Source organism: Candidatus Eisenbacteria bacterium (genome assembly GCA_018831195.1).
Taxonomy (GTDB): Bacteria; Eisenbacteria; RBG-16-71-46; order CAIMUX01; family JAHJDP01; genus JAHJDP01.
Genome location: JAHJDP010000061.1, coordinates 1 through 57,671, shown reverse-complemented (window position 1 = coordinate 57,671; position 57,671 = coordinate 1). Strand labels below are relative to the sequence as shown.

The window sequence follows — 57,671 nt, the reverse complement described above, 5'->3', positions numbered from 1 at the left end:
TCATATTCCTCCAGACGGTCTACAGCTCCATCACAGAATGACGCGGTCGGCGTCATCTCGCCCTCACCGGATTCATCATTCTACCACTACCGCACCCAAAACGGTCCTAGAAGGGAGCATTAAAAGAGAGATGCAGGCGCCCCGCCGTGGGATCTTCCCCCCAGGGCACACCATAGTCTATACAAACCAGACCCCGCCGTGAAAGGGATCTGATCCCAATCCCGTAGGATCCGTGTGTCTCGAGAGGGCCTTTCGAGCCCAGGATCCCATCCTCCCTCGCCCAAGGAGAGATGATGGCCGTGTCCAGAAAAACGAGCCATCGCGCCCCCCCGGGACCCAACCGCGGACCCACTTCCATCTGAAAGACACCATAGCGGATAACTCGAAAGGCTTCCTCACGATACCCTCGGAGCGTCCGGGATCCCCCAATAAGATAGGTCTCGTACATCGGAATCGGGTTCTTGAGGATCCGGCTGGAACTTTGAATCAAAAGACGGCCGACGCCCAAAAAAGGAAGGGGATGCCGGCCTTCACCCTTCATCATGATCTCATGGACCGTCTCTTCCCCCAAACCATCCCTGGAAGATTGTGATTTTCCCGTCGAATAGGATAAACCGGCTGAGAGTCCCTTTTCCCTATCGGGATCACCCCCCAATCCCTCCCATCGCAGGCCAAAAAGAGAGGAGGATCGGGAGTTTTTCCCACCGAGCGATTCAGCAGCGACATTTTTTTCATGCCGGTAACCGACATCCAGCCACAGATTATCGTCCATTTCCCAAGAGACGGCGCTTTTAAAATCGGTGCGGGTATATAGAGTATCCTCTAAAAAATGGGCTACCTCGGCATACCACCGTAAAGGAAGCTTCCAGAGGGACGGTTCGTCATATCTCAGATTAAAACCCGTGTGGTCTTTTTCCCGGCGCTCCCACATCAAGCCAAAGGAACGACCCGTGCCGAAGAGATTTCCCAAGTTGATATGTATAATTCCTGACAGAGTCCGGTTCTGACCCGAATAGCCGGCAACCGCCTCGAATTGATTGTAGGCGGCCGCTTCGATTTGATAGACAACCCGCGAGGAAAGGCTTCCGGCTGCCGCTTCCGCCGGGATCAGTTCCAAACGCGGGCCGTAAATCCCCGCAAAAAGCCCCAGCGATTGAAGCCGGCCGGTGCCCCTTTTCCAATGGCGCTCATCATATGGCTCGTCGAGATCAGCAGAGGCCCGTATCACTCTCTTCAAAAATTCCGGACGCGTATGGTGACTCCCCCGAAAGTCAACCTCTTTCACAAAAACCAGAGGACCTGGGTCAACCTCGAGCGTCACCGACAGCTGACCATCCTTCATAACGGGCTGAACAAAAGAAACCGACGCAAAAGGGTGGCCGTGATCATCCCAGAAGGATAGGAGATCATCAGCAGACTTAAGGAAGGCCTCGCTCTTGATGCGGTAGACCTGCTCCAAATCATGACGGATACGATCTTTCCTTGGAAACCAGTCAATGGGCAGTGAATCCGGTTTGATCGTCACGATATGAACAGCGGTAAGCGACCATACCGGGCCGGGTGCAACACGCCAATTCACTTGATCATTTTCGGTCCAGGGCCCTCTGATCTCAGCCCCCCAATACCCCTCACGGACCATAAGATGAAGCAGAGCCTCTCTCCGGCTAACAGCTTCCTTGGAATCAAACGGTCCGGCCCTTTGAACGGAGAGAATATCCCGGATTTTTTTGCGGATGTCGTTATCGCCCCCCTCGAACTCAATGTTCGTCGGAAGTGATTTCTGCGCGGTCACCGGCAGGATCCAGAAAGGCATGAAGAGCATAATAGCACAAAGCTCCCGCACTATTCCCGCCCAACGCTGATGTTTAAAATATATCATCATATATTTGTTAAAATATCGCCCGTACCGAAACCCGGCTGCTGACGACAGCCTTTCCCTCATCCGGGTGGTGGCTTTCCAGCCAGTAGTTCAGGTCAATGTATTTTTGAAGACGGAGATCAGCCGTGGCGCGCACCGTCCAACCCGGCTTCTCCAAATTGAAAATCCGTGATGTTGTTTCATCGCCTGTCGCCCAAAGTCTCTTCACGCGCAATTCGGCCCGGCCGCCGGTCAAATTAAGGACAAGACCAGGCGTCAATTCCCATAGGTGTCTTCTGGTGATCGTCTCCTCTCTTTCTGATACTGCGGCTGTCTGAAGTCTCAGTCGGATCATTCGAATGACCCGGTAAACCGCCGTCAGTTCAGTGCGCCTCTTGATTAAACCGGCTGTATCGGACAACCCCTGAAAGCTTCCCAGCGATGTCCGGCGTTCCTCATCCGTCCACATTTGCTTGCCTTCAAGGCGCAGCCGGTCATGCGGGGATGACGTCGCGGATAGTTGCAGGGTCTTTGTCTGCTCTCTCTCCTCAATGCCATTGGGACTTCTGTTGATTCTTGTCTTTCCCTCCCAACGGATGGTGGGGGAGAATTCCGGTGTCCTGGTTAACAACCGGATATCCGAGCGGATATTGCCTGATCCACTGGAAGCCTCCCCATGCCGCCCCCACCAGCGGCCCGGCTCAGCGATGATGGTGGTGAGCTTTTCCGGGCTTTCCACACGCGTCCGCAGATAGAAAGACCACTCCGCTTCATTCACCCATCGGTTGCCGGTTGGATGGCGGCGCTCCTTGACTCTTTTGCCCGGAGCCGCCGTCCATTTCCCCGTGACATCAAGAATCGACTGGAGTTCCTCGGCGCCTAGATCATTGTAAAAGACTTCGTAGTCCCCAACGCCGATGTAACGTCCCAATGCGTCGTAATGCCCTAGGTTTTCTCCTACAAAAGTAATGATCTGATCCCGGATCTTTACGGCCTGTGAGGTAGCCTCCGTTCTCCACTGTGTCGTCCAGGCTCCATTCCATAATGACTGTGAAATATTCAACTGGCCCAGATAGGTTGTTCGACCGGGATTTTCCGTGTAGGAATGAAGTTTACGCCTTACAAAAAGCGCTCCGGCTCGAAAAGAGGGAGTCCCCCTCCATTCGGATTCCAGTTCCGTTGTCAGACCATCATTGTCCCGTTGCTCTTTGCCTCCATTCAATACCCAATGGCGCCTCCAATTGATGCGGGCTCTCAGGTTCAATCCACGATCAGGTTGTCCCCGGCGAACGGTCGCATCAAGATCCCGGAATTGGTATCCGGTGGCTGTCGCGCCCTTTCCCCATGTCGAATTTTCCCTCAGATAGGTAAAATCAAGACGCCCGTTTTTATCCGCGACACGGATCCGTTCGGTTGACCGTTCTCCTTTCAAACCTATTGAGTCTTCCGAAGCCACACGCGTCATCCGCCCCTCAAGCCGTGCCCAGGAGGCCATTGCAAAGTCCGCCGTCAGCCGCCGTGCTTCAAAACCGGACCAAGATTCAAGCCGGTCCCAGCCCGCTCCCACGTTAACTTTCTCTGTCGCTACGAGACGCAGTTCAGCGCCCTGTTCCCTCTCCCGGCCGTTCAGTGTCCCGGAGGGTGCATTCCATTCCTTTTCGTAGAATCCGGATTGAAGGCGGCCCGGGGCTTGGTAGCGGTCGCCAACCTGGCGGGCGCGCAGACGTGTTTCAAAATGGCCGATCTCACCCCCGAGTATCCGCAGCATCGGTGATTTCAATGTTGTATTTATTGTATAGGCGCCATCGACATTATCACCATCATCCTTGTCTGAAAATGCATTTCGATCGTAACGTGAAAATGCGCCTTCGGCCTCGACCCGCGCTAGACCCCGCTCCAAAACCAGGGAAATATCCCCCACTTCGAGCGCTACAGGTCGAGGAACCGCTCGGCCAGGTTTATAATCCCCTTTATTCTCGCCGGCATAGACATAATAGGTAACGCCATAGGTATGTGCTTCCAGGTAATCACCGCTTCCATCTCCTACTTCGACAAAATGAACGACATAGGAACCGCTATCCGGGCCCATATAACGGAATATCGCCTGGGACACAGTGTCCACTTCCACCTTCGCATAATCGCCGTGCAAGGGACCCACATATTGAATCCCGGAATCAAGACCCGGTGCTATACCATCCCCGACCTCTTCGAGCAGTGATGATTCTTCGTCCGATAGAACAAGGCCCAAGGGATGGGCGCGGTCATCCTGTTCTCGAAGGTAGAGTATTCTCCAGAGGCCACGCGATCCGGGGATCACCGACCGCAGGGCCAAAGAATAAAGGCTTCGCCGGTAGGACTCGAGTGACACCTCGAAATCGACGACGATCTCAGAACGTTCAGACATCGGGTGGCGGCTTGTAAAGGTCAATTCACCAAGGCTGTAATCGATAATATAGCTCTCTGTTTCTCCCCGCTGCAGTTTCTGACCGTCCAGCCACACGACTTCGCTTCCCGCGACGATGACGCCATCTTCCTCTCTACCCAGAAGAGCATAGGGGCCTTGCCGGCCCTCCGCGCCGAAGAATTCAAGAGATCGAAAACGGCCCCTGGAAACCGCGCCGACGGCATGAGTTTCATGCGATCCTATTCGAACACGACCATCCACGCCCTCCAGTTGGCGTTGGAATGAAGCAAGGCGTAGACCCGATTCCTCGATTTCCAGGTCGCCAAGATCCAATTGGGCATCCGGGGCCTCGATTCGAAGATAAACCTTGTCAAGATCCTCCAATTCGCGAGTGGTCCCCTCAGGCTGCAGAGGGGTCTCGCGGTCTGTCAGGATGGCCTGCACCTTCACATTGGAGGAAACGCGGCCCGTTATGGTTAGATCTAATGTTTGATCTACGGCGAGGTCCTGCTGGGAACCCATCTCTACACTGAATGTTTTGCTCCCCGAAATATTAAGTTTTGTATCCGGTTGCGCATTTCTGGGACTCTTACGCTCCTCCACGACCTTGGGCGCCTCCCCACCGGTACTTTCCTCAATGCGCCGATGGCTATACATAACGGGAAGGTCTATCGGCAAGTAATTATATTCGATCACAGCCGAATCAGCCGCGGGTGCGGCAAATGGCAAAATGAGAAATCCCAGCGACGGCTCCAGGCGAAGAGAATCACCGCACAGCCAACGGCGGCCCATCCACTCCATCGCGAGGGAATGCGGCTCAATATGATGATGCGGTAAATATAATGTCTCGGCAGCGGCCTCAATCCAAAGCCTCATTGCGGCGTGGCCGGGTCGGTGCACCTGCTGTTTGGCGGGCGCGTCACCGGCATCCAGGCGGGAGGTTAAACAAACCCCCAAGATAATAAAGAGCAGACAGCGGATGTAACAACGCATCCGCCCCCCTACCGGCCGGTCTGAGAATATGGGTCGGAAATGAGATGAAGCCGTCGCCCCCGGGAATCCAGAACTAAAAGACGGCCATCCGCAATACCGGCCAATTCCAGAGAGGTGCGGTCCAGCCACTCGAACCGCAACATCTTTAATTGACGGGACTCTGAATCCACCTTTCCCGGGAAGAGCGCCAGCATCCTTCTCTCACCAGGATCGGCAACCCAAAGAACGCCGCTTGAATAGGCAAGCTCGGTAGGGCGGGATTGTGGATGTTCCTCATCACGCAATTTCCAAATACGCAGCAAGCTGCCTTGCCGGCCAATCTGCAAAACACGTCCGGAGGGTGGGTCGGCCACATAAAGATTTCCCACCGGATCGATTTCCAGGTTTGTGGGCGCGATAAGCCGTTCATCTCCCGTAAAGTCTTCACCGAGTACCCTGTTCAGTTTTCCATTTGGATCGAATATAAATACCCGGCCCTCCAGACGGTCCAGTACAGCGAGAGAACCTGTTTTATCAACTACCAGATCTGTGAACTCCACATCTGATGAGTGCGCCGCCTCGGTCAAAGCGGCTTCCAAATCAAATGATGTTTCAAACCGTCCTTGTAGATCAAAGACGGAGATTCGTTGGAGCGATGGATCTAATGTATATACATGCAGGCCCCAATCAGCAAAGATTTTTGTCGGGTTTTCCAGAACAGGAGAGGCCTGTCCGGACGCAAGAAATGTTTGCGACGGCTGACTCTTTTCCGGGTCAATGACCCAAATGGCCCCATTGGAGCCATCGATAATCAACACCCGTCCAAGGGGATCCAACGTCGGGGAAATCGGCAGAAGGAGTCTGTTGGGAAGAGGAAGAGATTGTACCACCTCGGAAACGATTTGTTCTTCAGCGATGGATACAGAAGGGAGACAGCATAGAGCAAATAGAATGATTATCCGTAACGCAACGAAAGCCCATCGGACCGGACGAAAGATCATAAGAGACACCAAATCATCTTCCCTGACCCTAAGCAGACCTCTCTAGGGAATGGGGATCGACACACAGAATTGAAGCGGCCCCCGGTTATCTGGATCCGGCTGCAAATGAAACGTAAGGCCCCGATTCGATCCAGGCGCCTGGAATGAACGTGCGGCATCTATGGCGCTGAGCAGGCGGTTGACGATACCCACCCCGATCATATAGGTGCGTCGCTGATACGCGCTCATACTTGCGGAACGTTTGTCCCGGTATCGATGGCGATCACTTTGGTTTTCCCACTCCCATCTCCGGTCGGTGGGGATGGAATGGTTTTCGACATAGGCCCGCCGCGCCTCCAAGTCGTCGAGGTACCGGGCGCGCGCATCACGTTGGACATCCTGCATATAATCTTCCGTGCTCATATAGCGGCCGACATTTCGATAATACTCCTCTGAAGCGTTATCACCATTTTGAACGCCGGCCATGACCTCGGCATAATCGATATAGCTGTTCCGCCGCAAGTGTCCTTGTACCTGAAAAACGGTAAACGCGGTCCAGATTCCAATTTCAGCGCCCAGAAAAGCCTCCGCCCTGCCGCTGTGACCCGTCATCTTTTGTCCCCAGCCCGGTATCGCCATCGAGGCGGCGATAACCTTCATTCGGGAGGTTTCATGATAAGGTGCGCTTCCGGCGCTCTGTGAGTTGAAGATGAGAGCCGGGGATAAATCAGCATTCTCAAAGGGGGAGGCTTGCGCCAAGGCGGAAAGCACCGGAGCGCCACAGATCGCCAGAAACATTAATATTGTTAAAATACGGCGGTTCATATAACTCTCCTAGAGATGTCTAACCAGTCGGAATACGGCCCGCGGCCTTCGATAATCGCCTTCAACATCCATTCGCAATTCCGTTTGCGGCGCAACCTCCATCCGCATCGACCGCGCTATGCGAAAGGCATCCACAGCGCTGACAATGTGATTGAGAAAGATGATTGTCATGGCTGTATTGGCTTTCCCGAGAAGAGAATTGGAGACATCTCTCAATTCTCGATAGTCATCACGCTGCCAAGGCTCTCGCCAGCCGCAGGCATATTCCTCTCTCGCAACCTGTTCGTAGTAACGGTTCCTATGGTTCTGCATGAGGTCTACGATGGTCGAATCCGACTCCTCCGACCAGGAACACCCCTCGATACCCGAGCCCTCCCGGTACCGCAGCGTATCCCATTGCGCATCGGCGAAGTCTTTGAACTGGTCTTCCTTTCGATGCCCATCCGATCTGTAGGAGAAGTGCGCGATCAGCGCCGCCACTTCAACAGCGAAATAGATCAACCCTCTTCTGTTTCCCGAGTAGAGTTGTCCGGCTCCCGGCATAACAGCAGACAGGGCAACGGCCAGCGCCGGCGAGGGTTCTTGAAGTTCTTCATCCCCGGAAACGAGACCTTTTGCATCATTCCCCATCATCAGCTCCAGCGGCGGCGATGGGTCAAGCATGCGGCTGGTATAAAGACCTGTAGGGATCCAGATGCTTTGCTCCGCGCCTTCAGCCGCTATCGACGCCGTAGGTGAAAGCAGGAGGGCGCAAAAGAGCATGAGAGCGACGAGCGAGGATGAGGAACATCCGCCTACGGCCCCCCTCTTCTGCAATCGCTCCCTCATGAGACAATACCTCTCTCAGCCGCCCGCGGACTCATATCAACGGACCACAGCCAACTTCTTCAGCGTGGAATACGACCCCGACGCTCCTTCAACCTGAATGCGACAGAGGTAGAACCCCGGCGCAAGATTCGTCACATCGAAGGGAAGACGTTCCCCGTCGGGAGCGCCCGCTGCCGTCCATTCCCAGGACTCCACCTTGCGTCCCTCCGCATCAAGCGCTTCGAGTTTAATGTGGGCCGGTTGTGTCAGGGGGATATCAAGGGTGGCTTGTCCGCTCCTGACCGGATTCGGGTAGATTTTGGCGGGTCCACTCACCAGGTCATCGCCGGCGGCCTCCGGAATGGGGATGCGCGAATCATCGACGAAGCGCGTTCTCATGGCGTTCCCTCCCGGGGTACACCAGTCCCCCTTCCTGCTGTCCGGGATCGTTCGGGGGACATCGAGGAGGGTAATCCAGCCCCTTGTATCTCCCACGACGACCTCTAAATCTCCGTCGCCCTCCAGGTCACCAACCCACAGGGCGCCCGTGACTTCATACCCCAGTGTTTGGGGCCATCCCCACGCCTGCCGGCCATCAGCGCCGATGGCGGAGAGTTCGCCCCGCGGTCTGGGTTGGAAAATCAGCCCGATATCGTCACCGGCCGGCGGTAAAATCAAGGGTGGGGCATGCAGAGGACCGGGAATATCATCATCCGCGGACCAGATCTGGCGTGGGAAATGGCTCTCAGGGCTTCCATCGAGAGCGCGAACAGCGATCGTTCCAGAAGCAAGGGGGATGACGAGTTCCAATTGTTGATCGCCATCAAGATCACCCATGGCCAGGTATCCTGCGGGGGGTTCACCAAAATCAATGACCCCCGCTTCCCCAACCCTCGAGCCATCGGCCCCAATCGGCCACCGGTAGAGCCGGCCGCGCGAATCGAGGGCCCAAAGCCCCCCGGGATCACCCTTCCCTCCATACTCGGGACGGGCCACCGCACCGATCAGATCAACCATTCCTCTCTCGCGATCGGGCGTAACCGGCCAGCCCTCCGCAATCTCGAAGGAGGCGTTTTGTGATCCGTGCGCGACACCGATTTGTCCATTCTCTGTTGTCCAATAGATTTCGGTGCTTCCATCTTCATCCAGATCCCCCGCGCCCAAAGCGGTAATCGGCCCTCCCCCTGGTTCAAGCCGCCACAGGAGAGCCTGCTCAAGACCCGGACAAAAACCTCTGATTCGACCATCTTCCCCACCGACGACAACGATCGAGTCGAGAATCACGGGCGAGCCGGTGATCATATGAGGTTCCTGAGCTGCAACAAAAGAATCCGGCCAGACGAAGCGCGGGCTCTTCTCAGCGAGATCCCACAGATGCAGTTGTCCCCCGAGGCTGTTTGAGGCCAGCAGCCCTCGGGCACCGTCAGGCCAAACAAAATCGGGATTCCAGGCGAGAGCGCCGGACAAAGGCCCTTCGGATAGGGCCCAGCGGCCGATGCCATCAGCACCCATAACGCGTGCCAGATTGAATCCGTCGGCCGTAAGGGCAAAAAGACCATCCCCACCGGCCAAGATATCCAGGGGGCCGCCATCCTGATCCAGATCAAGGGCGACGAGAGCGCCCCAACCCAATGAGCCGCCGACGCCCTTGGGCCACCGCGGACGAGTCCAGCCGTTTTCCCATTGAAAGCGCATCGTGACGCCGGCCGGATCGAGAATGTCCATGGATATAAAGGTCGGCGTGCCGTGGCTGCTCTCGGTCGAGGGTTCCGTGTCAGGTCCAAAGAGGTGAAAACCTCCCTTATACCAGTAGTCATAAGGACCACCCGTCCACTCGGGGCTGTATAGATCGCCAAGGTCCGGGATACCATCAGCCTCTACAACCTGAACTCCGCGGTGATCGTGAAAGATATTGATCCCGCCGTAAAGATATCTGAGATTGTCGTTGATCGCCTGCCAGTCGATATGCCAAATCAGCAGGCCGCCGCCGGGCAGCAGATAATCATATTCAAGCGCACCAAGGGTATCTTCCGGCGAATCTTCAGCTCTATCGGGACCAAGAATGACCCCCGTCAACGAGTCAGCGCGGAGGATCACAGCGCCATCCCCATTCAGGTCATAGGGTCGATTCTCAATGAAATACCATTCCTCCAAATTCAGTGGTAACAGGAGTATCTCATTCGATGCCAAAACCGCATCGAGGGATTCCTCGCCCGGACTTTCAAGCTCCCGGAAGCTCACCCCGGGGCCCTCGGCGTCACCCTGGAAAAAGAGATATTTATGCCAGGGATCCACACTCGAGGGGATCGCGCCCCGGACAAAAACAAGTTCATTGTTTTGATAGGGATCGGGCAGCACACCATAGGTATTGTCACCGGAATCCATCAAACTGAACATTCCAACTTCCGGCAGGAATGTCCAAATATTGTATAAATCGTGAAATCCCAACTGATGGCCGAACTCATGCGTCACGACCCCGTTGAGCGCGCCCATAAATCGATCCTGTGATACCGTCTCGGGCACCACCATAATCAAGTCAACGAAGACCGTGGAGTCTTCCAGAGCAATCGGTTCCGTGGTGAAGAGATTGAATGAAGGAATATCATAGGAAGTATCATAATTGATGTCGCCCTGAAAATCCGGCCCCGCATGAAAAAGAAGGAAACTGTCGTATTTGCTGAAATCGATATCGGCATCGGTTGTATCCGCTGTGACCAGCGCGTCCTTGATGAAGCGTTCCGCCAATGTCAGAAGGTCCGGATTATCGATGCTGACGACCCAGGGGCCGTAATTTATCGTATCATCAAGGTGATAAGCTGAATCCTCTTCGGCTGGAAAGACATCATATTCAATCCATAAACTGTGACCGGATTGGGCCCAGTAGTAACGTCGCAGGGCTTCAAGATGAGATTCAAAGAAGGACTTGTTATGCGGCGGTGGATCGACGGGTACTTTCGCCTCTGCTGCGGATCGTAGATCAAACCCGCCGTCGGCTGTGGTCGATTCGTTCCCGGCTGAATCCTTTAAAAAATCTATCCGCAAAGCGACGACATTAACCGTATCGATTTCAATTCTCTTATCCGGATTGGATATCCGCCGATTTAGAGCCTTCCAATCGCCCCTCCGGATCTCCTCAAGCTTATCCCTGACGGAATGATCCCGGCTAAAATAACCGTAGGGATCTTCACCCGCTGAACTTTTAAGAAGGCCGGGAAACTCCCTCATTCTGTCAAAAAGAGCTTTCCCCTGTTCAGGAAGCAACATCTGCGGGTTTTGGGGAATGGATCCGCCGAATGTCGTCTGGAGTGCCCGAATGGGGGCACCCCTCGGCTTATGACCCGATTGAATAGACTGGGGAAGAATGAAGCAAAGAATCCCTAATAGGACACCAAAAGCTCGAAATAATCGCAACGCGCTCCTCCAAAATCAATCTCCGCTCCCTCCAATTCCTCCCCGTGCCGAAGAACCTAGAAGCGGTAATTGATGGAAAACTTGCTGACTCTGTCCAGCCCTTCAGCTTGCGGAACACTGGCATATTCAAAAGTGAATTTGTGGTAAGCCAGACCGAATCCGAAGGTCGGATCGATAATCTCACCCTGCTTGTCATGAATATACCCGGCGCGCAACGCGAGAACGTTGCGGTAGGCCCATTCAGCACCCCAATTATAAATCGGCTTCTCATTACTATAGACAAGCGATTTGTTAAAGTCGAATGACGCCAAGACTCCCATATCTTCTGTTTCCATAAGATAAAGACCCAATCCCAGCCTTAGGTTTCGGCCGATCGGCTGTGAGTCGTCACTGGAGAGAAAAACAATATTGGGTCCAAGATTTTGCACAACAGCCGAGAGGCTCACCGGTGTGTTGGTCGGCCTGTAGAGTAGGCCCAGATCGGCGGCAAAGGTATTCCCCTTGCCTTCTCCTTCAATACCGCCGGCCCCCTCGGGCGCGAGATCGACATGCACAAATTTCAAGCTCACCCCGCCATAGAGATCTTTAACAAGACGAATGCCGGCCGACACTCCGGGAGACACTTCAAAAGAATAAAAATCATCTCCTGGATTTCCAAAATCATCAACCTCTGGGGATGTACCGTAGCTCAGGAAAATAATATTAAAACCGATGCCGCCCCACCCTTTGAGGTGCTGCGCATAACCGAGATATTCGTAGTAGACATCATCGGCCAAATCGGGCACCAGCTGGGTATGCATGAGGCTGAAGATCCGATCTTCCATCATTCCCAGGGCCGCTGGGTTCCACCAATTCGCCGTGGCATCATTTACAACGGCGGAATGGGCTCTCCCCATCGCATCCGCCCGGGCGCCCGGTGTAATTAACAAGGAGGCCGCTGCGGCGGTTCCCTGTCCTTGTGCTGGTTCCAGCCACCCCATTGCCGCGCTGAGAACCAAACCAAGAAACAAGACGAGACACAATTTCACCATTCTCATATTGAACGACCTCCACTCTTCGCAACAGGGACCGCGGCGATTCTCACGATGCCACAGGTCGCGACATCAAACCCCCCTATCGATATCCGGCCGATTTTTTATTTTCCGCCTCGGCCACTGAATCTAGCGGATTCGGCCTGGGTCCTCAAGCATCCCACGCCTCCATAACACTATCGACCGCATCCAGGTCCATACTTTCCCTATCTATCTCCCATTCTATCTAACAACCGCACATTTTTCCGTTCGGGTCACCGATTCCCCCGTTTGAGGATCATTAATCCGTACCCTATAGAAGTATATGCCGTTGGCAAGACGGTCTCCATCGGCATCACGCCCATCCCAATAAAGTCCCTTTTCGGACAGCACCCCCGGGTCCTCATTCCACCATTCCATTTTCCGTATCCGTCGCCCTCTGGCCGTATAGATAGAAATCTCCACATTGACCTCCCGGGCGACTTCCAAGAAAAAACCGGTCCCATCCTCGAAAGGATTGGGGAAATTGAAGAGACGGCCCAGGGTCAGACGCTCCTCACCGGCGGATATCAGGCGGAAAGTAAGCCTGGCCTCAGATTGATTATTGAGATTATCAGAAGCGCGCAGAACAGCCGTATACGTTCTGCCCGACGGGAGAGAGGCTGGAATGGTGGTGGTGACTTCCGCCTGCGACGCATTTCCATTGAAATGGATGCGCTGGGCCAAATCCTCAACCACAAGGGGCCGCCCGCTCGAATCGTTATAACGGAGCACGACCGAACGGGAGCCGACCAGTTCCGTGATATTGATGCCGCTTGAATCTGTGAGCGCAATATGAAATTCGTCGCCCGGCATGGCGATGCTGTCGGACGACGACAAGCTTAATTCAATCTCAGGACCCTCTGAATCCGTCAGCGCCGCCTCAATTTCGGAGATCCAGATCTCCGAGCGGCAGCCGACGGCGTCGACATCGCCATTCTGCGCATAGGCGAAAACTTTTGCCCAGCCCCTGTCGCCGAGAAGCAAAGATTTTGGAACGATAAAATTTAGAATGAATTCCCCTCCGGATACCGGCATATCCCCCCGGAAAATCGGCGCACCGAGAAGATTGTAATCATCATATACAGAGAGGCTCGGATGGCGGGAGATTTCAGAATCATAGATGCGCAAACTCACCGATCCGTTGAATTGGTCTAAAAGGATACCCGCTGTATCCCTCACCGCTCCAGCCAGTCTCACCGCGGCGCCGCGGATCAGGGTATCCGGTCCGGCGTCCCCGGCCGCGATCCATTCGAGATCGATTTTATAGCGTGGAGAAACCAGTGTTATGAGGGGATCACCGAGCAAAATATAGCGTTTGGAGTTGGCTGATGAACCCTGTTCCAATTTTGAGAGCCGCGCCGCTTCACCGACCGGCCGCACCGCGCTTATACACTTGTCTGGGTACATATGGTTAAAGAGAGCTCTGTTGAGTTGAGCATTGCTGCCGGATGAGGCCACGGATGAGGCGGCGAACATCGCGATCGCGCCACCGGTGGACCGAAGAACGAGTGATTCGCCGAGACCGTAGCCCGGGATGTCATGCTTGCCCACCGAACAGGAGGCATTGACAAAGAGAAAGGGACGATCGTCATTATCCAGCGCAGAAACCAAGGAGGTTTCAAGAAGACGCTCATCGGCGAGCTGCCCTTCGCTCCCATGGCCCGTATAATTCATCACCAGAATGCCATCGGCGATAAGTGAAAGCAGATCCTCCGTCGCCTCCGGCTTGGTCGGGAAACGGCATTCGCCGCCGTCATACGGCCAGCCATATTCATAAAGATAAATCCTGTCCGGATGAAAACATTGTGGAAGAATTGAATCGGCGATCTGTTCGGTCTGGCGCAGATGCGCAAAACCGAGGTTGTCGCTCTCAACGCCCTGGCAACGATCATCGGCAAGCAGCCCGATACGCGTCTTCCACCAATCGAGAGGCGCATCCTGCTCATAAGAAATTGCTTTTTGTACAAGCGCATTCGCCTGAGTCAGATCCCTCACCGGCAGCCGTCCCGTGATCATGTCGAGCCCGTTGTCAGAGGGGCCGTCAAATAAGACGAACCAATCATCTGAGGAATACTGGGGATTATAAATATCGAATTCGTAAGCAGAGTCGTAGTAATCCAGGTAAATCGGCACTCGAAGAACGCCGCCCTCTCTCAAATAATCCCTGGGATCATAATAAGCGTCACCGAGGAAGGTGACATAAAGGGGACGCCTCGTTTCATTTGCCGGATCCACCCAATGCACATAGGCATATTCGAGAAAATTCCGCATGGCCGCCACATCCATTGTGCCTGCGGAAAATTCATCGAAGATCTCATCGGTCGTCTTGACCACGACCACCGCATCATCACGGTCAGGAAAGTGCTGCCTGTGGTAATCAGCAAGATCTTCGGCGGCGGATACAAAACCACGATAGGTGATAATGATCGCATCGACCGGCCCCTCCATCTCGCGGATCCAATCTCCCTGCCGGTTCACCGTTTCCAGAGCCATCGGTGTGGCGCTGTCTTGGAGATCGAGTGCGACATAATGCGGAGCCGTACTCCCCGATGAGGTATCGGCGAAGGTGATCATTAGGCCGCCGCCGCTTGATTCCAACGATCCCGAAATCTGATAGGGATTCCAGGGATCGGTCGCATTAAAAATGGCCGGGGACGCCGATGAGGAAAAACCGGTGAGCCGGAAGGCGTGAACGCCGATCTCCGTGGGGCCGAAGAATTCGAGGGAATCATCCACCGCTTCCAATGCCTGGAGGTAATCGACATCGATCCAGGCCAGATTGGATTTGTCGGATCGGGTGGGATCACTTGGATCATTTAGATAGGGGGGATAGTAGTGCCATCTATTCTGGCGCGCTTTTAGCCCGGTGACCGTTCGATCGATATCCTTTCGATCATAAGCTTCCCACGACACCGAATCGACCAGGACATCATTGAGCCGGGCCACAAGGACATGATCGGGAAGGGTATTCGTATCGCGATAATTGGCGCCCCAATAGCGCGCTCGGACCCGGGCGGCCGCCCCTTCGACAGCGCCGGGGGCATTGAAGTAGATTTCGAATTCGAAATTGTTAACGCTGCTGAGCGCCTGCTGATACCAGAACTTCTCCCATGTGGCGTCCGGATCCCTCTGCCGTGGCTCGTAAAAAGTATTCCGTTCCAGGTGCAAGCGGGCCCCGGCCGTTTCGCCCGCCGCCGCACCGGCGGGATCTCCCTCAATCATCTCCATGCGGGCCGGCTCTCCCTCGAAAAGCCCTCCCCATGTCAGCCAATAGGCGCCATAGGACGATAAAGGATGCCGCGCATAATGCTCCATGCCGCGGTTCTCCGCGCCGCGGTCCTGATACCACCCATCGGGTCCATTAGCCAGAAAGAGAACGGCATCATTCTCTTCCCAAACCCCGATCACGCCGCCGTCTTCCACCAAGATGGCGCATTCCTTCATTGCGACGGGGAGGGAATCGACTTCTACATTCAAATCCTGCGCCATCGGCAATTGATCGCCGGCAAAGCAACGGAGACTGGAGAGGTCCACTTCTTCCACGGGAAATCCCGCCTCGGCGGCGGCATCATGAGTAATCCGATAAATCCCTCGCTTGGCGCTCTTCATCTTCAACCATGGATTTGCCGTGAGACTGAAAATATTCGATGTGCGGCTCTTCAGCCCCTTCTGCGGGGCGGCCAGCCACATCCGTCCTTCGATGGGATTGAGAACAGAAACCCCGGGGGCGCCACCAACGGAACTCACCGGATGGCGGCCCACTGAAACCGCATCGCCCCCTTCCATTGAAACAGTAAGACGCAGCTGCCGGATCGCATGAAACGATCGCGATAATCCGTCCGCACGCCAGAGCGAAACGGTTACCGGCAGGACTCTCTGGTAGCGGATCCAATAAGGTTCACCGATCACGACCGGCGCCTCGGATGAGCCCGCACCCCGCCAAGAAATCAAAGAGGCCACATTCGAAACCTCGGGAATATTGATGCCCGTGAGTTGATCCTCTCTTTCAGTAGAATAGTCAATCTGGTACCCACCGCCGGGCGGAAGCGCGACATAGAATGTTTTCTTCGGAATCGCCGGTTCCCCCAGCCGGTCGGATACCGTCCATCCGGGCAGCGTCGGCCGGTGGAAATCTTCTCCCTCTTGATCAACGGTATCGATGACCGCCTGCGGAAATTGCAAAACAATATCAAGATAGCGGTCGCCATGGGACAGGATTTGTGTCCGCGCCTCCACAATCGATCGAGCTTCTTTCGAAAATCCCTCCTGGGGCGCTTTCACCGCTAGGAGCAGGATGGCCGAAAGAGCGAGAAAGAGAATCCGACCCTGCTTGAATCGACGTTTCATTGAGACACCCAATGTGATGTGTCCATTTCTCCCACCGCAGTCTTGTAAAACAGGACGCGACGAGCGAGATCTATTTTTCATGCGGAAAGGTCACTCCGATGATCCGTCGAGGGGTTGCGCTTCATCGATGAGCATGATCGGGATATCCTCGCGGACGGCATAAATGAGGCGGCAGGCGTGACAGATCAATTGGTCATCCGATCTTTTATATTCCAGTTCGCCCTTACATTTAGGACAAACCAGAATATCCAAAAGCTCTTTCGAAAGCATGGCATCCCCTTTCCACATTGGATCTCTCCCAAGGACGGAGTCCAATCAGCCATTGCGGCACAGAGAATCTTTATGCAGGATCGGTATAGGTTCGAATTCGGCCGCAAACCGCAATGCCTGAACCCACTTACGTTATCAAGGTATACCCCACGGGTCAATGAGGGGTCCTTTTAAGGCTTTCCGCCGCTTAGGGAGAGAAAACCTGAGGATGAGGATGGAAACGGCCCACTCCGATCATGGATTTCACTGGACATCGATTCCCCTGATCGGTTTTGCTATCGGCAGCTTCGCCGGAATCGCTATTGCACAGACATCTTTGGGGTTAGGTCTGCTCGGTCTCATTCTGAGTCCGATATTTCGCCGGAAATGGGGCGGCTCTCCCCCGCGGGATATCGGCCCCGCGTTGGGCGGATTGGCCCCCGTCCTGATCTTCTATTTTGCGGTGCAGATCTTTGCGATCGTCACATCACAGCATATCTATCGCTCCTTCACCTGTCTTCGCGGGGATCTTCCCGTCTTGATCCTTCCCCTCTTTGTCCTTCTCTTTCTCCGATCACCCCGGCCCTGGCTGCCTCTTTGGGTCTTCCTCGGCATGGCCGCACTTAGTGGTCTCTATGGCCTCTGGCAGTTCTTCTCCGGGATGGATCTCTATCATGGCGAGGGGCTCGAAGCCTTAGCGGCCGGCACTTATATCGCCATTGGCAATCTTGGCGGCCACCTGACCTATGGTGGGGTGCATCTTGTCGCCACCCTTCTCGCCCTGGGTCTCGCGCTGTACGGCCCCCCCGGCCGGATCCGTCGATGGGCTTGGTTCCTAGCCCTCGCCTCCGGAGCCGGCCTGCTCACCTCCGCGGCCCGCACGGCCTGGGTGGGTTTTCTCGCCGGCTCGAGCGTCCTCCTCTGGGGGCTGGGGCGGCGCCGATTCCTGCTCGGTCTCGCCGCGATGATCGTCCTCGCCGGCTTGGCCCTTCTTCTTCCCGGGGTCGCCGATCGGGCCCAGGGGTTCCTCCAGTTCTCGGATCTGCCGCGCATCCGGCTATGGCGGACCGCCTTGAAAATCTGGGCCGACTTTCCCATCTTCGGAGCCGGGCTTGGAGCCTATAAAACACATTTCCCCTTATACAAATTACCCGGGGGATATATGAGCACCATTCATCCCCACAACGATCTCCTCAACATAGCCGTTCATAGCGGCATCGCGGGTCTCGTCGCCTTTGCCTGGTTATGGATCCGGCTCTGGAGGGGTCTCAAGGAAGGTCTCGCCGCCCCAGCGCGTGTTCGCGGCCTCGCATGGGGTGGTCTCGCCGTCATCGTGGGGTTTCTTGTGGCCGGCGGGGGTCAATGCTACTTTACCGACGAGGAGCCGGTTGCGGCTCTATGGTTTGTCTTGGGGATGGGCATCACCGCGGTCTGGTCCGCAAAGGGTTATCCCCAGGATGCAGCCCAGCGAAAGGACGGGATCGATGACGAGGGTCTGGAAGCGTTGCCGCCGCTGGATCAAGGGGTCGCTTCAGGGACCTCTCAGCCGTCTCCTACTGACCGGTTCCGTATCCCATCTCGAGCAGGAGATCGATCCGGATGATCTGAGCCACATCCTGGTTCTCCGTCCCGACAACCGTCTCGGAAACCTCATTCTCATGATGCCCCTGCTGGAAACCCTCCGGTATGCCGCGCCGCGGGCCCGCATCACCCTTGTCGCCGGAGATCGATTCAGTTCGATCTTGGAAGGCGATCCACGAGTTGATGAGATTTTAAATCCCGAGGATGGGATGCGGACACTCGCCGCTCTCCGCCGCGTCTCCTGGGACCTCGCCCTCAGCACACCCTTCCCGGGGGCGACCTCCTTCAGCGGTTCTCTTCTCCTGGCCTGGTCTCATGCCCGGCGGCGCATCGGTTATGACCATCCCAGGAGCCGCTCTGCCCTGACCCACTCCCTACCCCTTCCCGATGAGGGGCTTCACGCCGTAAGGGAGCTCCTCGATCTCTCACTCTTAATCCGCGGTTGCCTTCCCATTTTGAAATCCCCTTCATTGAACCTGAGCGTCGGTGAAGGGCCCCTCATGCGATCCATGGACGAACGGATCAGGCAGAGAGCCGGCCATCGCCGTTTTCTCATCCACACGGGAGGCCGGGGATTGAAGGGTTGGAGTCTGCCCGCCTTCCAGGAGCTCGGGAAGGGATTGGCTTCCAGCGGATTTGATCTCTGGGTCGCTCAGGGACCTGACGCTCCCGCCTGGCCGGAATCCGGCGATCGATCCTATTTCACCCTTCCTCCCATGCCGATCAAGGAATTCGGCCAGACTCTCGCCAAGGTCGATCGGTTCATCGGTTGCGATAGCGGCGTCATGCATCTCTCCGCCGCGGTCGGCACGCCGGTTACAGCGATTTTCCGCTCCTCGGATCCCCGGCGGTACGCCCCGATCGGCGCCGACCACCAGATCCTCATCTTGGGATCCAACTCCGCGCGCCATCTGGATCGAGGAACCTGGCCCTCTCTCCCAAAGGAACTCTCCCCGCGTCTCGATCAACCTTCGGAGACCCTTCTGAATTCTGAACCGGAGGCTCAAGTCGCCTGGGCCCTTGAAAAGATCCTGGATGCGGTCCTCGAGACCGGATCCCGCCCGCGCCATACGGAAGGGGCCGTCCGGTGAAGGGGAACCAACAGAAACATCCCGCCGAGAAATTATCTCCGCTGGAATTCCTTCGTCTCTACGGCCGTCTTCTGCGGTTCCTCAGCCCTCATTTGGGAAATCTCATTGCTGCGGTCTTTTTCATGTTGCTGCTGGCCGCCTTCAGCGGCTTTTCGATCGCCATGATTGTTCCCTTCAGTGAGATCGTCCTATCGGGAAAGGACCCGACTGAGATCGGCCCGGATCCCGCGGTGGAAGCGGCGGCCCAAGCGCCCCTTTCCGAAGATGTTGCCGCCGCGAAGCCCAAACCCAGTCTGTCGGATAATTTCTCTTCTGGAGGGTCGCTGCGCGATAAGCTCGTCGGACGATTTTACGGAATGATCAGGGGCCGGGACCGGATCGATACGCTTCACCGGTTTTGTATCGCCCTCATCATTGTTTTTCTTTTGAAAAACCTGTTCTTGTATGCGCAGAGTTATCTGATTGTACGTGTTGAACAATTAGTGATCCGCGACATTCGAAACAAATTATACGATCATTACCAGCGTCTCAGCCTGGACTACTTCGATTCGACCCACTCCGGACTTCTGATCGCTCGCATCACAAGTGATGTGGAACTTGTGAAGGGAGCCATCGCCAACGGATTTGCCCAGCTTATCCGCCAGTCTTTTCTCCTGGCCGCCTATCTGTTGGCCGTGCTCCTCGCCTCCTGGCGCCTTTTTCTCGTCGCCGGATTGGTGCTTCCACCGAATCTTTGGCTCATCGACCGGATCGGACACTATCTCCGCCGCGCCAGCCGCATCAGCCAGGAGAAAATGGCGAGGATGACTTCCATTCTTTCCGAAAGTCTTCAGGGCGTCCGTATTGTCAAAGCTTTCAATCTCGAAGGCGAGGTCGTCCGGCGTTTCCGGCTGGAAACACAGGATTATGCGCGAACGTTGATAAGGATGACCCGCCTGGGGAGCCTCCATTCCCCCCTGACCGAGGTCCTCGGCGTCACCGTGGCGGTGGCGATCTTGTGGGTCGCCGGCAAACCCCTCATTGAATCGGGTGCGGGGGGGACCGGCCGGTTTCTCCTTTTCCTTGTCGGTATGCTCAGCATGATGCAGCCCATTAAGGTCCTCAGCCAGGTCAACATGAGTATTCAACAGGGACTGGCGGCGGCAACCCGCATCTTTTTTATTTTGGATGAAGAACCCTCGGTCAAACGGCCCTCCCACCCAAAACAGCTGCATAGTTTTAAAGATTCGATCCGGTACGAGAATGTGACCTTCGCCTACAAGCCGGAGAGACCGGTTCTGCACAACATCACGATGGAAATCCGCCGCGGCGAGGTCCTCGCCCTCGTCGGTCCCAGCGGCGCCGGGAAGACCACCTTGGTTGATCTGATCCCCCGATTCTACGATCCTGTTCAGGGGCGTCTCACCATCGACGGAATCGATTTGCGCGAGGTCGATTTAATGCAATTGCGCAGGCTGCTCGGCCTCGTCACCCAAGAAACGGTCCTCTTTCACGATTCGATTCTGAGGAATATTTCATTCGGGCGTCACGAGGCGGCCCGGGAAGAGATCGAGAATGTCTGCCATGCCGCGCATGCTCATGAATTTATAACTGAGCTGCCGGAAGGATATGACACCGTGATCGGCGAACGGGGAATCGGTTTATCGGTCGGCCAGAGGCAGCGCCTCTCGATCGCCCGGGCTCTCTTAAAAAATCCACCCATCCTCATTCTGGACGAAGCCACTTCCGCGCTCGATACCGAGAGCGAGCGTTTTGTGCAAGACGCCATCACGCATCTTCTGAAAAATCGCACCGCCATCGTCATTGCCCATCGCTTATCGACGATTAGGAGCGCCGACAAGATTCTGGTTATTGATCAGGGGCGGGTGGCGCAAACAGGGACACACACATCCCTGATGGAGGAAGGCGGCCTGTACAAACGCCTCCACGATATGCAGTTTGATGATATCCCTTCCATCCAGCCTCTCGAATCAGAACAGCCGCCCGGGCAGGGCGTCTAGCCCCCATAGCGGGGAATACTGTCCTTCTGCGGCTTCGGGGGGAGACTGATAACGGCTTCCGGAAAAAACTCAACAATATAGCGCAGGATATCTTTGATGGACAACTGTCCCACCGGCTCGTTCTTATCATTCACGACGGGTATATGGCGGTATCCGCCGATCGCCATATAGTTCAGAGCAAAGGCGATCGTATCATCGCGGTGCAGGGTCAGAGCGTTCTTCGTCATGATTTCTCGTACAGCGCAATCCTTGAAGAGGCGTTTCTTACTCGGGATTTTCATGATGATATCCCTCTCGGTAAGAATACCGACACCTTCTTCCGTTTGTACAAGAACAGCACCGACATGATTCTCCTGCATCTTGAGGATGGCATCGAAGGCCGTCGCCTCGGGATCGACGATGATCGGCGCGCGAGCCGGCACTTCACTCACCGGAATCTGCAGCGTTCTTTTTGTGAGTCCCTCTTTGCGGCGAAGAGCGGCATCGGTGCGCCATTCCAGATTCCCATCCAACTCATCCTTGGAAGGCATGCTATTCTCCTTTCCTAATCAGGGGACGCCTGCTTCCAGAGTATCCTCCGGAAAATCCCTTTGCGCCCGTAAAGCGCCGGGAAAATCAGTTTTTCTGAGACAACCATACAAGCGGCCACATAGAGCACCGCCAGGATGATATCAATGACGTAATGATGATCCAAGTAAACAGCGCTCCACCAAACGCCCAGCGGGTATAAGGCCAGGATGATTCCACGCCGCCCGAACTTTTTAAGGCCGTAAATATAGATCAGAAGCGGGAAGGCGCTGTGCAGGCTTGGGATGGCCGCGAATTTATTCGGATTCATATGTTTGTAAACCGACTCAAAGAGAGGAATGCCGATCCATTTATCGGTATGCAGGAGATTTCCGGCGCCGGATCCCTTGAAGGCCGCCTGTGGTTGTACAAAACCAAAATCCCGGACATACCATGGCGGAGCCGCCGGATATAGAAAATAGGTAGCGTAGGAAACCCAAGTTGTCAGGCATAGGGTCAGCATAAAGCGGTAGAATATCTCTCTATCCTTCAGCGTACTCCAAAATATCCAAGCCAGCACGATCGGCGCGGCCATATGGATCGCATAGAAACCGCTCGATAGGCTGTCCAACACATGTCTTAGGGGGGCGTCCCCCAGCCCCGCCTGGAACTGCAGAAGCAGATCATTTGGCGTGAGACTCCCGCAGAGGGGCTCAAAAAGACGCCGTTCGAAAAGATATGGTCCCAGGATATGAATCCTTCCGGCATTATCATCGGCCACCCCCCTCATAAAATCATAAGCGATCCAGAGCAGAATGAAGGGCGACCAATCCAATAGGAATCGTTTGGCATTCTTTAAAACCAGGGCCACGATGAGAAGAGAGAGAAAGGCATGATCCGGCCGGACCTTCATGAGGTTGTCGATATAGATGAAATAAAGAACCACAAAACCCAAGACAAGCAGGCGCCAATCTTGGAGGCGCCGCATCCATGGTCTCACTCTTCCACCGGACGGCGGCGGATCCTTCCGCGGTTCCCTTCGGGGCCGGGCCATCAAACTTCCTCCACGACCCCCATGGCAAGAAACTTCTCCTGGCGTTTGTGGAAAAGGGTCTCGGGATCAAGGGCTTTCAACCGGGAAAGAGATGCGGCGATCATCCGCCCGAGATCAGCGGCCACTGCATCCGGGTCGCGGTGCGCCCCGCCAAGCGGTTCCGGCACAATGGCATCGATAATTCCAAACTTCATGAGATCGGGGGCCGTGAGCTTTAAGGCTTCAGCGGCTCTATTCGCATGGGCTCGATCCTTCCAGAGGATGGCGGCACACCCCTCCGGTGTGATGACGGAGTAGACGGCGTTCTCCATCATTAGGATTTCATCCCCCACCGCCAGGGCCAGTGCGCCGCCGCTGCCGCCTTCTCCGATGATGGCGCAAACGATCGGTACGGGTAGACGGCTCATCTCCAGAATATTCCGGGCAATCGCCTCCGCCTGCCCCCTTTCCTCCGCGCCGATACCCGGGTAGGCTCCCGGAGTATCAATGAGCGTAATAATCGGAATGCGGAATTTCGCGGCCATTTTCATCAGCCGGAGGGCTTTCCGATATCCTTCGGGGTGGGGCATGCCGAAGTTATAAAGGAGATTCTCCTTCATATTGCGCCCCTTCTGCTGCCCCAGCACAATCACCGGTTCCCCTTGAAAGCGGGCCCAGCCGCAAACAATCGCCCGATCATCCCGGAAAAGCCGATCGCCGTGGAGTTCAACAAAATCCGTAAAGAGCCGTTTTATATAATCCAATGTAAAAGGCCGGCGTGGATGCCGGGCCAACTGAACCCGCTGCCACCGGGTCAGCGAGGAATAGATATCTTTGCGAAGCCGATCGACCTTTCTCTCAAGGCGTTTAAGCTCATCTGAAACTTCAATCGATTCCTGGTTGGCGAAGGCCCGCAGATCTTCGATCCGTCGTTCGAGTTCTAGAATCGGCTTTTCGAATTCGAGCCATCCCAAATCACCCGGCCGCGGGGTTGAATGGCTGGACTTCGGCTTCTCACCCGCTGTCATCTACCTTCCTCCATCCCCATATCCTGGACGAGCTAGAGGTCCTCCACAAGGAATGAAAATTCCCTTTTTGATACGAGGCCGGCCCGATCCCGCACTGCCACCACCCACACATGCCGCCCTGCTCCGAGCAGCACCTCGGGTTCCCAGAGCAATGCGTCGGCATCGGGGTCGTAACGGGCGAGAACCGGCCGTCCATCCAGCCACATGTCCGCATCCTCCGGGCGGAATCCCAGACCGGCATCGGCGGTCTTGACCCTAAGAAGCGCCGGCGAGCCTTTCAATCGAGCCCCGTCCGGTGGATCCGGCCTCATAATCCATGGGGGCGCCGTATCCTTCAGGATGGCCAGGAGGCCCAGATGGTCGATCTCGGCCGTCAGGGAACCATCCGGCTGAAGATGCAGGGAATCGACCTTCCTCCAATCCTTCATAACCTTTCGATAGATCCCAAAAGCCTCCACCTCAGTCTCCGTCTCCCCTTCCTCAAGCCTCATCCTCGCGGTCAGGGTGGATGCGAGGGGTTCATCATAAGGCTGAAGATCGAGCAGAGGCCCCCTCACCGGCAGTGAAACAGAGGGAAAGGGATCCCCGCTGCTCCATAGCATTGATTCAGGCGCCTCTTCCGCAGAGAGGCGCAAAAGGACCGGCGCATAGACAGCTTGAGCCGGCCAGTCGATTTCAATCGAGGCCCCCGGCAGGAATCCATGGCCGGCGGCTTTTGGATCGACCAGAATGAAACCAGCCAAATCGACGGGAAGACCCTCGCTTCCGGGCTTCCCCCAGGCGATTTCAAGCGCTCCCGGCGATTCTTCCGGACCACCGATGAGCTCCGCCAACTCCCCGTGGGGCAATGCCGCCCACCAGCGCCCCTCGGCCGTCGGATGGAAAAGCCGCCGCGATCCACCCCCCTGCGTGGGAAGCAGTCTCAATCGTGGAGGCTGCGCCATCTTTGCGGGGGGATCCAGCCAGATGACGAGACCGGCTGATGAAGGCTCGAGGGCGACGCCGCCCGGTTGACGATCGTCCGCCCAGGGGAACCAAGCCTCTCTTTCCCGCCACCGGTCCGGACCCTCAACCCATCCGTCATCGGAACTTACAAGACGCCATTCCCCATCCGGCATCGCCGTGAGTTCGGAAGGCGACAAGCGCCACCATGAACCGGCCGCTGCCGAGGCCTCCATTGGATGAGATGCCTCCAGGGGATCCCGCAGAAGAAGCCGGCGGGGTGGAACGGCTCCGCTCCACTCGCCGAGAAGGGAGCGGCCCGGGTCCCTCGGATCCGCTAGAAATGTTATCCAGCCGGAGGGTCGCTTTTGTATAAGAGTGAGTCTGTATGTTGACCCGCCGCCCGCCGCATCCGTCAGTTCAATCTCTATGTCGATTCTCTCCGAATCCTCTCCCGCCGCGGTGAGAACCCCCCTCGACAGCCCATCCCATGCCGGATCGGGCCTTGATTCAGCTTCCAGGAACATTCTCACTTCAGGAAGTGTTGTTTCGGCTTCGGAGCGAAAAACCCGCTCGACCTCCCGCGTCCGCTCAAAAGAGGCCTCCTTGAAAGACCGGCGGGCCAGAAGCCGATCGTCTGCGGAGGGATGTACAATCTTGATCTCGAGGGAGAGGGGAACCAGCCGTCCGCTGCCCGATCCCGCCCGGTCCAAAATCTCAAGTTGAAACCCCACTTCCCCCCAAACCGGGATGGGAGGCATCTCGGCCTTCGATGGGATTTTGATCAAACGACTCGGATATCCGTCAATGGACCCACCCGAATCCAGAGAGAACAGGCGGATCGAGACAAGCTGCGGCGGATCCGGGTCGGAGACCGTCATCCCCAACAGAAGCGGATTTATGGGAACCCCGTCTTTGCGCAATTCAAAGTGCAAGTGGGGTGGCCCGGCGCCTGTCTCACCGGACCAGGCGATGATCTCCCCTCGATCGACGGGAATCCCCCGATCAAGATTGATGTCAGCCTCATACTCCCCCCGGCGGCGCTGCGCCTCTATGAGTACGCTCTCGATTTTTGGGGAGAAACGATGAAGATGGGCATAGACGGCAAGAAAACCGGATTCCGTTTCGAGATAAAGCGCCCGGCCATAACCCAAGCCCGAGGCGCGCAAGCGTACGATCCGGCCGGCGGCCACGGCCCGCACAGAAGCGCCGATCTCACCCCCGGTGCTGAGGTCGATTCCGGCGTGGAAATGTCCCGCGCGATACTCTCCAAAGGTGGAGGTCAGAAGCAGTGGGAGATCCAGTGGCGGATTCCAGTTCGGCGCTTGGAGCTCCGGTGCGGGATCGGTCGCGGGATCGGTCGCGGAGGTTGAAACGCTCTGAAAGGTGAAGAGAAGGAACAGGATCGGGAGAAGCCGCTCGGCGCTGCAGCTCAGCAGGTTTCTTGGCCATGACCTCCACATAAGATTCCTCCATCCAAAATGATCCGAATCGCCGATGCAATATGCAGTCTTCCCACCCCTTCCCATGGCATTCCGCCATTCGGTTCCACTCGGGGCCACCGGTCGATCTCCGGCCGGGGAGAATTCGATCATCATCCCAATCCTCATAACTTGAAGTCAATCCTGACATTCCAGCCACCCAACGAAAATGAGGCGCAAGAACCTGTCATCGGCCGGAAATCGGCACGGTGTTTGCCTTAACGAGTGATCGGTCGTCCAAACCAAAAATGATTTTGGGGTCCGATAATCCCCACCCTATTCCTTTGAGGAGGATGAATATGTTATCCACACGCCACGCCGGATTCTTTCCGCTTCTGATCACATTCGCCGCCCTAACAGTGGCCGCAACCGGCTGCGGAAATGATGATGGCGCATCTCCCCAAGCCAATGCTCCCGACCCCGCTCCACCCACGACCCCATCCGGCCTGACACTGGTCAAGGTTACAGAAGACGGCCTACGGTTGAATTGGGAGAGCAGTCCGGATCTGGATGTCATTGGTTATGAGATTTATACCTACGATCCTGATCCAGGCCGTAGCAATGCCTATGTAAAACTGACCGGCACACCCGTGACAAGCTCTTCATATGTCTTTAACAATCCAAAACCTGATACGGAATATTACTTCAAGGTCAGCGCTGTGAACCGATTCGGATTTGAAAGTGAAAGCTCATCGCCTTTCAGAATTCGATGGGACGGCGGACCCTTCGAAAGCTCTCGTGATGACGGCCATGCCGATCGCCCTCCCCGCGACGGTGGTGACCCGACTCCCGGCGGCCCTGTCGGTGGAGAGACTCCCGGTGGGCACCATGAAGATGGAGATCATGACCCCGGCGACCGCTAGGCGAACCAGAAACCCCCGCCCCCGGCCAGGCTCCCTCCCCGAGCCTTGTCTCCCATGGCACCGGGGGCCGACCGAAGCCCCGTACCCTCACGGGGCTTCGCCCTTTCCTCCGTCTTTTGGGCCACAAGCAGCTTGCCTTGACCGGGAGCTTCTCCTTTTCTAGTCTGCGCACATGACCTCGACAAACAACTCCAGGAATCCAAGATCCCTTTCCGTGGATGAAGCCAGGGCCTCCCTGCTGGACGTCATCCGCCGGCAATCGCTGAAGACCGGGCGCTTTATTCTCGCATCAGGAGCGGAAAGCAACTACTACGTCGATCTTCGCCGGACGACAACCCATCCGGCGGGCGCCTACTATGCGACCTTCCTCCTTCTCGATCTTATGAAGCGTTGGAAGCCCGACGCGGCCGGCGGGCCGACCCTCGGCGCCGATCCCCTGGCGGGCTCGATGGCCCTCCTATCCCATCAGCTGGGCCATCCGCTGCGAACCTTTATGGTACGGTCCAAGGCGAAAGACCACGGCACGGGGCGCGCCGTTGAGGGAAACCTTGAATCCGGGGATCGGGTGGTGGTACTGGACGATGTCGTGACCAGCGGGGGCAGCCTCATTAAGGTCCTGGAACCGATTCGGGAAGCCGGGGCCGTGATCGTCGGCGCGACGGCCATCTTGGACCGGGAGCAGGGCGCCGCCCAGGCCCTGGCCGACGCCGGCCTGCCGTTTGCGCCCCTTTTCAGGATTTCCGATCTACTAGATCCGGAATGGATAAAGGGGGTCTGATGGAATTTCATTGCCCGTCTTGTGGTTTTGTGACCTGCGATTTTCCCTTTCCACTGCCGACGGTTGACGCGCTGATTGAAATCGGATACCGCAAGATTGTTCTGGTATACCGGCGCTTTGAGCCGCTTGGGTGGGCTTTGCCGGGCGGATTTGTCGATGTCGGCGAATCGCTCGAAGAGGCTTGCGCCCGGGAGGCGCTGGAAGAAACCGGTTTGAAGATCACCCATCTCCGGCAGATCCACACCTATTCTGATCCCGCAAGAGATCCCCGCCGACATGTCATCTCGACGATTTTCGCCGCCCGGGCGCAGGGACGCCCCCAGGGCGCCGATGATGCGGAGAAGGCCGAGATCTTTTCTCTGGACGATTTGCCCGCTTCGCTCGCCTTCGATCATCAACAGATCCTGGAAGATTTTCGCGACGGACATTTCGGGATCCGCCCGTCACCTTCCGAGAGCTTCTAGAACGCGGGAGAGAGCCTCAATCCGGCAACATCTCAAGCACGCCCCGGCCGGAGGTCACCTCGGACAACCAGGCCTGGAGCGGTTCCTTCTCTTCATCCGGCAGGGATATTGTTAAAAAGGCCGACGCTCCTTCAACCGCCCGGGCTTGCACATTCCAGCCTTTTCTATGAAGACCGGCCTCGATCAAGCCCAGCTGCTCGGTCGAGCACCGGATGCGAAAGGGAAGAAAGATCGGGCGCTCTATGATTCCGGCGTTCTGAACCGCATCACGAGCGGTGCCGCCGTAAGCCCTCACAAGCCCCCCCGTGCCCAATTTGACGCCGCCAAAAATCCGGCTGACCACGATTCCGGCGCCGGTCAGCTCTTGTGAGTCGAGAATCGTATAGATCGGCCGCCCGGCGGTCCCCCCCGGCTCCCCGTCATCCGATGATCGATAGAGGATCTGGCCCGAGGCATCCCGGAGACGATAAGCATAGGTGTGATGATTGGCCTGTGGCCAGTCGGCCCGGGCCCTCGCAATCATCGCTTCCAGATCGGACGGATCGGTGATCGGGGCGGCCATTCCGCAGAACCGTGAACCCTTGATCAGATTCTGGGAAAACCCCTCCCCGGCCAGGGTTCGGAGTCTCACAAGCGGTTTCTCCTCTTCGAGTACCGAGTTATCAGGCTATTCTACTGTGTCTCAAACAGCTACGAAAGGAGATCCCACCGGTTTTCTCCACCTCGACGGCGAACATCCGATCATTCGACTCAAGATCAGCCCCCCCATTCCCGATATTTGGGGCTGCCAGGCAAGTTTCCTTTTGTTTGGAGCGCGGGCAGGCGTAGCGAATTCGGGTTTATTCTTTGATGAGGAGGACGAAAGATGTTGGTCTCACGACTTGGCAAATTCTCTGTTTCTCTCCTGGTTCTAGCGGCGATTCTGCTCGTCATGGTCGGCTGCGGGAATGATGAGGCATCATCTCCCACCGTTCCTGAAGATCCCGCCCCGCCGGTAGCTCCTTATGGACTGACGATCGCTAAGGCGACGGCGTCCGGAGTGAAACTGAGTTGGAATCCGAGTCCCGATCTGGATGTCGTGGGTTATTTGGTCTACGTCTCAACCAACGGCAACCTCTACTACGACAAATTGACCTCAGCACCCATCTCGCGGACAACCTATCTTTTTCCCAACCCGGTGGAGCAAGCGGACTATTCCTTCCGGATCACGGCCATCAATGCCGCCGGACTCGAAAGCTCGCGAACGGCCCCCTTGGCCTTTATTTGGGACGGAGGTCCCGTTGACGCCACGGAACATGACCCTGCCGGGAGCCGGCCGGGCAGTTCTCCCCCATCCGGTGGCCCGGGTCATTCTGAAGATGACGATAGGGACCCTCATGGTGGAGGTTCGGATTAGATCGGGGCGCTGCTTCCATACGATCCAATAGCTTTAACAAAAGCTTTCTTGATGGGGACGACACGCTTCGTCCCCATTCTTTTTCCGCTGAGGCATCATCATCCCACGCCGCAATCCCAACCTTGACCCACCCCTCTCCTCTCGTTACGGTTCCTGCAGATTTGAACCGTCTTTTCCAAGATGAGATGGAGGGAAACTTACAACCATGACACCGGTTGCCATTGGATTTGTCGTTTATCTGCTCCTCATTTTCGTTGTCGGCATCCTTTCCGCCCGCAAAACAAAGACATTGCCCGATTTCCTCCTCGCCGGCCGGCGCCTGGGTCCCTGGGTTGTCGCCTTTTCAGAACGGGCCTCGGGCGAAAGCGGCTGGATGCTTCTCGGTCTCACGGGCCTGGCCTACGCCAGCGGTCTCGGCGATCCCTCCGGCCGGAAATTGGAGCCCGCCTTTTGGACCGCGGTGGGCGGCGTGTGCGGGATCGCCGCTTCCTGGCTCCTTATCGCCTCCCGTCTCCGCCGGGAAAGTGAAAGATTGGGCGCTCTGACTCTCCCCCGCTTCTTTGAACTTAAATTTGGAACGAACGATCCCATGATCCGGCTTGTCGCCACCGGGATCATCTCCTTCTGTTTTGCGTTTTATATCGGCGCGCAATTCGACGCCGCCGGGAAGTCACTCCAGCAGACATTCGGGTGGAGCCACCTCAGTGGTGTTTTTGTCGGTGCGGCGATCATCGTCTTTTATACATTGATGGGCGGATTTTTCGCTGTCGCCTGGACTGATTTTATACAGGGCTGGATCATGTTATTCACTTTGGTCGCCCTGCCCCTCGCGACCTTTATAGGATTGGGCGGATGGGACGGATGCGCCGCGAAGATTACGGCGATGGAACCGCAATTCCTGACCCTCTCCGGCGGCCGTAGTGGTTGGCGCCTCCTGAGCGGGATCCTCGGAGGTTTCGGCGTCGGCATGGGATATCTGGGGCAACCGCATCTCTTGGTGCGCTACATGAGCCTCCGGAGCCACAAGAGCGTTCCTAAAGCCCGGACGATTGCGTTGACCTGGGCTATCCTCGCCTATGGCGGAGCCGTGATGATGGGATTGGTCGCCCTGGCGTACTACGGCGGCGGGGCCTTCGATGATCCGGAAAAGATGATGCCGGCGCTGGCCATGGATGTCTTCCCGGCATGGCTGGCGGGTATCCTCATCTGCGGCGCCCTGGCGGCGATGATGTCCACGGCCGATTCCCAGCTCCTCGTCACCACATCGGCGGTGGCTGAAGATATCTATCATCAGTCCATCCGACCCAAAGCCAGTCAGAAGCATTTGGTCCAAGTTTCACGATTCATCACGCTGATTGTTGGGATTGTCGCCATCGCCCTTTCCCAATTGCCGCGATCGATCTTTGACAAGGTGCTCTTCGCCTGGGGCGGATTGGGCGCGGCTTTCGGTCCGGCCCTCCTGCTCTCTCTCTGGTGGAAAGGGACCACGAGAAACGGCGTTTTGGCCGGGATGGTGGTCGGATTCGTGAGTGTCATCCTCTGGGACAACAGTCTCCTTTCGTCGCAACTTTATTCCCTGGTCCCCGCTTTTGTCCTGTCGTTCTTAGCCGTGCTCTTCTTCAGCCGGCTGACGCGGAAATAATCCGGCTTTCAGTCTTGCGAATGTGCTGAACGCGACCTAACCTAAAGGTGATGGGGCCCTTCACCCATCCGCCGGGGGTTCAGAAGGGGTTCGACTCACACCCCAAAGAAAGGAGTCCCGCCGTGCGATTCCCGAGACTCTGCATCCTTTGCTCTTTCCTTATCCTGCTGGTATGGAGCGTCGGCTACGCCCTGCCGGAAACCGACGAGTACCAGCTCAATGATGAGGTCTTTGGAACAGGCGAGGCCAGGTCACCTGTCATTGCCGGCCTGCCGGATAGTTCGTACCTCTATGTTTGGATCGATTCCCGCCGGGGGCAGAGGGATATTTTCGCTGTCCAAATGACGGAGGAGGGCGAACCGATCAGCGAGCTTAAGCTGCTGAACGATGATGACCGGCTCGCCAATCAGTTCAACCCTGTCATGGCCTTCTCTCCCGACTATTCCTCAGGATGGGTTGCTTGGATTGATGTCCGGCAATATACCAATGTCTACACTCAGAGGATCTTGAAGGACGCATCCCTTGTGGGTGAGAACATTCCGATCCTCACCAATGAGCGCGGCGGCTCCCCCACCGATCTGGACATCGCCGTTCAGGAAGACGGCACAGCCTTGCTCGTCTACAGGGATTTCCGCTACCAAGCCCACTCTCTATTCGGACGCCGTGTCAGCCCGGATGGCGTGCCCCTCGGAGACAATGATGTAATCCTCGTTGATGAGGAATCGGCGAGAAATCCCTCTATCGCCGCCTGCCCGGGTGGCGGTTGGATTTTGACTTGGGAGGAAAGATCCAACGGCGCCGATGATGAGATCTGGTTTCGGAGATTCACCGATCAACTCGAAGCGATCGGTTTCAGCGTCCGCCTGGCGGCTGATACGGGTGAGCAGTCCGAACCGACGGTCGAGGTGATGCCCGATTCATCCCTTCTGATCCTTTGGAAGGATACGACGGGCGGCGCGAGCGAGCTCTACTTTAACTATTATTCCATAGTCGGCGCGCCGCTCGGCGGCAAGACGGCCGTGCAGGAGATTCCGGCGGGCGCCGAAGAGCTTTATAACAATCTATCGATCCAGCCCGACGGCTCGTTCATGGTGAATTGGCTTGGCTTCCAAGAGAGCGACTGGCTGCCGATGGTTCGGATTTTTGAAGCCGGCGGAGCGCCCGCCAGCGATATCATCACCGTCGATAATCCCGGCAATGTCGTCGGATTGAGTGTGGCATCGACCGCGGCCGCTGATGGACGGTATGCCAGTGTATGGGTTGATGAGCGTTCCGGAGCCGGACTCGCCTATATGAAGATGGTGGACAGCTCCGGCGACCTCGCCGAATACCCCACCCGGCTCATGCATGTCGAACCGGGGGCGACGCAGCTCTTCCCGGATGTCGCCCTCAGAGATGACGGTTCGGGGATGGCCGTTTGGGTCGATCAGCAAACCGGTAATCCGAACCTCTTCGGACGTTTTCTCCATCCCAATGGAAGTCCCTCCGGCCCCTCCTTCCTTATCAGCGCGGAACCTTTGGGCCGCTTTGGGGATCCGCTGGATATCACGAGCGTCATTGTGGCCACACCGCGTGTTGCCGCAACCCCGACCAAGAACTACCTCGCTACCTGGCTCATCAATACCGAGACGGGGCGCGGCCGGGTCATGGCGCAGGTCTTCGACCCGGCCGGGGAAGTCGTCGGAAATAACTTCGCCGTTCCCCTGATTTCAAGCAGCCCGCAATCGACGCCTACCGCCCTTGTCGACGAATCCTCCGGTTTGATGGCCGTGGTATGGGAGGATAACTCAACCAGCTCAGGCGGGGATATCTTCATGCAGCGTTACAGCCCCGAAGGTCTCGAGACCTACGGCGGCATCATCAATCTTGTGGATTTGAACGCCCGCACCGCCAGCCAGTATTACTCCGCCGCCGACATTTCCGATTATGGCCAAATCGTCGTTGCTTGGACGGATGGCCGCAACGGCGGCCTCGACATCTATGCTCAAGAGTATTTCATGACGGCGGATAACCTCCCACTGGCCAACAAACTTGTCGGCGGTGAAGATGAGGGAGAGAATTTTGTACAAGCTCACCCGGATGTCGCCGTCGGTCCCGGCAGCTATGTCATTGTTTGGGATGACAACTCCTATGGCACGATCGGCGTGCACGCCCGCTTATACACACCCCCCTCTTTCATGAAGGAGAGTTGGAAGCCGGGCCAATCCCTCCCCCGCCCGCCCGAAGACACCCTGCTCATCGTCAGCGAAAACCCGCAGGCCGACATCTCCCACTGGCCGCGCGTCAGCATGAATGAGGACGGCCGCTTTATCGTCACCTGGTGGGACAACTACGAAGGTCAGGCCAAGATCATGGGCCGCACCTATGAAGCCGACGGCCGGCCGCTGAGCGAACCCTTCCTTGTAACGCCCCTGCGGGAGGGCGCCTTCCGGTACTCTCCCGCCGTGGATGCGCACGCCGATTCGATCCGGTTTGTCTTTGCCGACACGCGACGGGACCTGGGATGGGATGTCTATGTCCGCCGGGCCGATTGGACATTTCAAGGCGACAGCATCCCCGATACAACGGGGACGACCCCTGTCCTCATCGCCTCAGCGGGGATCGAGGCGCACCCCGGCGGCCTTCGCCTGCAATGGGAGGCGCCCGCCGACCTTTCGCCCTCTTCCTTCCTCATTGCGAGACGCGGACCTCTCGTCAATCCGGATGATCCCCGGTCGGGCGCTTATACGCTCTATGGGGATGTGAGCTGGCTCGATCCCGATGCCCGCATCATGGGATGGATGGATACCGATCTCCTCCCCGGCGAAACGTATGCCTATTGGATCCTCATGGATACGCCGCAGGGGGTCGATCCGCAAGCGGGCCCCTTCATAGCCTCCTATCAGGTCCGCCTCTCTTTCCAAGCGACGCCGAGTCCCTTTACCAAATCGGTCTCGATGACCCTGCCGCCGGCATCATCCCGCCGGACCGTGGAGATTTATGATGTTCAGGGGCGCCGCGTCTGGCGCAAAGCATGGTCCGCGGGTCCCACACCGCTCAATGTGATGTGGGATGGCCGGGATCAGAGCGGCAGGAAGGTCGCCCAAGGCGTTTACTGGGCAAGGGTCCGCGGGTGCGGTGATCAACCGGCGGTCCGATTGCTCAAACTGGGACGCTGAGTCCCGCCGAAGAATCGCCATTTTAAAACCAGATTGGCTGTCTATTAAAAGACGGCCAATCTGGCTTGAGTCTTTGGCATTTACATTTGGATATGTACGTTAGGAGTTACAAAGGATGAGTCGAGAGGAAATCCGGCGGTTGACCGAGATGTCCAGCTGCGCCGGCTGAGCGGCCAAGCTTTCTCCGGAGGCTCTGGAGATCGTGCTGGCAAAGACACAGAGGGCGGCCCGGTCCCATCCGTCGGTCTTAATAGGAATGAACGCCGCCGACGATGCGGGTGTCTACAAAATCAGCGATGATCTGGCTCTTGTACAAACGGTCGATTATTTCACCCCGGTTGTGGATGACCCCCGTGACTACGGCGCCATCGCCGCCGCCAACTCATTGAGCGACATCTACGCCATGGGCGGCGAGCCCTTGACCGCCTTGAACATTGTCGGTTTTCCGACGGATCTATTGTCTCTCGATATCCTGGCCGAAATCCTGTCGGGGTCGCAGGACGTTCTCGATGAAGCCGGCGTCGCCCTTCTCGGCGGCCATACGGTGCGCAATCCGGAACCTTTCTTCGGCCTCGCCGTCACGGGCCGGATCCATCCACAGCGTATTTTAACAAAGGCGGGAGCAAGAGCCGGTGACCGGCTTATTCTGACAAAGCCGATCGGTACAGGCCTGCTCGCGACGGGGCTGCGCAACGGCAAACTCGGGGAAGAATCGCTGGCCCTGATGACCCGCTCCATGCGCCGGTTGAACAGGGAAGGGCTGACGGTCGCGCTCCCCTTCGATCCCCACGCGGCGACCGATATCACCGGATTCGGACTGCTCGGCCATCTTCATGAAATGGCCCAGCAAAGCGGCCTTCGCGCCGTGGTCGAGGCCTCTTCGGTCCGTATCCTTCCCGGCACGCGGGAGATGGCTGAAGACCGGCAAATCGCCGGTGGACTGCGGGCGAACCAGCTTTATCTAAAATCCTTCCTACAATCCGAGATGGACAAGGATGATTGGCCCATGCTGGCCTTTTTCGACCCCCAAACATCGGGTGGCCTTCTCTTTTCTGTTTCTGAATCCTCCGCCCCCTCCCTTCTGAAGATCCTGCTGCAAGAAGGTATCGAGGCTTCACAGATCGGCCGGATGGAAGAGGGTCGCGCGGGCGAAATTGTTGTTGTCTAAATTGGTTTGGTTTGGTTCGTTTGGTTGATTTCGTTTAGTTTGCTTTCATTGGGTCCGTTCTGTGGAGCGCCTTTGAAAGCTCATGCATGGGGTGAATCGCATCCATCTCTAATGTGTAAGCACCGTAACGTTCCTTAACAATACCGGAGACCAGCCAGAGACGTCCGGCGCCCAAGGCCCGCACCGCCTCGTGGTAGAGCCCGGGCCAAACAACAGATTCAACAAGCCCGAATTCGTCATCAAGCGTGACAAAGAGCATCGGGTCGCCGTGCGATGTTTGAACCCGCCGCATGGCGGCGATCCACCCGGCCATCGTGCAACGCCCCCCCTTGGGGATATCGCGGCTGTCATCCAGCCGCCCCGGCCGGCCGCCTCGGAAAGCCCCCCTTCCATTCCCCCGGGCGGCGCTCAAAGCCTTTGCCAAAGCGTCCGCCAAAGCACCCATCCGGCGAAGGACTTCTATGGGATGGCCCGATAGCGCCATATCGAGAATCTCCATCTCGTCGCATAACCTTTCCCACAGCGAGGGGGGCGCCATCTCTGTCATGACGGCCACTGATTTGGGGGGGGGCAGGGAAAGTGTGGGAGCCGCCGTGGCCGCGGCGGCGTGAGAAGAGCGGGTTCGCCGGGCAAGACGATAAAGCTCCCAAAGATGCGATCGCCTGTCGCCCGGGGGCACCGTTTCCAACGCCCCAATGCGGACAAGGGCCTCTATCTCGGGAAATGTCGCCGGAACCCGGCTCCAAAGATCCCCCAGCGAGCGAAAAGGTTCCTTCCGCCGTTCCTCCAGAATTCTTCCCCGCATCGTCTCTGTCAGCCTATGAATTCGATTCAATCCGCAGCGGAGGGCGTCGGTTTCCCATTTCCACCCTTCTTCACTGCGATGGATACAGGGAGGCCGGATGAGGAGGCCACAACGCCGCGCCTCCTCGACATGGGATCGAAGGGGATACATCCCCTGGTGATTGTTAAAGAGAGCCGCTGTAAAAGGTCCGGGGAAGTGGGCTTTTAAATAGGCGCTGCGATAGGCCAAGACGGCGTATCCCGCAGCATGCGCCCTACAAAAGGCGTAGGCCGCAAAGCGTGTCAGATCCTTCCAGACCTCCCGGGCGATCTGAACCGGGATGCCCTGATTCACGGCGCGCTGCAGAAATCCGTCTTCGAGACCCTTAAGGGTCCGGCCGGTCCATGGGTCCTCTCCCGCCGGCTCGTCACCCTTCTCCCCGGCCCTTGCGACGGCGATCGCCCGGCGCAGAAGATCGCCCAAAGCCAGTGAGAAACCTCCGATGCAGGCGGCCACCGACATGACATCCTCTTCATAGAGCATGACGCCGTGTGTCGACAGGAGCAGAGATTCCAACCGGGGATGCCGCACCGACACTGGTTCTTCCCCGCGCACCCGGCGGATAAAGGCCTCTTTCATACCGGATCCCGATGGACCGGGCCGGATGAGGGCCAGGGCATGCAGGGCCCCTTCGAGATTCTTGGCGTTTGTCATGACGAGAAGTTGCCGCATCCCCGGAGACTCGAGCTGAAAACATCCGAGCGATTGTCCCATTGAGAGGATCCGTCCTGTGTTGGGATCGTCGTGCGGTATCGCATCCCAATTCAATTTTTGACCCCCGCCGAGGAGGATCTCTTCTGTCTCCGCGATGGTCGATAGGGCCCTATTTCCCAGAAGATCGATCTTCACCAATCCGACTTCCTCGATGGCGCGCATCTCGAATTGCGTGACGATGATCCCCTTGGCCGCCGGTTGCAGGGGAACATAGTGGGCCAATGGGACATGATCGGAGATCACGATGCCGCCCGGGTGGAGGCCGAGATGGCGCGGCATCCCGAGGAGCCGTTCCGCGAGAGCAAATATTTCGGGGAAAGGGGGATCGTCAAGGGGCACTCGATGCCCCAGGGGACCGGCCCGCACCATTTCAATGAGCGAACGGGGGGGCGCGGCGCTCTGCGGCGCAGGCGGCGGCGCGGCGGATGGCTCGTCGTCAGAGGAAAAGAAACACCTTGGAATGGAACGGCACAAGCGATTGACAACACCGTGGGGAACGCCCAGGGCCTTGGCAGCCTCGCGAAAGGCGCTGCGAGGATGAAAGGTGTTGTGGGTCGAGATCATGGCGACCCTCTCGGCCCCATAGGTCTCATAGACCCAACGGATCACTTCATCGCGCCGCCGCCAGCAGAAATCGATATCGAGATCGGGAAGATCACGGCGCAGTTTGTGAAGAAAACGCTCGAAGTAAAGCCGATAACGTATAGGATCGACATTGGTTATCCCAAGGACATAGGAGACGATAGAACCGGCCCCGCTCCCTCTGCCGACATTTGGTATCCCCCGCCGTTGCGCCTCGGCCACAATCCGCCCCACAACCAGGAAATAATCGATGAAGCCGAGCTCGCGGATAATCTCCAATTCTCTATGAAGACGCCGGACCACCCGCGGCGTTATCTGCGGGTAACGCCGGTTCAGCCCCACCTGGCAGATCCTATAGAGTTGATCATACGATTTCTCCCGGCTTGATCCCGGTGGGGTGGGAAAGATCGGCCCGCGGGAGGTCAAATCGCGGATCGTGAGTTCGCTTCGCTCCAACAGGTCACGGCTGCCGGCTAGGGCGCCCGGATCATCCTGCCAAAGTTCGGTCATCTCCTCCGGCGAGGGCCAGACGGTTCCGGCTCCGGCTTGATCATCCGCCGTGATATTTGAGACCATCTCCTTTTTGCGTATGGCGCATAGCAGTCTGTGCAGGTGAAGATCTCTCGGTTCCGCCACCGTAATCTGCACGCTCCCGAGAAGGGGAAGATCGCCGCGCTTGGCGGCTTCCCGCAACGCGGACTCCTGACATCTCGAACGGCCGGGGCTCCGGACCAGTAACGCCCCCAAGCGATCCTCCGGGCACTCAACCGCCAGCCGTTCGAGGAGTGAGGCGTCCTCGGTCGCCACAAACAAACCCGCGCCCACTTCTGAAAGGCCGGCTCGCAGAAGCGATGGGATTATCTGAAAGTCGGGTCCTGTTTGCCGCTCTGTGATCAAGCGGCACAACCGCCCGTATCCGTCGAGATTGAGCGCATAGACAACCACGCTCTTTCTCTCCGATGACGTTTCCTCCCGCCTTGTGATCTCCGCTCCCAGCAGAAGTTTAACATTTCTCTCCGCCGCCGCCTTCAAGGCCGGAACGGCGAGATAGAGATTGTCCCGATCCGTCAACGCCAATCCGGGGATCCTTTCCAGTGCCGCCCGGTTTATCAGCTGCTCGGGTGATTGCGTTCCCCACATGAGGGAACCGTGGGAATGAACCAGGAGAGGCACCCATGGCGGGCCGGGGGATTTCATACTCAGCGGGTCAAACAGGGCGTTCTAAGCACATAACCATGGGCGTCGCGCGGCAGATGTCCCATCAATTCCAGGGAAGGCCCCCGAACCAAGGATGAGAAGCCGAATCGTTCACGAACCCGATCGATGGAACGATCCAGATCGATCGATTCAACGGGATCATCCCCATCCTCCAAGGGCAGAAGACTCTGTTGCTCCCCGGGACATGACCCAAAACCGGAGAGCTGCAATCCCAGATGCATCACCGCGGCGCGCCGTTTGAGCAGGGGCATCAAAAGTTTTCGGGCGGCATGAAAGACCACCCCCTGCGATGAGACGGGGCTCTCGAGACGGACGCGGCGTTTCTCGCCGGGGCCGTCGACATAGTTAACAAAAACCATGCAGTGACGGGCGGCGAGGCTTTGGCGGCGCACCTCCAGAAGAGCCCTTTCACAAAGATAGTGAAGCATCCCCACGATTTTCTCCTCTTCAATTGTGGGTTCTTCCAGGGAACTCTCCCGGCGGATACTTCCCGGAATCTCGCGGCGGTTGACGGGACGCGTATCGAGACCCCAGGCGCGTTGATGCAATACCCTCGCCGCCGGCCCCAACAAGTCGCGCAAGGCCGGTTCAGGAAGGCGGCGCAAATCCTCAACCGTCTGCACGCCGAGTCGTTTGAGGATCCGGCCGGTCGCATGACCGACACCGGGGATCTCCGTGACCGGCAAGGCCGCCATAAAATCAGAAACAGCGCCGGGGGGGAGAAAACCGATCCCGTCCGGCTTCACACGCCGGGTCACCATCTTGGCCGTCATTCGGCTGGAACCGATCCCGACGGAGACATTCAACCCGGTCCGGCGGCGGGCTTCCAAGCGCAGCCACTGTCCAGCCTTCAGAAAATCGCCGTGAAGAGAGCCGGTGCCGGTGATGTCGATATAGGCTTCATCAAGATAGGTCTCTACGGCGGGGCCAAGCTGGACGGTCAAGGCAAAGAGCTCCTCGGCAAAGCAGCGATAAACCTGCGCGTGGCCGGGTAAGACCACCGCCTCGGGGCAGAGGCGTTGCGCCTGCGAGAGAGGCATGCCGGCGGCCAGACCATAACGGCGCGCTTCATAGGAGCAACTGGCGATGACACCCGTGCCGACGATGACGGGCAGCGATCGCAGACGGGGATTGCGCACCTGCTCCACCGAAGCGAAGAAGGCGTCGATATCGAGATGCAGATAGGCCGGATGATCACGCCAGACCGGCGCCCCTGCTACCCCTCGAACATCACGTACTCCAACAGCCATGTCATTTCTCCCCCGTGAAAACGGAGCTGATAGATATCTCCAGAGTCGGTGGTGACGGAGAAATAGCAGAGCCGGTGACGGCCCTGCGTGTCGATCCAGCGGGTGTTGACCCCACGAACCCGAACCGTCTTCTCCCCCCGTTTAATCAATAAGGGGCTGATGGCGCCGCCCTGAAAATCAGCGCGAACCTTGACGGCTTCGTTCACCTGTTCCCAATGCATGCTCCATCTCTCCCGGCTGGAGATCCTCAACTTTGCCTTGTTGAACCCTAAAACAAGAATACCGTACGATCGTTCGCTGCACAATCTTTAATATCATTTGGTTGGATTTAAAAAAGAGGGCTCTCATCTGCAGAATGACAAGAGGTTAGGAGAATCCCTTAAGGGAGTTTCTAGATTCCTCCCAGCAGAAATATCGGCGCTGCCGCAGAATGGGTGCGAGGCGATTAAAGGCGCCGGAGCAGACCGACAACCCGTCCGGCCAGGCGAAAGTGTTCATCTCCCCCGTTGATTTGCAGCGGGGTGTAGGCGGGATTGGCAGGCCGCAGTTCCACTCCGCCAGGGCGGCGATAGAACCTCTTTACGGTCACCTCTTGATCGGAACCGAGATAAGCGACGACGACGGCCCCGTTGACCGCTTCACTCCCCGGATCAACGAGGACGAAATCCCCTTCAAGGATCCCGTCATCAATCATACTATCTCCCATCACCTTGACGGCGAAGGTCTCACCGCTCGCTTTGCTCGCCATCGATTCAAGCTTCAACCAATCCTCGACATGCTCCGTGGAAGTGATCGGAGCGCCGGCGGCGACCCGCCCGACAACGGGGATGCCCCGATGGTCGCGGAGATGATCGGGAACGACATAATGCCGCCCCCGCTGCTCCAGAAATTTTTTCTTCAGCAGAGCGCGGATGTGTTGGCTCACGGTGGCCGGCGATGAAATTCCGAGCGACGCCCCAATTTCCCGCACCGATGGAAAACGCCCCTCTGTACTAACGGTGCTCTGGATCATCTCGAGAACATCCTGTTGCCGCGGGCTCAACCCTTTCATAACCGCCTCCTCTGGCTGGGGACAGATTTGACCTCATCGAAACCAACTTACCGAACAGGCGTTCGGACGTCAAGTCGAATTGTATTTTTTGAGTAAGTGGGGCTTCTTCAGGCGGGCGTGTCTTTAGCCGGATGGGTTGATCGCCCGTTCCGCGTGATAGGAAGAACGAACGAGAGGGCCGGACTCGCAATGCCGGAACCCAAGCTCCTTGGCGCGTTGATCCCATTCTTTAAATTCATCGGGCGTGATGAATTGCTCTACTGGAAGATGGCTCTTCGTCGGCTGGAGGTATTGTCCCAGCGTCAGTAGCGTGCAGCGATGGGCCCGCAGATCCCGCAGGACCTCATCGACCTGATCCTTCGTCTCCCCAAGACCCAGCATGAGGCCCGACTTTGCGGCGAGTCCCGCCGCCGCGGCCCTCTCGAGGAGTGTTAACGACCGCTGATAGTCGGCCTGCGGACGAACGGTGTGATATAGGGCGGGCACCGTTTCAACATTGTGCGCGAGCACATCAGGTTTTGCATCGAAGACAATCTGCTGCAGCGCCGGGTTTCCCTTGAAATCGGGGATGAGAAGCTCGACGGTGCACTCCTTATTGATTTTTCGAATCGCCTGTACGGTCAGGGCGAAGGGACCTGCGCCGCCGTCGTCGCAATCATCCCGCGTCACACTCGTGATCACGGCATGGTGAATTCCCATTTCGCGAACGGCCTCCGCAACACGGGCCGGTTCCCCGGGATCGGGAAGGCCGGGCCGGCCTGTCTTGACGGCGCAAAACCGGCAAGCGCGTGTGCAGGTGTCACCCAAAATGATAAAGGTCGCCGTTCCCGCGCTCCAACATTCACCGATGTTGGGACACCGGGCTTCTTCGCAGACCGTGTGCAGTCGGCGGCTGGATACGATTTTTCGTGTGTTCGCAAATCCACCCGTTTCAGGAAGGCGAATCTTCAGCCACGGGGGACGGCGTTGCGGCTTGGCGCTCTCCCCGCCCGGTTTCCGCTCCATCAACTCTCCTTTCTCCTTCCATCCACCCTTATAGGTCCAGGCACGCCTCGATCGAGGAAGCGAACTCTATCGTGTGGGGTTCTCTGCGAAAGAGATCACCCACGATGGGTATCATGCGGCCGGCGACTTCATCGAGTTCCGGTGGTGATTCAAAAGCATCGGCCACGGATGTGACACCCCGGTCGCTGAGACCGCAGGGGACGATATGTGAGAAGGCTTCAAGATCCGTCTTAACATTAAAGGCAATGCCATGCGTCGAAATCCATCGTCTGATATGGACTCCAATGGCCCCTATCTTACGATCGCCGACCCAAACACCGGTCAACCCCTCCACACGACCCCCTCGAATCCCATAGCAGGCCGCCGTGCGGATCATGACTTCCTCCAGGGTCGCAATAAACTGATGAAGATTGGTGCGGAGTTCCTTGAGATCGAATATAAAATATCCGGTCAGCTGCCCCGGGCCATGGTAGGTCACATCCCCGCCGCGGTCGACTTTAACGATCTCAAATCCCTCGTTTCGCAGGAAGGTGCGGTCCTCTTTCACGTTCTCTTCCCGCGCTGAACGACCCAGGGTGATCGTCGGTTCATGTTCGAGGAGCAGAAGAGTGTCTTCGCATTCCCCCCTCTCCCGCTGGGCACAGAGGGATTTTTGCAGCGCCCAAAGAGGCCGGTAGGGAGACAGCCCATGGATCAACGCCACGCGCACCGGCGCACCGGGAACGCGAACGCCCGCGCTATATGGATCGTTCTCCTGCCAACGTCTATTGTCAGCCACAAGTCCGCGTCCTTCTGTACTTTTTTAAATATGCGGTTCTAAATATGGATCGCTTCACCAAAGGCCTCTCCCGCCGCTTCATGAATTACTTCGGAAAGTGTCGGGGGCGCGTGAATCGTTCCCAGTAGCTCATGGCGCGTGGTCCCCGCTGTCGCCGCCAGTCCAAGTTCAGCCAGCAATTCCGGCGCTTCGGGTCCCAATATATGCGCGCCGATCAGCTTCTCATCCGCCTCGCTGAAGATCAGTTTAATAAATCCCTCCGACTCACCTTGAGCGATGGATCGTCCATTCGCCCGGAAGGGAAAACGCCCGATCCGTGTCTTGATCCCCTGCTCCGCGGCTTGCCGCTCGGTCAGCCCGACGCTGGCGACGGGCGGATGGCAATAGGTACAGGCCGGGACGAATTTCGAATCCGCCGGTTCCGGATCTTTCCCGGCGAAATGCAAGACGGCCGTGATCCCTTCATGCGAGGCGACATGGGCCAGCCAAGGCGGCCCGGCGACATCTCCGATAGCATAGATCCCCGGGACGCCTGTCTCCATGAAGGATCCCGTTTTGATAAACCCCTTCGCAGTGTGGATCCCCACCGCTTCGAGACCCAGATCTTTTACATTTCCCTCAACACCAATAGCGACCAGCGCCATATCAGCCGTGAACTCGCCCGCCACTCCTTCCTTCTCCATCCGGTAGACCACTTCATCCTCCCGGCGGACCAGGGAGGTCACCTGTGTGCCGGTGTGGATTTTCCATCCCCGTTTCTTAAAGAGGCGCCGTAATTCCAGTGAGATTTCCTCATCCTCAACCGGCAACAGCTCAGGCAGCATCTCGACAATGGTAATCTCACTCCCGAAATCGCCGTAGATCTGTGCAAACTCGACGCCGATGGCGCCGGCGCCGACGATCAGCAGGCGTTTGGGCACTTCCTCGAGGGCCAGCGCCTCTTTGCTGGTGATGATGCGTTCCCCATCAAAATCGACACCCGGCAGTTTTCGCGCATGCGCTCCGGTCGCCAATATAATGCCGTCGGCCGCGATCGACTCCGTCGATCCGTCAGGCTTTGTCACTTCTATCTCCCGGGTCCCGGCCAAGCGCCCCCGTCCCTGAATCATGGAGACATTGTTCTGCTTTAGTAAAAATTCCACGCCGGTCGCCATCCGGCGGGCAATCCTCCGGGATCTCTTGATGACGGCCGGCCAATCGACATCGCATTCCGGAATCCGAAATCCCCATTCCTTTCCCCGCAAAATGAGTTGATAGATCTCGGCATTGCGCAAGAGCGCCTTGGTGGGGATGCAGCCCCAATTGACACAGACGCCCCCGAATTGATCTTCCTCAACCACGGCGGTCTTCAAACCGAGTTTGGCGGCTTGAATCGCCGCGACATACCCGCCGGGGCCCCCGCCGATGACAATAAGATCCTGCTTCTCCATCCGGCCACTCCTTTCCGCCGTCCTACACGATCCTCCATCCCCATAACCGGTGATGGGTTTTATCAGGCGCGATCCTGAACTCAGGATAGGTCGTCGATCAATTCGCCGCGGAGTTCCTCACTGAGAACCGTTCTCATCTTGAGAGCCGGATGTTCCAAAACCAGAACCACTTCCTGCCTGGACTTACAGAAGATCTCGGCCTGCTCTTTTGTGAAAGTAAATGACAGATGATAAACGCTGGGGATTTTCCCATCCTCATCCCGGCTTGAATCAAACACCGCCGGAATCCTGTCAGTCCCTGGAATTTCAAACCACAAGTGTACACCCTGGCCGAATCCTCGAAAGCGTTCCAGATCCTCCGTCATCTTGTTGAGATCGCGAAGTTCAAAAAGAAGAGTCCCCGATAGTTGATTCTCCTTGGGGACAAATTCGTTATACACTTCCAATTCCCGTGCGATCGCGTCCGATTCAATTAACCTTTCCGCCCGGATCATTTCATGAATCTGGTGAAGAACGGTGCTGCGATTCTCAAAGACCAATGTCAGGACATCCTCAATCGAAATCCGTCTTTTAACTTTCAGCCGGATCATTTCCTTCCGGTGTTCATTTCTTTCCTGTTCGTACTCATCCAAACTCAGGATATCGTCCAAGGTGATCGGCAGCATCATGCACCTTTTCCTTTCGCGAACGGAATGTCTCCCTTCGGGGACAAGCCGTAAGCATCCCGAAGGACCTCGATCGGATGCCGCGGCCGAAGCCCCTCCGGAAGATCAAGCGAGATTCCGGCCTGCAGATCTTCTGAAACTAACACTTCCGCAGGGCTTCTCTCCAGCTCCAAGATGAATTCCTTCATGAATCGCCGGGACGCCGGATAACGATCCGTCCTCTGACCCCAAGTACGACCCGATCCGACGGTGCTGTTCAGGATTCGAAGGTCGGCCCCGGGTATGAGCGCAAGCAGCTCCCATCCGGCGATGCCCCCCTCATGTTGTTCTGGAGCGAAGGGAGTGTGGTAGAGAAACCGCCCACCCGGCCGGGGGAAATCGGTGCGCAAGAGACCCTTTTCCCGGAGCCCCAGCAAGAATTCACAGAGTCCAATGGTCGCTTCGGCGACACGCCGGGCATCCGCGGTCTCGAGAACCCATGGAGTTCGTTCGATCGTTGTATAACAACAGGCAGGTTGAGGCATTATAATTGTATAACCACGTTTTACATAGGGCAGGAACGCGGTGACATTCGCCTCCATATTCATCTCAAAACCTTCTTTGTTTCCCGTTTCGAGATGGGCGCCGCCGCAGCACCGGACGGGCGGGCAGATGATCTGGATGTCATGATGATGCAGAATCTGGACGGCGGCGATGCCTATTTCCGGATAATAATAATTAACGGAGCAGGTCGGCGCCAAGAGGACCTTCCCTCCCCGCCCCAAGGTGGCCCGTTTGATCCTCCGCTCTTTCTTTCGAAACCACCCCTCGAAGGTTCGACGGTGAAAACGTGGAATCCGGCAGTCTCTATGCACCCGCAATGACTTTTCAAGCAGGAGCCTGACCACTCTCCATCGATTCATCGCATTTGATAAAGGCGCGGTGAGTCCGCCGATCGCTCCAATGAGATCGGAATTTCCCAAAAACCGATCGGGTGCCGCGATTCCTGCTTTGGCGGCTAGAATCAATTTGGTTCGAAGCATGAGAAGCGCAAAATCAATCATCCTCTCTTGAGGTGGTTTATAGGGGCATTCGTTCGTACATTTCCCACAGAGGGTGCATAGAGCGGCCATTTTCTGCGCGAGGGATATTGAATCCGGGGCGGATGTTGCTTTCGAATCCCGATCTGAACTGGAGAAAAACGCGTCGAAGGCCGGGCAGTGCTTCCGGCAGAGCCCGCACTCTCGGCACAATGCAGCTACACGCCGCCATTCCTCTTCATGGGCCGCCTGATCCCAGAAAATAGGATCGCTGTAATTCCATTGCCACCCCCCACCGTGTTCCACCTTGGTCCCCTCTCTGCGTATGAACCACCAAACCGACTCGGTACCTGCAAATTGAATTTTGAGCCGATTTCCATTCAAACGGAAGAGCTACCTGGGACCTCTTCAGATTTTTACATAAAAACGCCGGAAACCGGGCGCGGTGAACATCCTGGACCAGCAATGATAATCTGCGATCGGCAACCGCTTAACTCCTGAATCACCCCTCGCACCCCCTTCGGGATTGGCGTATCCTTTCTTCAGATCGCATGATTGAAACTCTGCCAGGGGTTGCCTGTTATTCTGAATTGGTGGTTGGGCATCAAGCGGATCAAAATAGAATTCGGCGTCTTGTCTTTGTTCGTTAATTTTGATCATACGGGAGAATCAGGATAGCGAGGAAAGAGGAATACTTGATTTCCTTTAAACCTATATACCGAAAACGACCTGCCGGATCAGGAATCGCGGCTGTCCTCGTCACATGGGGATTATGGGCCGCCTTCAATTCAGAAGCGGCCACATGGACGGTGGAGTGGAATCCAACCCAGCCCGAAAACCAGATCGGTGCCGTTGCCGAGATCGCTGCTTCAGGGGATACTATTCTTGTAGGCCCTGGAACCTACTACGAACACATCCCCCTTGAAGCCAAATCTCTCGCTTTTATAAGTACTGACGGGAAAGAAAACACCATCTTGGATGGCTCGGCGATATTTGATGGGCGGGAGAAGAGCATCATTTACATGGTAGGCGGTGATGCTGAAGATCTCATGGTAGAGGGTTTCACTCTTCGGAATGGGGCTGGCGCTCCGGAAGAATATGGGGAAATTGCCGGTGGAGCTATTTCCTGGTGGAGCAGGGGACTCGGAGGTTCGGCCAGAATTTTGGATTGCAGGTTTCATGATAATTATTTATTGGACGATTCTTCAGGCAGGGGTGGCGCTGTCTTCCTGACGGATATTTCCACAGTCGAGATGATTGGTTGCGAGTTCGAAGACAACGACGCTGATTGGAACGGTGGCTCAGCAAGCATTTATAATTATGAAGAGAGTATTGTTCAAGGATGCGAATTTGTTATCCACCCAGGATCTCGGGCAGCTGGATCGGCATTGTGGTCTGGTGGCGGTCTCATATCAATAATCGATTGTCATTTTATTGGGGTGGGATCAGGCGCTGGTTTTTCGGGATTGTCCGTTACCAACTTCGCCGCAACCATAAGAAATAATTTATTTCTAGATGAGGAAGGGCGCTGGGCGACTCGAATTCGGCTTCATGAATCTTTGACCGTAGGAGACCCGCATTTCAGCATCGAGTTTACTGGTAATCTTGTTTGGAACAAGGCGGGCAACATTCCCGAAACAGATTTTCAATTGTTGATTAACTATACCATCCCAACAGTTCTATTCAATAACAATACAATAGTTGGCACAACAGTGCTCTTCAGCTTGGGTGGCGGCGTTCCAATAACCTGCAATGACCTGGGGAAGCATCAAGTTGCGATATAAAAAGTAAACTTGAGGGCAGCAGGATCATCCGGCGGTATAGCAGCAAGGCCCCACTACAATTAAGTAGAGGGGCCTCGCTTGAGCCAGGCTCTATTCGGCTACCCGTTAGTTATCGAGTTTCACGACGTTTTCAGCCGCGGGACCCTTGGGGCCCTGCACGACATCAAACTCAACCCTCTGGTTCTCATCGAGAGATTTGAAGCCGCCATCTGCCGCCTGAATTGCTGAGTGATGAACGAAAACATCCTTTTCGCCGTCATCACGAGTTATGAAGCCAAAACCCTTGGCATCGTTAAACCACTTTACTGTACCTGTTATTGGCATGTCCGTACTCCATTTTTGGTTTTCGTCGGAGTGCGGGGCCGCCGTACTCTCGACTCTTTGTTCTCGCGGAACCCCCGCGTGGGTCGCACTGCAAGGAACACAGTGCAAACTGTCATCCGGCCATAGTATATCACTTGAAGCGCCGTTTGTCGCGTCTTCTTTCTGATCCGCCCGGTCTCTCTGAAACCCCGGATCCGGCCGGTTCAGGCTCCCCCAGCCAGGAGAGCTTCTTTGAAATCAACCGCTCTATGGCTTCAATCCCCCGGCGATCTTCGGGCGTGACCAGAGAAATGGCCATCCCTCGGCGCCCCGCCCTGGCGGTACGGCCGATCCGGTGGATGTAATCCTTGGCCGAGAATGGAAGGTCATAATTCACCACATGTGAGACATCGTCAACATCGATTCCTCGGGCTGCGATATCCGTGGCGACCAGCATATCGATCCGGCCGGCTCTGAAACCATCCATTGTGCGGGTCCGTTCATCCTGGGTCCTATCACCATGGATGGCCGAAGCCCTATAGCCCAAACCTCTTAACCGGCCGGCTAGCCTCGAGGCGCCCACCTTTGTTCCCGCAAAAATAATCGTTCTCTCCATCGAACAGCCCCTGAGAAGGTCCTCAAGAGTCGATCTTTTCTGCGCCCGGCTGGTCTGGACAATAAACTGGTCGACCTCATCGAGAGTCACCGAAGGGGGCGCAACATCAATCCGAACCGGATTTCTCAGGATATCCTTTGCAAGACGGCGGATATCCTGATCGAGGGTCGCTGAAAAGAGCATCGATTGGCGTTCCACCGGCAAGAGCTCGACGATCTCTCGAATATCGTGAATGAAGCCCATGTCAAGCATCCGGTCCGCCTCATCGAGAACCAGGTGCCTTAGATATCGAAAATCGATATTTCCGCGCCAGATATGATCTTTCAGACGGCCTGGGGTTGCGACAATGATATCGGCGCCGTGTCGAAGCAGCACTTCCTGCGCCTGAATCGGCACGCCCCCATAAATTGTGGCTGTGACGATATCGAGATACCGGCCCAAAGCCTGGAAATTTTTACCGACCTGAATCGCCAACTCCCGGGTCGGTACCACGATTAAGGCTCTGAGCTGGGACGGCTTGCCCCTTGATAGATCATCGAGAATCGGTAGGGCGAAGGCAGCGGTCTTCCCCGTCCCGGTCTGGGCTGAACAGATTAAGTCCCTCCCCTCGAGGGCCAAGGGAATCGCTCGGGTTTGGATCGGAGTGGGCCGGTCGTATTCAAGCTCGTATATACTCTGAAGGAGCTCCTTTTTGAGCCCCATTTCCCAATGTTTCATTCCGTTATGATTCGCATTCCTTTTAGAGTGTTCCTGCTGTAAACAGCGGTATTAAAAGAGGGAAGATACTGCAGAGTGGATGGAAATCTGGGAAAACCAACACAATCACCTCTGTCAATCAGTCACTACCCAATTCACTATTAGTTTCACTATCGGACATAAATAAGGAAAATACAAGTTCTTTTTTGCATATCCTGACCGTCAATATCAGATTATGTCGGGTCCTACAACCCAATAATCACTTATCTTGTTTGTTTGCTATGAGTTAGGGTTTCTATTCTGTGCAAATTTAATCATCTTGGATGACCTTGAATGAGCATCAACAATTCTAAGCAACGCCGAGCCCGGACCGATAACTATATAAACTATGAGTTCAGGGGCAGTTAGCCGGTTTATCCAACCCCCAAGGATTAATGAGATGTTCATCACAACACCAGATCCGACAAGAAGTGATCAGATCATGCAGCCCTGGGATCTCGAGCCCGGGGGATTCCGTATGGCGGACCTCAGCATCAAATGGAAGCTGCTCGGTCTCTGCCTCCTGCTGATGACATTGCCAACAGTGATTCTCGGTACATTAAGCTATAAGACTTTCAAATCACGCGCTTATGAGACGATCGAAAATGATCTCCGTATCATCTCACGAGATTGGCATCAGATGACCCAATCCTACGTGGAGCAGAAGGATCGCGTTCTAAAACGGGAAGAAGCCCTGATTGAGCAGCGACTCTGTTCGGTTACGGAAAATGTCTGCCAAATGCTCGAAATCGGCATGGCGGACAGGACAATGGCTCTTACGCCATCTGAGAAGCACTCCCTGTTCGAGAAGATCGCGCAAATCCGGATCGGCAATAGCGGCGACATCTCCCTATGGGATATGAAGGGATGTTGCTTCGTTTGCGAGCATGGTGTGGAAACGAACCATAATTTGCTAACTTCAGGTGAAACGCAGAAACAGTATGCCGACGCGGTGCTGGCAGCGCTTCCCACCCTCTCGCCCGGTGAGATTCACATCATACATTACACATGGGAAGACCCTTTAAAAGACAAGCGCGCCGAGATTCTTTCTTCCGATGTAAACCAAAAAGTATCGGCCATCACCTATTTTGAACCCCTCCAGCTTATTGTAAGTGCGAATCTCTACGACACGGAATTTAAGAGTGCGGAACTCGAACAAAAGCTGCAAGATGATCTCAAGAACAAAATCGCCGAGCAGCGAATCGGTCAGAATGGATACATCTGGGTCATTAACAGCAAAGGCGACTATGTCGTTTCAAAAAACCACCTTCGTGACGGGGAGAATATCAATAACACACGAGACGCCGACGGCGGTTTCTTCGTACAGGAAATTATCAAAAAGGCACATCTACTGAAACCAGGGCAAACCAGCACACTCTACTATCACTGGAAAAACCAGGAAGACTCCAAAGCGGAACCCAAACTGGCAGCTTTCACTTATCTGCCGGACTGGGATTGGATTGTCGGCGCCAGCGCATATCACAAGGACTTCCTCCAGGGCCTTGTACAAATACAGACCTATATCATCCAGATTTGTATTGTCATCCTGATTATTACGACATTTATCGCCTATTTTTTCACTGTCTCCATTACAAAGCCGATCCTGCTGCTGAAAGAAAAATCAAAACAGGTGGCCCAAGGTGATCTCAGCGTGGCGATGGATGAAGAGATCGCCTCCAAACAGGATGAAATCGGCACTCTGGCCAAAGCCTTCAATTTGATGATCGAGAATCTTCAGTCATTGATTGAGCAAAAGGAGACAGCGAGTGTCGCTCTGAGAGAGAGAAACAGTCAGCTTGCCGACGCCAAATTGAAATTGGAGGAAGCCCTGCGCCAGGCGAAGGCTCTGACCAATAAAGCTGAAGCGGCGAATAGGGCCAAGAGCGAGTTCCTCGCCAATATGAGTCACGAGATTCGGACACCGATGAACGGCATCATAGGCAACAGCTATCTGGCCCTGGACACCGAATTGGATGAAGAACAACGGGAGTTTCTAAACGCCATTAAGGCGTCGGCGGACCATCTCCTCGGTCTCATCAATGACATTCTTGATTTTTCCAAGATTGAGGCGGGTCATCTTGATATTGATGAGATTGAATTCGACTTGAGAACGACAATCGTAAATGCCATGGAACCCTTGGTTGTAAAGGCCCAGGAGAAAAAGATAACACTCAATTGGAATATTCAAGCCGATGTCCCCGATCAACTTATCGGTGATCCCGGGCGGCTGCGGCAAATCCTGATAAATCTTGGCGGAAACGCAATTAAGTTCACCCATGAGGGTGAGGTCTCCATAACATGCGAGTTGGATCAGAAATCCGAGCAGAAGGCCCGTCTCTTCTTCACTGTTTCCGACACAGGGATCGGCATACCGGAAGACAAAATTGATAGAATCTTCAACAGCTTTGAGCAGGTTGATGGATCGACAACACGCGAATATGGTGGGACGGGATTGGGATTGGCTATCTCCCATAAACTGGCCGTACTTTTGGGGGGGGATATCTGGGTCGAGAGCCGGCCGGATCAAGGCAGCAAGTTTCACTTCACCGTTGATTACCGTCTGCAAAATGAAGCGGCAGGCTCTCCGAATCAGCGAAAACAAACCGGACAGCCGGCTTACGTTCCAGGTTCAGGAACGCCAAAAATCAAGGTCTTGCTCGCTGAGGACAACGCTATCAACCGCCTCATGGCGGAAAAAATCCTGGAAAGAATGGGTTGCCTCGTTATCACAGTTGAGAACGGCCAGATCGCCGTGGATACAACCGCTCTGGAGCCATTTGATATTGTTCTGATGGATGTCCAAATGCCAATTATGAGTGGGTTGGAAGCCACCCGGTTAATCAGGCAACGCGAAAGACTCCAGGGCGGGTACCTTCCCATTATCGCCATGACGGCCAATGCCATGAAAGGCGATCGGGAAGAATGCCTGAAGGTTGGTATGGATGATTATATTGCCAAACCGATCAATACAAATGAACTTGAACAGACCCTGTACAAATGGGCATCGCAGAGAAGAAACATCGATCAGGTGGCCTAAAAGACGCCAGTTCATTGGACAGCGGGGTCCCCAGCACTTAAGGGACCCCACACCATTTTTCTGGTCGTCTTCAAATCACCGGCTCAATATCAGCTTCATTGTATGTACGTCCGGACCCGATTTCAGCCGCGCAAAATAGACACCGGGAGCGAGCACCCGACCCCGGTAATCCAAACCGCGCCAGTCGATCTCATGAAGCCCCGGCATGACCGGCCCATCCACCAAAGTCGCCACGCGGCGCCCCTCGAGCGAATAGATATTCAGCTGGAGATCCCGGGTCTCAGTGACCTGGAAGCGAAGTGTTGTCGTTGCATAAAATGGATTCGGCCTATTGAGCAATAGTGACAGGCCGGGATTCGATTCCTCCGTTGGGGCTGATGCGATGGGGCTGGAATAGGTTATTTCGAGGTAGGGCCGACCGTACTCACTGTACTCACTTGCTTTGATCCCGGTCACAATACCGGTGTTGTTCATCAGGATCAGTCCATCATTATCGGTCGTCCCGCTGGACCATGCCTGAACCAGATCGGTAACATTGAATTCAGGATAGTAGGGGGCATTGGGAATCAAGGAACTGTCCACAACGACTGGATCAAATGTCCCCCCCGGATTCGTCCAAACTTCCTCCCCATTCCGGACAACCCAGCTGGCACACCCTTCCTCATAGGCTCCATCCGATGCACCCTCTTCCCACGATTCGGTCAAGCGACAGAGGGTAAAATATTGGTCCACCTCCCAAGAACTGATCGACCAGCAATAAAATCCGATTTTGGCCTCGAGGATTCTCATTCCCAATACTTCCTCAGGCATTTCAAATGAAATGATAAAGTTACATTTGGGATCGTCCCTCACATCATTATATTGATCGCCCCCATAGTTAAATGTTGGATTACCCGCATCCAAATAGGCATCGCGGCATCCCTCGTACCCTTCAACACCCTGTTTCAATACGATTTGATATGATTCTTCGGCGATATACTCGGAAACCTCGTTTGAATAATCTGAATCGCCGAAGTTATTCCGCGCCATGACACGATAAGTATAGGTGTGTAATGGAGGGAGGTCCTCGTCAATGTATCCCTCCGTGTTCGCCGGCAGCGGCTCCAATTCACTGAATTCGCTTCCATCAACAGATCGCTCAACGATAAAACTTTCCTCATTATCACTGTTATCGGTCCAGCTGAGAGCGATAGCGAACCCGATGATCTCAGAGATGAGGTTCATTGGGGCTTCCGGAGCTTCCGATGAAATAACAGTGGTGGCTTCATTAGATGGACTGGAATTACCATGGGAATTCGTTGCTGTGACCCGATAGGTATAGGTTCCGGAAGGAAGAGGATCTCCCTCGTGGTTATTATCGGTATAGCTCTCAGCGTCTTCTCCTGCGATATCATAGGTATTGTTCCAAACTCCACCATCAACTTGACGCTGGATGATGAATCCGTCTTCATTGACGGCATTGTCGACCCAGGTGAGCGAAACCGAACCGAATTCTGAATTCCCCACCGCTTCCAAATTCGATGGCGCCGCTGGGAGGTTTGGATCGGTCATTTCAGCCGTGGCCGTGTTTGAGGACTGTGAATCACACGGATCGCCACTCCCGTCATCATCGCGATGGGCTACCACTTTGTAATCATATGTACCGATCGCCAGCTCTGAATCTGTATAGGTTGTGACATCAGATTGAACAGAATCGTAGCTGAGGTCCCAACCGCCTCCATCGACCTGCCGCTGTATGATAAAGCTATCTTCATTGGTAACATCGGAATTATCGGTCCAGTTCAATTCGATTTCTGAAGCTACTGGATCTGCCACCGCCGTCAAATTCGAGGGCGCCGGAACGCACTGGTTCCATCCGGCGAGCATCGCCCAAAGCCACCAGGCCGCATATCCCTTAAGATTGCCATTGAGATCTTGGCTATGCGCCGCCCCCGACGCCCACCAATCAACTCCCTCAGTGTGCGTCCCCTGCCAATCCAGGGCCCAGTTTCTGTCGCGAGTGCCATTGTTATCACTGTCGTAATCGCAGTTATCGTTCGCCAGCAGCTCCATATAATTGACCAGCCGATCGGGGTCATAACTTTCGATATCAGCGAAATCATAGAGAATTCTATTATGGGTTATGCAGTGGTTTCTAATATGCTCATTTGCAATATTCAGGGTCCCGTCGATTCCGGTTCCGGTCAAATGCCCGGTCATAAAGACAAAGTATACGCTGGGATAATCGGCGATGAGACCTTCCATGAGATTCAGATAGATATCAATATTCTCAATTGTGGTTTCGGCTTGACCGCACCAAGACCAGATGATGACGTTACATTCTGGATGGCCCACCAGGTAGTTTCGTGTCGCTGTTTCCCATGCATACCGATCGGGATTCCCGAGATCACTGGCTCCGACGAAGGGCGTGTCCCTAAGATCCAGGGCGCCCCCGGTTCCACCATTATTCCAAAGATAGAGGCCCGGTGTCGCTCCATTATTCGTCATAAAGAGGTCGAGTTGCGCGCCCCCACTCGTTCCCATCCCGGAAATCAACTGGCTTCCATGCGATGTATGCCCATAGGCGATATGTAGATCCGTTTTGGCTTGTGCAATCGCCGTTTCAGGGATCTCCCAAATATCTGTAGAGGTGTGATCTACGGTAAAGGCGATGGCCTGCCCAATGGCGGCCATACCCAAGCATAATGCCAGGGTAAATATCCATATGATGGAGATTCGACTCGATGCTGATCTCATGATGTTTTAACTCCTCACACTTTTCAGATTTGAAGCTGACCAGTTGCACTGGGATTTCTCTAACGAGAATAACCGGCCTAGAGCAGCCGGCCGGGAATTTCCACCCGTATATATCGCATTCGGCAGAATATCACAAACCCTTGACCCCCACAAGACAGCCTCATTTGTATCACGAGCGATATTTGTATTGGAAGATCAATACTGCACGATCATAAGTCGTCATCATTTCCTTAGGTCGATTTTGCTATTGCAGGATGGATAATACTCTACTTTGGGGCTCGCAAATCGGGTTTATTTCAAATCGTCTGGGTGAGGTTTCTTTCACTGTTCCGGGAGAATCTCGGCACGACTACCGGCCTGGACAATCACGGTGACACTCTCGGAGCGAATGCCATCGAGTTCCGCAATTACACTTGCAACACCTGTACCGACTGAATAGAGCTCTCCATCAATCATTCGCACAACCCATATTGAGCTTGAATGCCAATTGACCCATTTCGTTACATTTACTTTGAATTCGCCGGCGCATGCCATGACCCGAATAGGAACAACCTTATTCGATTCCACAGATATTTCCCGAACATCCAGCAGAAGCTTTGCGGTGCCGTCTTTAACAGCTACGGCCCAGGGACTATTCTCCTGATTATTGGAATCCCGAATCGAAAGCTCAGATTCATGGTTTGATTCTCCCGATTGCTCGAAAGCTTGTTCAGAATTATTATTGGGAGACGATCGATCATGGTTTGTATGCGCCTTTGAATCAGAATCGTGATCCAACCCCCTCCCCAATCTCAACATAGATTGCTTCGCCAAAAATTTGATGTCCCTTTGTTGACGCCGAACATGAAAATTTTCCTCCACGGTTTGCCCCGCAGCGACATTTACATCATAAGAGCACTGATCAAATAGGTGAAAACTCGGTAAACTTGAAGCGTCGATCCATAGCCGCCAAGCGCCGGGAGCGACCCGCTGAAAGCGAAAACGGCCGTTTCGATCGGTAAGAGCGACCCGCCTTGTATTCTCATCTGAAAGTTCAATCAGTATTCCTGATAAATTCGGATGAGTCCCCTCCATTCCCCATTGGATAGCATTTGTAGTGTCTGCTTCACTATGAGCATCGATCACGGCGCCGATAACAGAACCCGCATCGCTGACGGCAAGGTCGAGATGCAGCTTCTCATTACCAACAACTTCTGCTCTAATCGGCGTTTGACCGATGATCAGTCGGCTGAGGCCGATCGTACGGAGATCCGCATCCACCAGGTGCCTACCCGCCGATAGTCCGGAAACAGAGAATTCCCCATTCTCCCCAGTGACGGTTGCATGTTCATCGACCCGCACCACTACGCCCGCAAGACCCGGGCGGTTTTCCCGTTGAGCGTCAAAAACCCTTCCGCGGATACCGCCGAGATTCCCACGAGGAGCGACCGGAAACCCGAACATGACATCGAATCCCAACATGGCCGCGTATTCATTCAAGCCACCGGGCCCCTCGCGGAATCTCGTTCGTAGCCGAAGGGTGGAGGCTCCGGCGATGTTCCACCAAGCCTCGATATCCGTCTGGTGCCTTGTCTTGTCTTTCACCTCTTGGAACTGATAACCCAATTGAATGCCGGCGCCTTGAGATCGGTACCAAGTGAGTGATCCACCCGCTGATTTTCCCGTATCGAGCAACCCGCCGGCTTCATCATTTAGACTGGACCAGGAGCCAAAGAGGGAGAGTCCCGGTGTATCGCACCCGGTTCTTTGGACACAAGAATTCCTTACGCAGCCTCTGCTTGAGCGCGGTCACGGCGCGCCTGAGCGGGACTGCGGAATCCCAACTTCTCGATCAACCAATCTTGGTTATAGCTTTCAATGAATGCCT

41 protein-coding genes (1 of these 41 running past the window's edge) are annotated in these 57,671 nt (G+C 55.8%); 12 read left to right on the top strand and 29 right to left on the bottom strand.

Annotated elements, in window-relative coordinates:
* The 10 genes from KJ970_10910 to KJ970_10865 all read right to left on the bottom strand — a co-directional run.
* Positions 1-4, bottom strand: partial view of a peptidyl-prolyl cis-trans isomerase gene (locus KJ970_10910; protein MBU2691425.1) — the 5' portion only. 1,757 nt of this gene lie to the left of the window's left edge; 4 of the gene's 1,761 nt are visible here — the first part of the coding sequence; the start codon lies at positions 2-4; the stop codon falls past the left edge of the window.
* 102 nt (positions 5-106) lie between these two features.
* The gene (locus KJ970_10905) at positions 107-1,813 is read right to left on the bottom strand and encodes a BamA/TamA family outer membrane protein (GenBank protein MBU2691424.1); all 1,707 of its coding nucleotides are present in this window, start codon (positions 1,811-1,813) and stop codon (positions 107-109) included.
* A gap of 76 nt (positions 1,814-1,889) precedes the next feature.
* Positions 1,890-5,255, bottom strand: a complete 3,366-nt coding sequence (locus tag KJ970_10900; GenBank protein MBU2691423.1) for a hypothetical protein — start codon at positions 5,253-5,255, stop codon at positions 1,890-1,892.
* An 8-nt stretch (positions 5,256-5,263) separates the two neighbouring features.
* The gene (locus KJ970_10895; protein MBU2691422.1) at positions 5,264-6,124 is read right to left on the bottom strand and encodes an NHL repeat-containing protein; all 861 of its coding nucleotides are present in this window, start codon (positions 6,122-6,124) and stop codon (positions 5,264-5,266) included.
* 153 nt (positions 6,125-6,277) lie between these two features.
* Entirely contained in the window at positions 6,278-7,039 is a 762-nt protein-coding gene (locus KJ970_10890) for a hypothetical protein (GenBank protein MBU2691421.1), read from the bottom strand.
* Positions 7,040-7,048: 9 nt separating this feature from the next.
* Complete coding sequence (locus KJ970_10885; protein MBU2691420.1) at positions 7,049-7,867, bottom strand: hypothetical protein; 819 nt, start codon at positions 7,865-7,867, stop codon at positions 7,049-7,051.
* A gap of 36 nt (positions 7,868-7,903) precedes the next feature.
* Positions 7,904-11,071, bottom strand: coding sequence for a hypothetical protein (locus tag KJ970_10880; protein MBU2691419.1), 3,168 nt, complete (start codon positions 11,069-11,071; stop codon positions 7,904-7,906).
* Positions 11,072-11,313: 242 nt separating this feature from the next.
* The gene (locus KJ970_10875) at positions 11,314-12,294 is read right to left on the bottom strand and encodes a PorV/PorQ family protein (GenBank protein MBU2691418.1); all 981 of its coding nucleotides are present in this window, start codon (positions 12,292-12,294) and stop codon (positions 11,314-11,316) included.
* A gap of 216 nt (positions 12,295-12,510) precedes the next feature.
* Positions 12,511-16,656, bottom strand: coding sequence for a type IX secretion system sortase PorU (gene porU, locus KJ970_10870; GenBank protein MBU2691417.1), 4,146 nt, complete (start codon positions 16,654-16,656; stop codon positions 12,511-12,513).
* Positions 16,657-16,746: 90 nt separating this feature from the next.
* Positions 16,747-16,926, bottom strand: coding sequence for a Trm112 family protein (locus KJ970_10865; GenBank protein MBU2691416.1), 180 nt, complete (start codon positions 16,924-16,926; stop codon positions 16,747-16,749).
* Between the two features lie 208 nt (positions 16,927-17,134).
* Between KJ970_10865 and KJ970_10860 the strand changes: the two genes are divergently transcribed.
* Genes KJ970_10860 through KJ970_10850 form a run of 3 tightly spaced genes read left to right on the top strand, consistent with a single transcriptional unit; the run spans position 17,135 to position 21,577 of the window.
* Positions 17,135-18,508 carry an O-antigen ligase family protein gene (locus tag KJ970_10860; protein ID MBU2691415.1) on the top strand — a complete coding sequence of 458 codons (1,374 nt, stop codon included), beginning with the start codon at positions 17,135-17,137 and terminating at the stop codon, positions 18,506-18,508.
* Positions 18,390-19,577, top strand: coding sequence for a glycosyltransferase family 9 protein (locus tag KJ970_10855; GenBank protein ID MBU2691414.1), 1,188 nt, complete (start codon positions 18,390-18,392; stop codon positions 19,575-19,577). Before KJ970_10860 ends, KJ970_10855 begins: the two co-directional genes overlap by 119 nt.
* A complete protein-coding gene (locus KJ970_10850) occupies positions 19,574-21,577 on the top strand; it encodes an ABC transporter ATP-binding protein/permease (protein ID MBU2691413.1) in 2,004 nt (667 codons plus the stop codon). Before KJ970_10855 ends, KJ970_10850 begins: the two co-directional genes overlap by 4 nt.
* On the opposite strand, the gene KJ970_10845 is transcribed toward KJ970_10850, so the two are convergent.
* The 4 genes from KJ970_10845 to KJ970_10830 form a co-directional block, all read right to left on the bottom strand.
* Positions 21,574-22,107, bottom strand: a complete 534-nt coding sequence (locus KJ970_10845; GenBank protein ID MBU2691412.1) for a CBS domain-containing protein — start codon at positions 22,105-22,107, stop codon at positions 21,574-21,576. The two genes, KJ970_10850 and KJ970_10845, sit on opposite strands and share 4 nt — an antisense overlap.
* A 14-nt stretch (positions 22,108-22,121) precedes the next feature.
* Positions 22,122-23,072 carry a phosphatase PAP2 family protein gene (locus KJ970_10840; protein MBU2691411.1) on the bottom strand — a complete coding sequence of 317 codons (951 nt, stop codon included), beginning with the start codon at positions 23,070-23,072 and terminating at the stop codon, positions 22,122-22,124.
* Positions 23,073-23,137: 65 nt separating this feature from the next.
* Entirely contained in the window at positions 23,138-24,145 is a 1,008-nt protein-coding gene (locus tag KJ970_10835) for an acetyl-CoA carboxylase carboxyltransferase subunit alpha (protein ID MBU2691410.1), read from the bottom strand.
* 32 nt (positions 24,146-24,177) lie between these two features.
* The gene (locus KJ970_10830; protein MBU2691409.1) at positions 24,178-26,550 is read right to left on the bottom strand and encodes a M23 family metallopeptidase; all 2,373 of its coding nucleotides are present in this window, start codon (positions 26,548-26,550) and stop codon (positions 24,178-24,180) included.
* Positions 26,551-26,867: 317 nt separating this feature from the next.
* Between KJ970_10830 and KJ970_10825 the strand changes: the two genes are divergently transcribed.
* From KJ970_10825 to KJ970_10815, 3 genes are all read left to right on the top strand, one after another.
* Positions 26,868-27,431: a fibronectin type III domain-containing protein gene (locus KJ970_10825; protein MBU2691408.1), complete on the top strand. Its 564-nt coding sequence runs from the start codon at positions 26,868-26,870 to the stop codon at positions 27,429-27,431.
* 214 nt (positions 27,432-27,645) lie between these two features.
* The gene (gene pyrE / locus KJ970_10820) at positions 27,646-28,209 is read left to right on the top strand and encodes an orotate phosphoribosyltransferase (GenBank protein ID MBU2691407.1); all 564 of its coding nucleotides are present in this window, start codon (positions 27,646-27,648) and stop codon (positions 28,207-28,209) included.
* Positions 28,209-28,673 (top strand): NUDIX hydrolase, encoded by a 465-nt coding sequence (locus KJ970_10815; GenBank protein MBU2691406.1) that lies wholly within the window; start codon positions 28,209-28,211, stop codon positions 28,671-28,673. Before pyrE ends, KJ970_10815 begins: the two co-directional genes overlap by 1 nt.
* Before the next feature lie 16 nt (positions 28,674-28,689).
* Here the strand turns inward: KJ970_10815 and KJ970_10810 are convergent, their stop codons facing one another.
* A complete protein-coding gene (locus KJ970_10810) occupies positions 28,690-29,304 on the bottom strand; it encodes an IMPACT family protein (protein ID MBU2691405.1) in 615 nt (204 codons plus the stop codon).
* 234 nt (positions 29,305-29,538) lie between these two features.
* On the opposite strand from KJ970_10810, the gene KJ970_10805 reads away from it, so the two are divergent.
* The 4 genes from KJ970_10805 to selD all read left to right on the top strand — a co-directional run bounded on the left by KJ970_10805 (position 29,539) and on the right by selD (position 36,037).
* On the top strand, positions 29,539-30,069 hold the full coding sequence (locus tag KJ970_10805) for a fibronectin type III domain-containing protein (protein ID MBU2691404.1): 531 nt from the start codon (positions 29,539-29,541) through the stop codon (positions 30,067-30,069).
* Positions 30,070-30,274: 205 nt separating this feature from the next.
* Positions 30,275-31,711 carry a sodium/proline symporter gene (locus KJ970_10800; protein MBU2691403.1) on the top strand — a complete coding sequence of 479 codons (1,437 nt, stop codon included), beginning with the start codon at positions 30,275-30,277 and terminating at the stop codon, positions 31,709-31,711.
* A 122-nt stretch (positions 31,712-31,833) separates the two neighbouring features.
* Positions 31,834-34,869, top strand: a complete 3,036-nt coding sequence (locus KJ970_10795) for a hypothetical protein (protein ID MBU2691402.1) — start codon at positions 31,834-31,836, stop codon at positions 34,867-34,869.
* Between the two features lie 202 nt (positions 34,870-35,071).
* Complete coding sequence (gene selD / locus KJ970_10790; GenBank protein ID MBU2691401.1) at positions 35,072-36,037, top strand: selenide, water dikinase SelD; 966 nt, start codon at positions 35,072-35,074, stop codon at positions 36,035-36,037.
* 34 nt (positions 36,038-36,071) lie between these two features.
* Here the strand turns inward: selD and dnaE are convergent, their stop codons facing one another.
* From dnaE to KJ970_10740, 10 genes are all read right to left on the bottom strand, one after another.
* The gene (dnaE, locus tag KJ970_10785; protein ID MBU2691400.1) at positions 36,072-39,317 is read right to left on the bottom strand and encodes a DNA polymerase III subunit alpha; all 3,246 of its coding nucleotides are present in this window, start codon (positions 39,315-39,317) and stop codon (positions 36,072-36,074) included.
* Between the two features lie 59 nt (positions 39,318-39,376).
* Positions 39,377-40,645 (bottom strand): DNA polymerase IV, encoded by a 1,269-nt coding sequence (locus tag KJ970_10780; protein MBU2691399.1) that lies wholly within the window; start codon positions 40,643-40,645, stop codon positions 39,377-39,379.
* Positions 40,612-40,866: a hypothetical protein gene (locus tag KJ970_10775; protein ID MBU2691398.1), complete on the bottom strand. Its 255-nt coding sequence runs from the start codon at positions 40,864-40,866 to the stop codon at positions 40,612-40,614. The genes KJ970_10780 and KJ970_10775 overlap by 34 nt, the downstream gene beginning before the upstream one ends.
* A gap of 224 nt (positions 40,867-41,090) precedes the next feature.
* A complete protein-coding gene (lexA, locus tag KJ970_10770) occupies positions 41,091-41,696 on the bottom strand; it encodes a transcriptional repressor LexA (GenBank protein ID MBU2691397.1) in 606 nt (201 codons plus the stop codon).
* Between the two features lie 123 nt (positions 41,697-41,819).
* Entirely contained in the window at positions 41,820-42,701 is an 882-nt protein-coding gene (gene lipA / locus KJ970_10765; GenBank protein ID MBU2691396.1) for a lipoyl synthase, read from the bottom strand.
* A 28-nt stretch (positions 42,702-42,729) separates the two neighbouring features.
* Positions 42,730-43,410 carry a lipoyl(octanoyl) transferase LipB gene (lipB, locus tag KJ970_10760; protein MBU2691395.1) on the bottom strand — a complete coding sequence of 227 codons (681 nt, stop codon included), beginning with the start codon at positions 43,408-43,410 and terminating at the stop codon, positions 42,730-42,732.
* A 107-nt stretch (positions 43,411-43,517) separates the two neighbouring features.
* Entirely contained in the window at positions 43,518-44,909 is a 1,392-nt protein-coding gene (lpdA, locus tag KJ970_10755; GenBank protein MBU2691394.1) for a dihydrolipoyl dehydrogenase, read from the bottom strand.
* Between the two features lie 80 nt (positions 44,910-44,989).
* Positions 44,990-45,577, bottom strand: coding sequence for a DUF3501 family protein (locus KJ970_10750; protein MBU2691393.1), 588 nt, complete (start codon positions 45,575-45,577; stop codon positions 44,990-44,992).
* On the bottom strand, positions 45,574-46,899 hold the full coding sequence (locus tag KJ970_10745; protein ID MBU2691392.1) for a 4Fe-4S dicluster domain-containing protein: 1,326 nt from the start codon (positions 46,897-46,899) through the stop codon (positions 45,574-45,576). The genes KJ970_10750 and KJ970_10745 overlap by 4 nt, the downstream gene beginning before the upstream one ends.
* 102 nt (positions 46,900-47,001) lie before the next feature.
* Positions 47,002-47,253, bottom strand: a complete 252-nt coding sequence (locus KJ970_10740; protein ID MBU2691391.1) for a hypothetical protein — start codon at positions 47,251-47,253, stop codon at positions 47,002-47,004.
* Between the two features lie 35 nt (positions 47,254-47,288).
* On the opposite strand from KJ970_10740, the gene KJ970_10735 reads away from it, so the two are divergent.
* A complete protein-coding gene (locus KJ970_10735) occupies positions 47,289-48,377 on the top strand; it encodes a hypothetical protein (GenBank protein MBU2691390.1) in 1,089 nt (362 codons plus the stop codon).
* 105 nt (positions 48,378-48,482) lie between these two features.
* Here KJ970_10735 and KJ970_10730 read toward each other — a convergent pair whose 3' ends face one another.
* On the bottom strand, positions 48,483-48,701 hold the full coding sequence (locus tag KJ970_10730; protein ID MBU2691389.1) for a cold-shock protein: 219 nt from the start codon (positions 48,699-48,701) through the stop codon (positions 48,483-48,485).
* Positions 48,702-48,831: 130 nt separating this feature from the next.
* Positions 48,832-50,013, bottom strand: coding sequence for a DEAD/DEAH box helicase (locus KJ970_10725; GenBank protein MBU2691388.1), 1,182 nt, complete (start codon positions 50,011-50,013; stop codon positions 48,832-48,834).
* Positions 50,014-50,431: 418 nt separating this feature from the next.
* Here KJ970_10725 and KJ970_10720 point away from each other — a divergent pair, with 418 nt between their 5' ends.
* Positions 50,432-53,068, top strand: a complete 2,637-nt coding sequence (locus tag KJ970_10720) for a Cache 3/Cache 2 fusion domain-containing protein (GenBank protein MBU2691387.1) — start codon at positions 50,432-50,434, stop codon at positions 53,066-53,068.
* Positions 53,069-53,143: 75 nt separating this feature from the next.
* On the opposite strand, the gene KJ970_10715 is transcribed toward KJ970_10720, so the two are convergent.
* Together KJ970_10715 and KJ970_10710 are read right to left on the bottom strand one after the other, a co-directional pair.
* Complete coding sequence (locus KJ970_10715) at positions 53,144-55,804, bottom strand: DNRLRE domain-containing protein (GenBank protein MBU2691386.1); 2,661 nt, start codon at positions 55,802-55,804, stop codon at positions 53,144-53,146.
* 321 nt (positions 55,805-56,125) lie between these two features.
* Positions 56,126-57,478, bottom strand: a complete 1,353-nt coding sequence (locus KJ970_10710) for a carboxypeptidase-like regulatory domain-containing protein (protein ID MBU2691385.1) — start codon at positions 57,476-57,478, stop codon at positions 56,126-56,128.
* Positions 57,479-57,671: the final 193 nt, after the last annotated feature.

Excerpts from the sequence above, each read along its gene's own strand:
- KJ970_10825 (MBU2691408.1), top strand. The coding sequence starts at position 26,868 with ATGTTATCCACACGCCACGCCGGATTCTTTCCGCTTCTGATCACATTC.
- KJ970_10880 (MBU2691419.1), bottom strand. The coding sequence starts at position 11,071 with ATGAGGGAGTTTCCCGGCCTTCTTAAAAGTTCAGCGGGTGAAGATCCC.
- KJ970_10860 (MBU2691415.1), top strand. The coding sequence starts at position 17,135 with ATGAGGATGGAAACGGCCCACTCCGATCATGGATTTCACTGGACATCG.
- KJ970_10805 (MBU2691404.1), top strand. The coding sequence starts at position 29,539 with ATGTTGGTCTCACGACTTGGCAAATTCTCTGTTTCTCTCCTGGTTCTA.
- KJ970_10830 (MBU2691409.1), bottom strand. The coding sequence starts at position 26,550 with ATGTGGAGGTCATGGCCAAGAAACCTGCTGAGCTGCAGCGCCGAGCGG.
- KJ970_10815 (MBU2691406.1), top strand. The coding sequence starts at position 28,209 with ATGGAATTTCATTGCCCGTCTTGTGGTTTTGTGACCTGCGATTTTCCC.
- dnaE (MBU2691400.1), bottom strand. The coding sequence starts at position 39,317 with ATGTGGGGAACGCAATCACCCGAGCAGCTGATAAACCGGGCGGCACTG.
- KJ970_10855 (MBU2691414.1), top strand. The coding sequence starts at position 18,390 with ATGACGAGGGTCTGGAAGCGTTGCCGCCGCTGGATCAAGGGGTCGCTT.
- lexA (MBU2691397.1), bottom strand. The coding sequence starts at position 41,696 with ATGAAAGGGTTGAGCCCGCGGCAACAGGATGTTCTCGAGATGATCCAG.
- KJ970_10840 (MBU2691411.1), bottom strand. The coding sequence starts at position 23,072 with ATGCGGCGCCTCCAAGATTGGCGCCTGCTTGTCTTGGGTTTTGTGGTT.
- KJ970_10740 (MBU2691391.1), bottom strand. The coding sequence starts at position 47,253 with ATGATCAAAATTAACGAACAAAGACAAGACGCCGAATTCTATTTTGAT.
- KJ970_10865 (MBU2691416.1), bottom strand. The coding sequence starts at position 16,926 with ATGCTTTCGAAAGAGCTTTTGGATATTCTGGTTTGTCCTAAATGTAAG.
- KJ970_10730 (MBU2691389.1), bottom strand. The coding sequence starts at position 48,701 with ATGCCAATAACAGGTACAGTAAAGTGGTTTAACGATGCCAAGGGTTTT.
- KJ970_10725 (MBU2691388.1), bottom strand. The coding sequence starts at position 50,013 with ATGAAACATTGGGAAATGGGGCTCAAAAAGGAGCTCCTTCAGAGTATA.
- KJ970_10775 (MBU2691398.1), bottom strand. The coding sequence starts at position 40,866 with ATGCATTGGGAACAGGTGAACGAAGCCGTCAAGGTTCGCGCTGATTTT.
- KJ970_10750 (MBU2691393.1), bottom strand. The coding sequence starts at position 45,577 with ATGATGCTGCCGATCACCTTGGACGATATCCTGAGTTTGGATGAGTAC.
- KJ970_10835 (MBU2691410.1), bottom strand. The coding sequence starts at position 24,145 with ATGACAGCGGGTGAGAAGCCGAAGTCCAGCCATTCAACCCCGCGGCCG.
- KJ970_10800 (MBU2691403.1), top strand. The coding sequence starts at position 30,275 with ATGACACCGGTTGCCATTGGATTTGTCGTTTATCTGCTCCTCATTTTC.
- KJ970_10900 (MBU2691423.1), bottom strand. The coding sequence starts at position 5,255 with ATGCGTTGTTACATCCGCTGTCTGCTCTTTATTATCTTGGGGGTTTGT.
- KJ970_10845 (MBU2691412.1), bottom strand. The coding sequence starts at position 22,107 with ATGCCTTCCAAGGATGAGTTGGATGGGAATCTGGAATGGCGCACCGAT.
- KJ970_10720 (MBU2691387.1), top strand. The coding sequence starts at position 50,432 with ATGTTCATCACAACACCAGATCCGACAAGAAGTGATCAGATCATGCAG.
- KJ970_10890 (MBU2691421.1), bottom strand. The coding sequence starts at position 7,039 with ATGAACCGCCGTATTTTAACAATATTAATGTTTCTGGCGATCTGTGGC.
- KJ970_10885 (MBU2691420.1), bottom strand. The coding sequence starts at position 7,867 with ATGAGGGAGCGATTGCAGAAGAGGGGGGCCGTAGGCGGATGTTCCTCA.
- KJ970_10875 (MBU2691418.1), bottom strand. The coding sequence starts at position 12,294 with ATGAGAATGGTGAAATTGTGTCTCGTCTTGTTTCTTGGTTTGGTTCTC.
- KJ970_10780 (MBU2691399.1), bottom strand. The coding sequence starts at position 40,645 with ATGGCTGTTGGAGTACGTGATGTTCGAGGGGTAGCAGGGGCGCCGGTC.
- lipA (MBU2691396.1), bottom strand. The coding sequence starts at position 42,701 with ATGGAGCGGAAACCGGGCGGGGAGAGCGCCAAGCCGCAACGCCGTCCC.
- KJ970_10715 (MBU2691386.1), bottom strand. The coding sequence starts at position 55,804 with ATGAGATCAGCATCGAGTCGAATCTCCATCATATGGATATTTACCCTG.
- lpdA (MBU2691394.1), bottom strand. The coding sequence starts at position 44,909 with ATGGAGAAGCAGGATCTTATTGTCATCGGCGGGGGCCCCGGCGGGTAT.
- porU (MBU2691417.1), bottom strand. The coding sequence starts at position 16,656 with ATGAAACGTCGATTCAAGCAGGGTCGGATTCTCTTTCTCGCTCTTTCG.
- KJ970_10905 (MBU2691424.1), bottom strand. The coding sequence starts at position 1,813 with ATGCCTTTCTGGATCCTGCCGGTGACCGCGCAGAAATCACTTCCGACG.